This window comes from Pseudomonas baetica (assembly GCF_051216495.1).
GTDB classification, from domain to species: domain Bacteria; phylum Pseudomonadota; class Gammaproteobacteria; order Pseudomonadales; family Pseudomonadaceae; genus Aquipseudomonas; species Aquipseudomonas baetica_B.
Genome location: NZ_JBPKAM010000057.1, coordinates 1 through 40852 on the forward strand (window position 1 = coordinate 1; position 40852 = coordinate 40852).

At 58.6% G+C, this 40852-nt stretch carries 45 protein-coding genes and 1 rRNA gene; 16 read left to right on the forward strand and 30 right to left on the reverse strand.

What is annotated here, in order from left to right; genetic code table 11:
• Positions 1–94: 94 nt before the first annotated feature.
• The 5 genes from ACSFE6_RS19620 to ACSFE6_RS19640 are packed head-to-tail and all read right to left on the reverse strand — an operon-like array spanning position 95 to position 4012.
• Positions 95–730, reverse strand: coding sequence for an SCO family protein (locus ACSFE6_RS19620; protein ID WP_435429134.1), 636 nt, complete (start codon positions 728–730; stop codon positions 95–97).
• Complete coding sequence (gene cyoE / locus ACSFE6_RS19625; RefSeq protein WP_435429135.1) at positions 727–1626, reverse strand: heme o synthase; 900 nt, start codon at positions 1624–1626, stop codon at positions 727–729. The genes ACSFE6_RS19620 and cyoE overlap by 4 nt, the downstream gene beginning before the upstream one ends.
• The gene (locus tag ACSFE6_RS19630) at positions 1614–2687 is read right to left on the reverse strand and encodes a COX15/CtaA family protein (protein WP_435429136.1); all 1074 of its coding nucleotides are present in this window, start codon (positions 2685–2687) and stop codon (positions 1614–1616) included. Before ACSFE6_RS19630 ends, cyoE begins: the two co-directional genes overlap by 13 nt.
• 10 nt (positions 2688–2697) lie before the next feature.
• Positions 2698–3306, reverse strand: a complete 609-nt coding sequence (locus ACSFE6_RS19635) for a hypothetical protein (protein WP_435429137.1) — start codon at positions 3304–3306, stop codon at positions 2698–2700.
• Entirely contained in the window at positions 3272–4012 is a 741-nt protein-coding gene (locus tag ACSFE6_RS19640; protein WP_435429138.1) for an SURF1 family protein, read from the reverse strand. Before ACSFE6_RS19640 ends, ACSFE6_RS19635 begins: the two co-directional genes overlap by 35 nt.
• Before the next feature lie 70 nt (positions 4013–4082).
• Here ACSFE6_RS19640 and ACSFE6_RS19645 point away from each other — a divergent pair, with 70 nt between their 5' ends.
• Entirely contained in the window at positions 4083–4286 is a 204-nt protein-coding gene (locus ACSFE6_RS19645) for a twin transmembrane helix small protein (protein ID WP_008064738.1), read from the forward strand.
• Between the two features lie 96 nt (positions 4287–4382).
• Here the strand turns inward: ACSFE6_RS19645 and ACSFE6_RS19650 are convergent, their stop codons facing one another.
• The 4 genes from ACSFE6_RS19650 to coxB form a co-directional block, all read right to left on the reverse strand.
• A complete protein-coding gene (locus ACSFE6_RS19650) occupies positions 4383–5270 on the reverse strand; it encodes a cytochrome c oxidase subunit 3 (protein ID WP_435429139.1) in 888 nt (295 codons plus the stop codon).
• Positions 5271–5295: 25 nt separating this feature from the next.
• Positions 5296–5847 (reverse strand): cytochrome c oxidase assembly protein, encoded by a 552-nt coding sequence (locus tag ACSFE6_RS19655; RefSeq protein ID WP_435429140.1) that lies wholly within the window; start codon positions 5845–5847, stop codon positions 5296–5298.
• A gap of 135 nt (positions 5848–5982) precedes the next feature.
• A complete protein-coding gene (gene ctaD, locus ACSFE6_RS19660; protein ID WP_435429141.1) occupies positions 5983–7575 on the reverse strand; it encodes a cytochrome c oxidase subunit I in 1593 nt (530 codons plus the stop codon).
• 82 nt (positions 7576–7657) lie between these two features.
• The gene (coxB, locus tag ACSFE6_RS19665) at positions 7658–8785 is read right to left on the reverse strand and encodes a cytochrome c oxidase subunit II (RefSeq protein ID WP_435429142.1); all 1128 of its coding nucleotides are present in this window, start codon (positions 8783–8785) and stop codon (positions 7658–7660) included.
• Between the two features lie 371 nt (positions 8786–9156).
• Between coxB and ACSFE6_RS19670 the strand changes: the two genes are divergently transcribed.
• On the forward strand, positions 9157–9798 hold the full coding sequence (locus tag ACSFE6_RS19670) for a hypothetical protein (protein WP_435429143.1): 642 nt from the start codon (positions 9157–9159) through the stop codon (positions 9796–9798).
• A 116-nt stretch (positions 9799–9914) separates the two neighbouring features.
• On the opposite strand, the gene ACSFE6_RS19675 is transcribed toward ACSFE6_RS19670, so the two are convergent.
• The 3 genes from ACSFE6_RS19675 to ACSFE6_RS19685 form a co-directional block, all read right to left on the reverse strand.
• Positions 9915–11441 (reverse strand): SulP family inorganic anion transporter, encoded by a 1527-nt coding sequence (locus ACSFE6_RS19675; RefSeq protein WP_435429144.1) that lies wholly within the window; start codon positions 11439–11441, stop codon positions 9915–9917.
• Between the two features lie 90 nt (positions 11442–11531).
• Positions 11532–12263 carry a carbonic anhydrase gene (locus tag ACSFE6_RS19680; RefSeq protein WP_435429145.1) on the reverse strand — a complete coding sequence of 244 codons (732 nt, stop codon included), beginning with the start codon at positions 12261–12263 and terminating at the stop codon, positions 11532–11534.
• 243 nt (positions 12264–12506) lie between these two features.
• Entirely contained in the window at positions 12507–13565 is a 1059-nt protein-coding gene (locus ACSFE6_RS19685) for a PA0069 family radical SAM protein (RefSeq protein ID WP_435429146.1), read from the reverse strand.
• A gap of 198 nt (positions 13566–13763) precedes the next feature.
• On the opposite strand from ACSFE6_RS19685, the gene ACSFE6_RS19690 reads away from it, so the two are divergent.
• Positions 13764–14066, forward strand: a complete 303-nt coding sequence (locus ACSFE6_RS19690) for a hypothetical protein (RefSeq protein ID WP_435429147.1) — start codon at positions 13764–13766, stop codon at positions 14064–14066.
• 197 nt (positions 14067–14263) lie between these two features.
• Positions 14264–14905, forward strand: a complete 642-nt coding sequence (locus tag ACSFE6_RS19695; RefSeq protein ID WP_435429148.1) for a phosphatase domain-containing protein — start codon at positions 14264–14266, stop codon at positions 14903–14905.
• A gap of 43 nt (positions 14906–14948) precedes the next feature.
• On the opposite strand, the gene ACSFE6_RS19700 is transcribed toward ACSFE6_RS19695, so the two are convergent.
• Complete coding sequence (locus ACSFE6_RS19700) at positions 14949–15236, reverse strand: YheV family putative zinc ribbon protein (protein ID WP_435429149.1); 288 nt, start codon at positions 15234–15236, stop codon at positions 14949–14951.
• Positions 15233–17284, reverse strand: coding sequence for an oligopeptidase A (gene prlC, locus ACSFE6_RS19705; RefSeq protein ID WP_435429150.1), 2052 nt, complete (start codon positions 17282–17284; stop codon positions 15233–15235). The genes ACSFE6_RS19700 and prlC overlap by 4 nt, the downstream gene beginning before the upstream one ends.
• 89 nt (positions 17285–17373) lie before the next feature.
• Here prlC and ACSFE6_RS19710 point away from each other — a divergent pair, with 89 nt between their 5' ends.
• The gene (locus ACSFE6_RS19710) at positions 17374–17919 is read left to right on the forward strand and encodes a gamma carbonic anhydrase family protein (RefSeq protein WP_435429151.1); all 546 of its coding nucleotides are present in this window, start codon (positions 17374–17376) and stop codon (positions 17917–17919) included.
• A gap of 29 nt (positions 17920–17948) precedes the next feature.
• Positions 17949–18599: an HAD family hydrolase gene (locus ACSFE6_RS19715; protein WP_435429152.1), complete on the forward strand. Its 651-nt coding sequence runs from the start codon at positions 17949–17951 to the stop codon at positions 18597–18599.
• A gap of 108 nt (positions 18600–18707) precedes the next feature.
• Here ACSFE6_RS19715 and ACSFE6_RS19720 read toward each other — a convergent pair whose 3' ends face one another.
• On the reverse strand, positions 18708–19799 hold the full coding sequence (locus ACSFE6_RS19720) for an aminopeptidase (RefSeq protein ID WP_435429153.1): 1092 nt from the start codon (positions 19797–19799) through the stop codon (positions 18708–18710).
• 59 nt (positions 19800–19858) lie between these two features.
• Here ACSFE6_RS19720 and ACSFE6_RS19725 point away from each other — a divergent pair, with 59 nt between their 5' ends.
• A complete protein-coding gene (locus ACSFE6_RS19725) occupies positions 19859–20281 on the forward strand; it encodes a hypothetical protein (RefSeq protein ID WP_435429154.1) in 423 nt (140 codons plus the stop codon).
• 40 nt (positions 20282–20321) lie between these two features.
• On the forward strand, positions 20322–20744 hold the full coding sequence (locus ACSFE6_RS19730; RefSeq protein ID WP_435429155.1) for a hypothetical protein: 423 nt from the start codon (positions 20322–20324) through the stop codon (positions 20742–20744).
• 5 nt (positions 20745–20749) lie between these two features.
• Here the strand turns inward: ACSFE6_RS19730 and ACSFE6_RS19735 are convergent, their stop codons facing one another.
• Together ACSFE6_RS19735 and ACSFE6_RS19740 are read right to left on the reverse strand one after the other, a co-directional pair.
• Entirely contained in the window at positions 20750–20983 is a 234-nt protein-coding gene (locus tag ACSFE6_RS19735) for a DUF1161 domain-containing protein (protein WP_095194445.1), read from the reverse strand.
• Between the two features lie 185 nt (positions 20984–21168).
• Positions 21169–21600, reverse strand: coding sequence for an OsmC family protein (locus ACSFE6_RS19740; protein ID WP_435429156.1), 432 nt, complete (start codon positions 21598–21600; stop codon positions 21169–21171).
• Between the two features lie 241 nt (positions 21601–21841).
• Between ACSFE6_RS19740 and ACSFE6_RS19745 the strand changes: the two genes are divergently transcribed.
• On the forward strand, positions 21842–22843 hold the full coding sequence (locus ACSFE6_RS19745; RefSeq protein WP_435429157.1) for an LLM class flavin-dependent oxidoreductase: 1002 nt from the start codon (positions 21842–21844) through the stop codon (positions 22841–22843).
• A gap of 78 nt (positions 22844–22921) precedes the next feature.
• On the opposite strand, the gene ACSFE6_RS19750 is transcribed toward ACSFE6_RS19745, so the two are convergent.
• Positions 22922–23143, reverse strand: a complete 222-nt coding sequence (locus ACSFE6_RS19750) for a DUF1161 domain-containing protein (RefSeq protein ID WP_435429158.1) — start codon at positions 23141–23143, stop codon at positions 22922–22924.
• Between the two features lie 123 nt (positions 23144–23266).
• Positions 23267–23482, reverse strand: a complete 216-nt coding sequence (locus ACSFE6_RS19755) for a dodecin (protein ID WP_090327193.1) — start codon at positions 23480–23482, stop codon at positions 23267–23269.
• A gap of 156 nt (positions 23483–23638) precedes the next feature.
• Here ACSFE6_RS19755 and ACSFE6_RS19760 point away from each other — a divergent pair, with 156 nt between their 5' ends.
• A complete protein-coding gene (locus ACSFE6_RS19760) occupies positions 23639–23965 on the forward strand; it encodes a DUF883 family protein (protein WP_435429159.1) in 327 nt (108 codons plus the stop codon).
• Here ACSFE6_RS19760 and ACSFE6_RS19765 read toward each other — a convergent pair.
• Entirely contained in the window at positions 23962–24855 is an 894-nt protein-coding gene (locus ACSFE6_RS19765; RefSeq protein ID WP_435429160.1) for a LysR family transcriptional regulator, read from the reverse strand. The two genes, ACSFE6_RS19760 and ACSFE6_RS19765, sit on opposite strands and share 4 nt — an antisense overlap.
• Before the next feature lie 111 nt (positions 24856–24966).
• Here ACSFE6_RS19765 and trpB point away from each other — a divergent pair, with 111 nt between their 5' ends.
• The 3 genes from trpB (at position 24967) to ACSFE6_RS19780 (ending at position 27564) form a co-directional block, all read left to right on the forward strand.
• Positions 24967–26187: a tryptophan synthase subunit beta gene (gene trpB, locus ACSFE6_RS19770; protein ID WP_435429161.1), complete on the forward strand. Its 1221-nt coding sequence runs from the start codon at positions 24967–24969 to the stop codon at positions 26185–26187.
• Positions 26187–26999 carry a tryptophan synthase subunit alpha gene (gene trpA / locus ACSFE6_RS19775; RefSeq protein WP_435429162.1) on the forward strand — a complete coding sequence of 271 codons (813 nt, stop codon included), beginning with the start codon at positions 26187–26189 and terminating at the stop codon, positions 26997–26999. The genes trpB and trpA overlap by 1 nt, the downstream gene beginning before the upstream one ends.
• Before the next feature lie 121 nt (positions 27000–27120).
• Complete coding sequence (locus ACSFE6_RS19780; protein ID WP_435429163.1) at positions 27121–27564, forward strand: anti-virulence regulator CigR family protein; 444 nt, start codon at positions 27121–27123, stop codon at positions 27562–27564.
• 59 nt (positions 27565–27623) lie between these two features.
• Here ACSFE6_RS19780 and ACSFE6_RS19785 read toward each other — a convergent pair whose 3' ends face one another.
• The 10 genes from ACSFE6_RS19785 to ACSFE6_RS19830 all read right to left on the reverse strand — a co-directional run bounded on the left by ACSFE6_RS19785 (position 27624) and on the right by ACSFE6_RS19830 (position 37494).
• On the reverse strand, positions 27624–29582 hold the full coding sequence (locus ACSFE6_RS19785) for a DUF7844 domain-containing protein (RefSeq protein ID WP_435429164.1): 1959 nt from the start codon (positions 29580–29582) through the stop codon (positions 27624–27626).
• Entirely contained in the window at positions 29579–29899 is a 321-nt protein-coding gene (locus ACSFE6_RS19790) for a DUF2388 domain-containing protein (RefSeq protein ID WP_435429165.1), read from the reverse strand. The genes ACSFE6_RS19785 and ACSFE6_RS19790 overlap by 4 nt, the downstream gene beginning before the upstream one ends.
• Positions 29900–29927: 28 nt before the next feature.
• Positions 29928–30245, reverse strand: coding sequence for a DUF2388 domain-containing protein (locus ACSFE6_RS19795; protein ID WP_435429166.1), 318 nt, complete (start codon positions 30243–30245; stop codon positions 29928–29930).
• Positions 30246–30352: 107 nt separating this feature from the next.
• The gene (locus ACSFE6_RS19800) at positions 30353–30670 is read right to left on the reverse strand and encodes a DUF2388 domain-containing protein (protein WP_175387095.1); all 318 of its coding nucleotides are present in this window, start codon (positions 30668–30670) and stop codon (positions 30353–30355) included.
• A 323-nt stretch (positions 30671–30993) separates the two neighbouring features.
• Positions 30994–31209: a DUF1127 domain-containing protein gene (locus tag ACSFE6_RS19805; RefSeq protein ID WP_093228016.1), complete on the reverse strand. Its 216-nt coding sequence runs from the start codon at positions 31207–31209 to the stop codon at positions 30994–30996.
• 319 nt (positions 31210–31528) lie between these two features.
• Entirely contained in the window at positions 31529–33022 is a 1494-nt protein-coding gene (locus tag ACSFE6_RS19810) for an acetyl-CoA hydrolase/transferase family protein (RefSeq protein ID WP_435429167.1), read from the reverse strand.
• Between the two features lie 214 nt (positions 33023–33236).
• The gene (locus ACSFE6_RS19815) at positions 33237–34673 is read right to left on the reverse strand and encodes an NAD(P)(+) transhydrogenase (Re/Si-specific) subunit beta (protein WP_435429168.1); all 1437 of its coding nucleotides are present in this window, start codon (positions 34671–34673) and stop codon (positions 33237–33239) included.
• Complete coding sequence (locus tag ACSFE6_RS19820) at positions 34670–35026, reverse strand: NAD(P) transhydrogenase subunit alpha (protein WP_435429169.1); 357 nt, start codon at positions 35024–35026, stop codon at positions 34670–34672. Before ACSFE6_RS19820 ends, ACSFE6_RS19815 begins: the two co-directional genes overlap by 4 nt.
• Before the next feature lie 11 nt (positions 35027–35037).
• Complete coding sequence (locus ACSFE6_RS19825; protein WP_435429170.1) at positions 35038–36159, reverse strand: Re/Si-specific NAD(P)(+) transhydrogenase subunit alpha; 1122 nt, start codon at positions 36157–36159, stop codon at positions 35038–35040.
• A gap of 435 nt (positions 36160–36594) precedes the next feature.
• On the reverse strand, positions 36595–37494 hold the full coding sequence (locus tag ACSFE6_RS19830; protein WP_435429171.1) for a LysR family transcriptional regulator: 900 nt from the start codon (positions 37492–37494) through the stop codon (positions 36595–36597).
• A gap of 158 nt (positions 37495–37652) precedes the next feature.
• On the opposite strand from ACSFE6_RS19830, the gene ACSFE6_RS19835 reads away from it, so the two are divergent.
• The 3 genes from ACSFE6_RS19835 to ACSFE6_RS19845 all read left to right on the forward strand — a co-directional run.
• Positions 37653–38834 (forward strand): acyl-CoA dehydrogenase, encoded by a 1182-nt coding sequence (locus tag ACSFE6_RS19835; RefSeq protein WP_175375562.1) that lies wholly within the window; start codon positions 37653–37655, stop codon positions 38832–38834.
• A 12-nt stretch (positions 38835–38846) separates the two neighbouring features.
• Positions 38847–40067 carry a CaiB/BaiF CoA transferase family protein gene (locus ACSFE6_RS19840; protein ID WP_435429172.1) on the forward strand — a complete coding sequence of 407 codons (1221 nt, stop codon included), beginning with the start codon at positions 38847–38849 and terminating at the stop codon, positions 40065–40067.
• A gap of 584 nt (positions 40068–40651) precedes the next feature.
• Positions 40652–40852: ribosomal RNA gene (locus ACSFE6_RS19845) — 16S ribosomal RNA — on the forward strand; the annotation flags it as partial.

Sequence of the window (40852 nt, forward strand, 5' to 3'; positions counted from 1 at the left end):
ACTCTTGCCCGAAAATGTTTTCCCCCCCCAGGTTTTGCGTTTAACTTTCCTCCCCCCCCCCCCCCCCTCCCCCCCCCCACAGGGTTTTGCATACTTAGTTACGCTTTAGCATCACCGGCAATTGCGCCACCAGCTTCACATTGTTCAGCGGCGCCCGAATAAACCCGCGCTGCGTGCCGTCCGGGCCGATCACCGCGAGGTTGCCGCTGTGGTCGACGGTGTAGTTCGGTTTGCTGGTGTCTGCGGGAATGAACGGAATGCTCACCGCGTTGGCGACTTTCTGCAGCTCTTCGGTCGAGGTCGGCGTCAGGCCAATGAACTGCGGATCGAAGTAGCCCAGGTATTGCTTGAGTTGCTTGGGCGTATCGCGGTTCGGGTCGACGCTGACCAGCACGATCTGCAATTTATCCACAGCCTCCGGCGGCAGTTCGCTTTTGATCTGGCGCAGTTGGGCAAGGGTGGTCGGGCAGATGTCCGGGCAGAAGGTGTAGCCGAAGAACAGCAGGCTCCATTTGCCTTTGAGTTCGTTGACCGCCACCGGCTTGCCGTCCTGATCGGTCATCTTCACATCCGGCAGATTGCGGCTTTGCGGCAATAGGATGATGCCGGCGTCGATCAGTGCCGTCGGGTCGCCCTGGCCTTTGCCGGAGAGCACTTTGTTGATGGTCAGGCCCAGGACCAGCGCGATCAGGGCGACAAGGATGAAGACGGTTTTCTGGGTTCGAGTCATAGGTTCAACAATAGGTAGTGGTCTACGAGCAGGGCGATGAACAACAGGAACAAGTAATAAATAGAGTACTTGAAGGTGTTGATCGCCGCGTGCGGCCGAGTGCCACGGTACAGCACCACGGCCCATTGCAGAAACCTCGCGCCGAGGCCAATGGCGCAAACCAGATAGAGCAGGCCGCTCATGTGGATCACGTAGGGCATCAGGCTGACGGCCAGCAGCGCGCCGGTATAAAGCAGGATGTGCACCTTGGTGTAATGCTCGCCGTGGGTCACCGGCAGCATCGGGATGTCGGCCTTGGCGTATTCCTCTTTGCGGTGGATGGCCAGCGCCCAGAAGTGGGGCGGGGTCCAGGCGAAGATGATCAGCACCAGCAGCAGCGGTTCTGCGCTGACGTGTCCGGTGGCGGCCGTCCAACCGAGCAGGGGCGGGGCTGCGCCGGCGAGGCCGCCGATGACGATGTTCTGTGGTGTCGCGCGTTTCAGAAAACCGGTGTAGACCACCGCGTAACCCAGCAGCGAAGCCAGGGTCAGCCAAGCGGTCAGTGGATTGGTGAACGCCAGCAGCAACGCCTGCCCAAGCACTGCCAGCACCAGGGCGAATGTCAGTGCTGCCGTCGGTGAGACGCGTCCCTCGGCCAATGGCCGTTTGTGAGTGCGGGCCATTACTGCATCGATGCGCCGATCCACCACATGGTTCACCGCTGCGGCACCGCCTGCGCACAGCGCAATGCCCAGGTTGCCGAAAACCAGCACGGTCCATGGCACGCCGGCGCGGGTCGCGAGGAACATCCCGACCAGTGAGGTGATGAGCATCAGCACCACCACTTTGGGTTTGGTCAGTTCCAGGTAGTCACGCCAGATCCCCGGCCCCGCACGCTCGCCAATCAGAATCGCCATGGCATCTCTCCTTTTATTGTTATGGGCCCGGCTGAATGTTTACGCGGGCTGAAACGCCAGCGAGTTGGCTGCTTGACCCGAACCAGACTGGTTCGCGCGTGATAGTTGACCAGCACCATCGTCAGCAGCAGCGCCGCGCCGCCGGCGTTGTGCGCCACGGCAATCGGCAGCGGCAGATGAAACAGCACGTTGCTGATACCCAGGGTGATTTGCGCAGCGAGGGCGAGTAGTACCAACCCGGCGAGACGCGTCATGCCGACGACTTTCAGTTGCCAGGCGAGGCCGAGCAGCACCAGCGTTACCAGCAGTGCGCCGATGCGGTGAGTCAGGTGAATGGCTGTGCGGGCATCGCTGTCCAATTGCCCGCCCAGGTAGTTCGGGCCGATGTGCTGGGTCAGGTGAAAGCCGTTGGCGAAATCAGTGGCTGGCAGCCATTGGCCGTGGCAAGTCGGGAAGTCGATGCACGCCACGGCGGCATAGTTGGAACTGACCCATCCGCCGAGGGCGATCTGCACGATCACAACCAACAGGCCTGCGGTCGCCCAGCGCTGCAAGCGACGTGGCACTGTCAGTGCCGGTAGCACGCCGGAGAGGCGCAAGGTCAGCAAGAACAACAGGCTCAAGGTGGCGAACCCGCCGAGCAAATGTCCAGTCACCACCTGCGGCCAGAGCTTGAGCGTGACGGTCCACATGCCGAAGGCCGCCTGGGCGAACACCACCGCCAACAGGAACAACGGCAGCTTTACCGGTTGCCCTGGATGCCGGCGATGGACCCAGGCCCGGCCGGCCAGCACCGAAATCAGCAAGCCGAGGGTGCCGGCGAAGTAGCGATGGACCATCTCGTTCCAGCCTTTGTGGGCTTCCACAGGAGCGTCCGGGAAATGCAATTCGGCATGGGCCAGTTGGGCTTCGCTTTTCGGCACGCTGATAAAGCCGTAGCAGCCGGGCCAGTCCGGGCAGCCGAGGCCGGCGTGGGTCAGGCGGGTGTAGGCGCCGAGCAACACCACAATCAGCGCCAGCAAGGTGGCAAACAACGCGAGGCGAAATCCAGGTTTGGCCATGACGATGCCCTTATCCGATATTCGACAGTTTCAGCAGGTGACGCAGGTCGTTGAGCAGGTCCTTGCCTTTGACCGATGGGTCGTAGCGCAGTACCAGATTGCCGTGGGGGTCGATGATCCACAGTTGCGGCACCGCCTTGTCGCCGGTGGCCTTGCTGAAGGAGGCCTTATTGAAAATGCTCAGGTCCAGTGGATAGCGCTGTAATTGAGGATACTCGCGCGCAAGCTTGGCATCGTAATCACTGCTCAGCGGTTGCGCGGCAGCCAGTGCGTGACTGGCACGCCCCGCATCGCGGCCCAGGCCGATTTGAATTTGCCGTGCCAAATACACCAGCTGCTGACAGTCGACCGAGCAATCCTTGGGTGCTGTCACCAGCAGCTGCCAGCGTTCCTCCTGAGCCTGTACGCCAAGGTCGGCACGGGTCTGGCCGTTGCCGATCAGCTCACCGTGATAACTGCGGCCCTCCGGCACCCAGAACTGCAATTTGTACATGCCGGTGGCGAGGATCATCGGACCGACGACCCCGAGTACGATCAACAGCAGTTGCAAGCGTCCTTTGCGTCGGCTCGGCGGCGTTTTTGTCTCAGACATGCTGGGTGGATTCATGGCCGCTCCCATGGTGTTTCTCCTTTGCGTTGTGCCATCCGAGGTAGAGATAAAGGCCGAGCAGGGCGAGCGACAGGGCGAACCACTGCACGGCATAAGCGATGTGTTTTTCCGGGCCCATGGCAACGACTGGCCAATCGGCCTGGTAGGTTGCGGGCCCGGTTTCTGCGCGTAATTCGTAAGCGAAACCTTCGCGGTCCAGGGTTTTCCAAAGGGCTTTCGGGTCAACGGCCGTCAGCAATTTTGGCCAGGTACTGGTGCTCGGGTCGGCGTGGAGCTGGAACGCCGCACCGGGGGAAACGTAGACCCAGGTATCGAGTGTCAAGGTGTCGGTGGGCGTCGTGAATTGCGGCGGTGTACGCCGGTCTGGCCAGGGCAGCCAGCCGCGATTGACCAACAGCCACAGCCCGGTCGCCTGATCCTGAAACGGTTGCAGCAACTCGACCCCGACCTTGCCGCCGCGCTGGCGATTGTCCAGTAACAAACTGTGGGCCGCATCGAACTGGCCGTGCAGGCGCAACCGGCGAAAGGCTGGATCCGTTGTATGTTGCAGCGCGGTACTGGCCATCGGTTCCGCTGCCCGTCGTTCGGCGTAGGTTTGCAGCAGCGCGCTTTTTTCCGCCCCCCGGCTCAATTGCCAGAACCCGAGCGACACCAGCAGCGGCAGAAGAAGCGCTACCACCAGCGTCGGCACAATGCCCGGCCGGAATCGCTTCATGGCGTCGCCAGAAAGTCGGTCAGTGCGATAGCTATACTCAAGTGCATCGCTTGTCCCCCGGAGTTCCACCATGCTCAAAGCAGCTATCGTCCTGATGCTGATTGCCACGGTTGTCAGCCTGTTCAGCGGCCTGTTTTTTCTGGTCAAGGACGACAGCAGCTCGAACCGCCTCGTCATTGCCTTGAGTGTTCGTGTTGCCCTGGCCGCGATCACCGTCGGCTTGATTGCCTGGGGTTTTTTCAGCGGCCAGCTTGTCTCGCACGCGCCTTGGTAACTGTAGGAGCGAGCAAGCTCGCGAAAAACTTCATGACAACGCGTTAATTCAGATAATCCGCGTTATCGTTAACGACCATCGCGAGCATGCTCGCTCCTACAGTACGTAGACGAAAATGAACAATCCGATCCACACCACGTCCACGAAGTGCCAATACCAGCTCGCGGCTTCGAAGCCGAACTGATGCTCGTTGTCGAAGTGCCCACGCAAGATGCGCATCAGCATCACGAACAAAATGATGGTGCCGATGGTCACGTGGGCGCCGTGGAACCCGGTGAGCATGAAGAACGTGGCGCCGTAGATGCCGGAGCCCAGGGTCAGGCCCAGTTCGTGGTAAGCGTGGATATATTCTTCGGCCTGAAAGCCGAGGAACGCGCAGCCCAGCAACACGGTGATCGCCAACCAGAGTTTCAGCGCACCGCGATGGCCCTTTTTCAAGGCGTGGTGGGCGATGGTGATGGTGACGCTGGAGCTCACCAGCAACACGGTATTGAGCAGCGGCAAGCCCCAGGGGCTGATGACCTCCTTCGGCGGTACGAAGAGTTTGGAATCCGGGTTATTCAGCAGCGGCCAGGTCCACTCGAAGCCAGGCCACAACATATGCGCCAGGCCTTTGGTACCTTCACCGCCCAGCGCTGGGCCGGAAATGTGGCGCACATAAAACAGCGCGCCGAAGAAGGCGATGAAGAACATGACTTCCGAGAAAATGAACCAGCTCATGCCCCAGCGGAACGAGCGATCCATCTGTGCGCTGTACAGCCCGCCGCGGCTTTCCTTGATCACCGTGCCGAACCAGCCGAACAGCATGTAGGCCAGCAGCAGGCCGCCAACGAAAAAGATCAGCGGGCCGTGGGACTCCGGCCGGGCGGCCTTCAGATCGTTGAACCAGGTGCCCAGGCCAAACACGGTGACGAACATCCCGACCGTGGCGATGATCGGCCATTTGCTCTGGGCCGGAACGTAATAGTGCTCATGAGTTGCCATTTATTGTTCTCCTTATCGGGCACGCTCAACCGCCAGTGTTTACAGCTACCGGTGGATGTCGGGCGGTGATATCGAACAGCGTGTAGGACAGCGTCAGGTGCTTCACATCCTTGGGCATGTCGCGGTCAACGATGAAACGTACCGGCATTTCTATTCGTTCACCGGGCTGCAGCACTTGCTGGGTAAAGCAGAAGCATTCGGTCTTGTGGAAATACGCCGCCGCGGCGCTTGGCGCGATGCTCGGCACGGCCTGGGCGCTCATCGGCCGATCGGTCGGGTTGTGCGCAATGAAGATCATCTCGTTCACCGCTCCCGGGTTGGCCGTCAGTTCATCGCTCTTGGGGTAGAAGTCCCAGGACATGTCGACGGAATTGGTCGTCAGAAACTGCACGCGGACTTGCCGCGAGGTATCGACCGTTTGCTCGCCCTCATACTGCCCGGCAGTCTTGCCGTTGATGCCGAACGCCTTGCACATCACGTCGTAGATCGGCACCAGGGCAAACCCGAAGACAAACATCGCCACCACCACCAGTAATAGTCGGGTGACCAGTTTCTTCATCGAAATCGAGTCAGCCATGATTCCCGACCTCTTCGCATAACCCTGTAGGAGCGAGCATGCTCGCGATGGTCGTTAACGATGACGCGGGGGGCCTGAAACCCCACGGCGCTCTCGGGTTTTTCGCGAGCATGCTCGCTCCTACAGTGAGGCGTTTCATTTCACTTCCGGCGGCGTGGTGAAGGTGTGGTACGGCGCCGGTGACGGAATGCTCCACTCCAGGCCTTCGGCCCCGTCCCATGGTTTGGCCGGTGCTGGCGGGCCGCCGCGGATGGTCTTGATCACGATGAACAGGAAGAAGAGCTGCGTGGCGCCAAACATGAACGCGCCGATGGACGACACCATGTTGAAGTCGGCGAATTGCAGGTTGTAGTCCGGGATCCGCCGCGGCATGCCTGCCAGCCCCACGAAATGCATGGGGAAGAAGGCCATGTTCATGCCGATGAACGACAGCCAGAAATGCAGCTTGCCGAGGGTTTCGTCGTACATGTGGCCGGTCCATTTCGGCAGCCAGAAATAGGCCGAGGCGAAGATCCCGAAGATCGCCCCCGGTACCAACACGTAGTGGAAGTGCGCAACGACGAAGTACGTGTCCTGGTATTGGAAGTCCGCCGGAGCAATGGCCAGCATCAGCCCGGAGAAACCGCCGATGGAGAACAGGATGACGAACGCCACGGCGAACAGCATCGGTGTTTCGAAGGTCAGCGAACCCTGCCACATGGTGCTGGCCCAGTTGAACACCTTGACCCCGGTGGGCACCGCGATCAGCAACGTGGCGTACATGAAGAACAGCTCGCCCACCAGCGGGATGCCGACCACGAACATGTGGTGCGCCCAGACGATGAAGGACAGGAACGCGATACTCGCCGTGGCGTAGACCATCGACGTGTAGCCGAACAATGGCTTGCGCGAAAAGGCCGGAATGATCGAGCTGACGGCACCGAAGGCCGGCAGGATCATGATGTACACCTCGGGGTGACCGAAAAACCAGAACACATGCTGGAACAACACCGGATCACCGCCACCGGCAGCACTGAAGAAGCTGGTGCCGAAGTGGATGTCCATCAGCATCATCGTCACGCAGCCGGCCAGGACCGGCATCACCGCAATCAGCAGGAATGCGGTGATCAGCCAGGTCCAGACGAACAGCGGCATTTTCATCAGCGTCATGCCGGGAGCGCGCAGGTTGAGGATGGTGGCGATCACGTTGATCGCGCCCATGATCGAGCTGATCCCCATCAAGTGGATGGCGAAGATGAAGAAGGTCACGCTTTCCGGCGCGTAGGTCGTCGACAGCGGCGCATAGAACGTCCAGCCGAAGTTCGGCCCGCCACCGGGGGTGAACAGGGTCGAGACCAACAGCAGGAACGCCGCCGGCAGCAACCAGAAGCTGAAGTTGTTCATCCGCGGCAACGCCATGTCCGGTGCGCCGATCATCAACGGAACCATCCAGTTGGCGAGGCCGACGAAGGCTGGCATCACCGCACCGAAAACCATCACCAGACCGTGCATGGTGGTCATCTGGTTGAAGAATTCCGGCTGGACGATTTGCAGACCCGGCTGAAACAGCTCGGCGCGAATCACCATCGCGAACGTACCGCCGAGCAGGAACATGGAGAACGCAAACCACAGGTACAGCGTGCCGATATCCTTGTGGTTGGTGGTCAGCACCCAGCGCATCAGGCCTTTGGCAGGGCCGTGGGCATGCTCGGTGTGGGTATGAACAGGGTCATCGATGACAACAGTCATTTCATGTCTCCTGCAAACGGATGGGCTGGGCGGGTCGGGGCGCAGTACCCCGACCGGTTCCTGGTGTACGCAATGGACCGGGTCATTTGCTTTCCGCCTGTTTCAGCTCCAGTACTTCTTTAGGCGTGACCATGTCGCCCTTGTTGTTGCCCCAGGCGTTACGTTCGTAGGTCACTACCGCCGCGATATCGACTTCCGAGAGCTGCTTGCCGAACGCCGCCATCGCGGTGCCTGGCTTGCCGTGGAAGACAATGCTCAAGTGAGCGTCTTTCGGTCCGGTGGCGATTTTCGAGCCCTTGAGCGCCGGGAACATCGGCGGCAAGCCCTGGCCCTCGGCCTGGTGGCAGGCCACGCAAGTGGTGTGATAGACCTTGTCGCCGCGCTCCTTGAGTTCGTCGAGGGTCCATTCCTTGCTGGTCAGCTCTTTGAGTTGCGCGACTTCAGCCTTGCGTTCGGCCAGCCATTTTTCGTAGTCGGGTTTGTCCTTGACCTCGACCACGATGGGCATGAAGCCGTGGTCCTTGCCGCACAGTTCGGCGCACTGGCCACGGTAGATGCCGGGCTTGTCGACGCGGGTCCAGGCTTCGTTGACGAATCCCGGGATCGCATCGCGCTTGACCGCGAAGGCGGGCACCCACCAGGAGTGAATCACGTCGGCGGAGGTCACGAGGAAGCGCACCTTGGCGCCGATCGGCAGCACCAACGGCTTGTCGACTTCGAGCAGGTAATGCTCGTTCTTGGCTTCCTTGTTGTGGATCTGATCGGCGGGGGTAGCCAGGTTGCTGAAGAACTCGACGTCCTGGCCCAGGTACTTGTAGTGCCACTTCCACTGGTAGCCGGTGATCTGGATATCGATATCCGGCTCGCTGGCGTCGTACATCTTGATCAGTGTGGCCGTCGCAGGAACCGCCATGGCCACCAGAATGATGAAGGGCACGATGGTCCAGAGGATTTCGACGGTGGTGCTTTCATGAAATTTTGCGGCGACCTGCCCGGTCGAGCGGCGATGCAGGATCATCGACCAGAACATGGCGCCGAAGACGATGATGCCGATCACTACACAGATCCAGAAGATGGTCATGTGCAGGTCAAATACAGCGTGACTGATTTCAGTCGCTCCAGGCGCCATATTCACAGTCCAGGCCGCTTGTGCCTGACTGAAAATCGACCACAACAGGAGGCCCATCCAGACATGTGGATGTCGCATCATTGCGGGTTCCCCTTATCGTTCTTGTTATCCCGCCGGCTTTCACCTGCGGCAAGGGAGCGGCTGCATCAGACTACGAACTTGAATCGCCGGGCCTTGCTGCAGTTGCAGTCGGGCGTCATCAGCTAACTCCATTCATGAGCGAGTATAGACAGCGACTCTCACCTCGCAATGTGAAGGCGTAAATCAACTGAAACAGCATTAACTTGCGTTACAGGTCACGAATGGAGAAGGATGCAGACGAGTGGTGGCAAACCGATATAACGGGGGCGTCTCAAGGATGAAATAATTATGACAAATGCGTCTTAGCATTTTTCGTAAGCCAGCTAAGTTATGTCTTCCCTATTTCATTGCCTTTGTTTCCTGGAGTTTTCATGAACACCGCCGCATTGCGCGAGCAGATCCAAAAAGCCCAACAACACGAAGCCGAGACCCGCCTGCTGACTCGTCAGCTGGAAAGCAAACTGCCTCATCTACACCCGGCGATCCAATTGCCGGAAACGGACGCCAATGGCGTGCTGACGCGTTTTGTCGCCGCCTACATCGACGAAGTTCCTGATCTGCTGGAAGCAGCCAATGAAGTCGCCAGGGAAGCGGGTATCGAGTCACAGATCAAACCGGTGTTGAAAATCGCCGAACAGTACTTCCTTCAGCCGCCGGCAATCATGGCCGGTCACGTCGGGCTCGACAGCCTGCTGGATGAAGCCTACCTGGCGCATCGGTTCGTCGAAGAGGTCAACGACCTGTACATCAAGCATTTCGGCCAGCCACTGATCCCCTTGGACATGACGGTCGCCAATCTGATTGCTCACCAATTGATCGGTGAGGAATTTGCCAACCAACTGGACGAAGTGGTGCATCACGCCGTGGACCAAATGCTCAACGACGACAGCTTTGCGCTGGAGTCGGTCGAAGCCTACCGCGAGAAGCTCAGCAGCCCGGACACCGGTGCGGCGTGGAAGCGCTGGCCGTGCATGTCCCGCCGCCTGGGCGTGGGCCTCGAACTCGAGGCCTGACCGCATCCCTTGTAGGAGCGAGCATGCTCGCGATGGTCGCTAACGATAACGTTGGCTCTCTGACACCCCGCGGGGTTCTGTCATCCATCGCGAGCATGCTCGCTCCTACAGGTTACTTATGCCGCTGAACCAATTCCGATGTTGGTCCGTACACGTCCTTCAAGCCTGCGTTTCAACCCGCGCGATTCGATCAACAGCTTCGAACCCTTGGCCGCATTCGCCCGTCCCCAATCTTCCAACAACTCCAGACAGGAGTGATCGATGTAGCTCAGGTTATTGAGCGGCACGTGCACCGTGGTGCCTGGCGCAATGCTGCTCAGGATCCGGGTCAGAGCCGGTACTTTGAGGAAAGTCGCCGCGCCCACCAGGCGTAACTCCATTTCGCCGTCCCCAGGCAGGTCGATCAGGCTGATCTTCAAGCGTGAAGCCTTCAGCGCCAGTTTCACCAGGGTCAGGCCGAAACCGATCAGCACACCGGTCAGCAAGTCAGTGAAGATGATCGACAGTGCCGTCGCGGCGTAGGTGAACATCGGCATCCGGCCGTAGCGACCCAGACCGCGGAAGGTCTTGAGGTCTACCAGTTTGAAACCGGTGTAAACCAGCACACCGGCCAGGCTCGCCACCGGAATACTCTGCAGCACGCTCGACAGCAACAGCACGAATGCCAGCAGCCATAGGCCGTGGAAAATCGTCGAATAACGGGTGGTGGCGCCGGCCTGGACGTTAGCCGAACTGCGCACGATCACCCCGGTCATCGGCAATGCACCGAGCAATCCGCAGAGCATATTTCCCACGCCTTGCGCTGACAGCTCTCGGTCGAAGTCCGAACGCTGGCCACTGTGCATGCGATCCACCGCAGCAGCGGAGAGCAGGGTTTCGGCGCTGGCAATGAACGCCACGGCGAACGCGGCGATCAGCAGCGTGGGGTCAGCGAGGTTGAGCAGGTCCGCAGGCTTGAGCCAGTCGATGGCTTCGGCCAGGTTGTCTGGGACTTCAACCCGCTTGACGGGTAATGCCAGCACCAGACTGGCGATTGTCGCCAGACCGACCCCGAGCAACGCTCCGGGAATGAATCGTAGCGAATGCGGGCGACATTTTTCCCAGAGCCACATTACTGCAATGGTCGAAAGTCCGAGCAGACCGGCCTGCCAGCCGAACGACGGCAGTGCCTGGGCTATCGCGCCGGGGAACGCCGTGAGGTTATCCAGGCCGGAGGGTTTCGGTGCGGCGTCGAGCATCACGTGCACCTGCGACAGCACGATCAGCACGCCAATCCCGGCGAGCATGCCGTACACCACCGCGGGTGCAGTGACCCGGAACCAGCAACCGAGCTTGAAACGCCCGGCCAGCAATTGCAGAAAACCTGCCAGTAACAGGATGGGTCCGAGCATGGCCATGCCGTGCTGGCGAACCAGTTCGAACACCAACACAGCCAAGCCTGCCGCGGGACCGCTGACTTGCAGGGGAGAACCTGCCAACCAGCCCACGATCAATCCACCGACGATGCCGGTGATCAGGCCTTTGGCAGGGGGCAGTCCCGAAGCGATGGCAATGCCCATGCACAGGGGCAGGGCGACCAGAAACACAACCACCGAAGCCAACAGCTCCCGTGGCAGTACAGCTTTCAATTGAGCAGCACGCATGGTGACTCTCCCGAAGTTTTCTTCAGGCGTGGCGAGGCCGGACCGCTGAAACAGCGGCCGGCGTCAAACCACACAGATTTTTAGGAAGATTTAGAAGCGCGCTTTGGGCGTCGCCACCGGAATCGGTCGGCTGCCATCGAGCGGCAGGAAACAGCCCTGATCCGCGTCGTAAGCTTTGATTTCGCTGGTTTCGATGTCGTAGACCCAGCCATGGATGAACAGATGACCGTTCGCCATGCGCGAGGCTACCGAGGGATGGGTACGCAAGTGTTGCAATTGGGCGATGACATTTTCCTCGGTGAGGATATGCATGCTCTCGTTTTCGTTAGTGCAGTTGCAGTTGTCGTGCACCATGGTTTTCGCGACTTCCGCATGTCGCAGCCAGGCTTTGACCGTGGGCATTTTTTCCAGGCTATCGGGATTGAGTACCGCACGCATCGCGCCGCAATCGGAGTGGCCGCAAATGATGATGTGCTGTACGCCGAGCGCCAGAACGGCATATTCGATGGCGGTGGAAACGCCGCCATTCATTTGACCGTAGGGTGGTACGACGTTGCCGACGTTCCGGGTCACGAACAGATCGCCCGGCGAACTCTGGGTGATCAGCTCGGGGACAATGCGCGAGTCTGCGCAGGTAATGAACATCGCCCGTGGCTGTTGGGCCGTGGCGAGTTTCTTGAAGAGTTCTTCCTGCTGTGGAAAGACCTCATGATGAAAATGCAAAAAGCCGTCAACGATACGCTTCAACGCTGCATCGGCGGTTTCCACCTCGGGTTGGGTAGAAGCCGACGCAGCCAACGGCTGTTTATCCTTGTCACTCATGATTCATCCTCTTTGGCGGGCTCAGGGAGTTGTCCCGTGTTGACCGGTGTGAAGCCAGTGGCTGGTTAAAAAACATCCAGGTCATGAAGCTCGACCCATCAGTCACTCGATGAACAAGGTAGCGGCCGAATCTTAACTCAAACTGAATCAAGGGCTCTAGAACGTGTGTTCCAGGTCACAAAAAACGTGACCAGTCCAAAACATTCACGTACTTCCCAGTAATCAACCTTAGGCCAATTGTCCTTAAATCAGTGACATTTGGCGACCCGGCGGACAAAAGGCTTCGCAGTCCAGATTAAAGCCTTCCCGTCGATTGAGTCCCAGGCGCTTGATGGTTTTGGCAAAACGCTGAGCCAGCAGGTCGGCAAAAGGACCTTCACCGCGCATTCTCGCCCCGAAGCGACTGTCGTACAGCTCACCGCAACGGCTCTGGCGAATCAGGCTCAGCACATGGGCGGCTCGTTGCGGATAATGGGCCGTCAGCCATTCTTCAAACAGCGGTGCCACCTCCAGTGGCAGGCGCAACATCATATAAGCAGCACTTTGCGCCCCGGCCGCATGGGCTTCGGTGAGCAGGTTTTCGAGCTCGCTGTCGTTGATCATCGGAATCATCGGTGAACACAGGACACCCACCGGTATTCCCGCATCGTGCATGACCCGTATCGCTCGCAACCGGGCTTTTGGCGCCGCTGCCCGGGGTTCGAGGATGCGTTTGAGTTCGTCATCCAGGCTGGTCAGGCTGATCATCACGGCTACCAGCCGTTGACGGGCGAGTTCGGTCAGCAGGTCCAGATCGCGAAGAATCAGCGAGCCCTTGGTGACGATGGTCACCGGATGGCGGTAACGCAACAACACTTCGAGGGTTTGCCGGGTGATTTTGTATTCGCGCTCAATCGGTTGATAAGGATCGGTATTGGAGCCGAGATTGATCGGTGCGCATTGATAGCCGCGTTTGGAAAGCTGCGCTTCCAGCACGTCCACGGCGTTGGTCTTGGCGATCAGTTTGGTTTCGAAATCCAGCCCGGGCGACATGTCCCAATAGGCGTGGCTGGGGCGCGCATAACAATAGATGCAGCCGTGTTCGCAACCACGGTAGGGATTGATCGAGCGATCGAAGGGCAGGTCCGGCGAGTTGTTGCGGGTGATGATGGTCTTCGCCGTTTCGATTTGCACCTCGGTGCCCTGGGTCATCGGCACTTCCTGATACCAGCCGTCGTCCTCGGCCACTGAACGGTTCGGTGCAAAGCGGTTGTGTGGGTTGGTCGCGGTGCCGCGTCCCCGAGGAGGCAGTGGAGTAGCCATCAGTGCGGTCCTTTAGCTGTATATGCATACAGTATCCGAGAATCGCCAGGCCGGCCAGTGCCGTTCGGCACTCAGAGCATTTGCGCGAACACTCATGTCATGGCGGGAAACATATGACCCGTAGTGTTCTGTTATTTCATCAGTACCATCTTCAACACACGGATTGGTCGTGTGCTCATTATTAAAAGGATTTAAATAATGTCGAATTACAATCAGCGCGGTGTGTTTCTACAGTTATTACGCCCTACTATTCTGAATCCAAAGGAAGTTCGGGTTTCCATGCAGTTTGCGTTTAAGGAAGAAGGTTACGACCCGGCAATCGGTGGCGTCACTTGTTCCTTGCTCGACTCGACCTTTCGCGAGGCGGTGTCGAATGATGGTGGTGTCACCTTTACGATAAAAACCCCCACTGACGTTGACGGTGATGGTGACATCGATATGCAGGACAAGGTCGTACTGGTGGGGTTGGCGAAAGCTTATTCGAAGATCATCAATCCCTGAGCCGGGAATGCGTCCGGCTCTTCAAACGGGCGAATGTGTGTGATCCGAAGCATGAAGCGGCACTTTAATAGTGTGCCGTTTCTTGTTTTTTGATCTGAAGCCTTCGATTCACAATTCTTTGACAGGGACCTCACGGGTCCTTAACCAGCAGACAACGACACTACGCTCATTCAAACTTTCCGAATGGTCGTCCAGGTATGTCATTACCACGTCTTTCAATTGCGACGTTGCTGTTATCGCTGTCCGCGGTTTTCAATCTCGTCCTTGCTGACGACGCCACCTTGCCTCGCCCGGCGGAATGGGCGCAACCGGTGGAAGTGCAATACAACCTCTTTCAGATGTCACCCACGCTCTACCGCAGCGCGCTGCCGGACAGCGGAGCGGTGCCCTTGCTGGAAAAACTCAAGGTTGCGACGGTGATCACGTTTCTGCCTGAACCGGATTCACGCTGGTTGAGCGCACCGGATATCGCGCAAGTGCAACTGCCCTACCGCACCAACCATGTCGATGACGCCGATGTGCTCAAGGCCCTGCGCGCCATTCAGGAAGCTGAAGCCAAAGGTCCGGTATTGATGCACTGCAAGCACGGCTCTGACCGCACCGGCCTGATGGCGGCCATGTACCGCGTGGTGGTGCAGGGTTGGAGCAAGGAAGATGCGTTAAGAGAAATGACCGAGGGTGGTTTTGGTGACAGCACCCACTTCAAGGACGGCGTTCGCTACATGATGAAGGCGGATGTCGACAAGCTTCGCACAGCGTTGGCCAATGGCGATTGCAGTACGAGCCCGTTCGCGGCGTGCTCGATGAAGAGCTGGTTGCAGTCGGCACATATCCAGTAGCGGCCCTTCCGCTGCATTGCGCAGAGGAAGGGCGTTTTGCGACTCAGTGCTGCTCGTCAGTCTTTTTCTTCAGTTTCGGATTCGGAAAAAACTGCACGGCTTGAACTTTGGTATCCGCGGGTTTCACGACGGGGGTATTGACCCGCGTGCCCAATTCCTTGGGCACGGACAACCCTTGTTCATTCAACGTGTCGGAATAACCGCAGGCCACGCATTCGCGATGTGGCACGCTGTCTTCGTTCCACATCATCAGCTTGTCGGGCTCGCTGCAGGCCGGGCAAACCGCACCGGCGATAAAGCGTCGTTTGGTAATCACGGGACCCTCACTCATGCTGCCGCGTCCTCACTCAGGCCGCTGTGGCGCAACAGTGCGTCAATTGATGGCTCGCGGCCACGGAAATCGACGAACAGCACCATCGGCTCCTGCGAACCGCCGCGCGCCAGGATCGCTTCACGAAATGCGCGACCGGTTTCGGCGTTCAGCACACCTTCCTCTTCGAACTTCGAAAAGGCATCTGCCGACAGTACTTCTGCCCACTTGTAGCTGTAGTAACCCGCGGCATAACCGCCAGCGAAGATATGGGCGAAGCTATTCGGGAAGCGGTTGTAGGCTGGCGGACGCATCACCGAAACCTCGTCGCGCACACCTTCAAGCACTTGCAGCACGCTGCGGCCGTCGCCGTGGGTGGCGTGGAGCTCGAAGTCGAACAGCGAGAATTCCAGCTGGCGCACCATCATCAGGCCAGACTGGAAGTTCTTAGCCGCGAGCATTTTTTCCAGCAGGTCCTGAGGCAGTGGTTCGCCGCTTTCGTAATGACCGGAAATCAATGCCAGGCCTTCCGGTTCCCAGCACCAGTTCTCCATGAACTGGCTTGGCAGCTCGACCGCATCCCAGGCCACGCCGTTGATGCCGGAGACGCCGGCGTGTTCGACGCGGGTCAGCAGGTGGTGCAGGCCATGGCCGAACTCATGGAACAGAGTCGTGACTTCGTCATGAGTCAGCAGTGCAGGTTTGCCGCTGTCGGCTGGGGTGAAGTTGCACACCAGGTTGGCCACCGGGCTTTGCAGCACACCCTCGGCGTTGCGACGACGGTCACGGGCACCGTCCATCCAGGCGCCGCCGCGCTTGTTGGCGCGAGCATACAGGTCGAAGAAGAAGCGGCCGACGTGCTGGCCGTTTTCTTTGATTTCAAACAGGCGAACATCCGGGTGCCAGGTGTCGAAGCCTTTCTGCTCGGTGATCTCGATGCCGTACAGACGTTGCACAATGGCAAACAGACCGCTCAGTACTTTATCGATCGGGAAGTAAGCACGCAGGGCTTCCTGGGCAACGCTGTAACGCTGCTCGCGGAGTTTTTCGCCATAGAAACCGCTGTCCCAGCTCTGCAGGTCCGGGCAACCTTGTTCGGCGGCATAAGCCTTGAGCTGTTGCAGGTCCTGAGCGGCGAAAGGTTTGCTGCGCTTGGCCAGGTCGCGCAGAAAGCTCAGTACCTGGTCGCTGGATTCGGCCATTTTGGTCGCCAGGCTCAACTCCGAAAAACTGGTGAAGCCCAGGAGCTTGGCCAGCTCCTGGCGCAGGTCGAGGATTTCTTCCATGACCGGGCCGTTATCGTTCTGACCGGCATTCGGACCCTGATCCGACGCTCGGGTGCAGTAGGCGGCGTAGACTTCTTCGCGCAGGGTACGATCCTGGGCGTAGGTCATCACCGCGTAGTAGCTCGGGAATTCCAGGGTGATCAGCCAGCCTTCGAGGTCTTTGGCCTGGGCGGCCGCGGCCATTTGCGCTTTGGCCGAATCGGTCAGGCCGGCGAGGGTGGCTTCGTCGGTGATGTGTTTGGTCCAGGCCTGGGTGGCATCGAGCAACTGGTTGGAGAAACGGCTACCCAGCTCGGACAGTTTGCTCTGCACTTCGGCGTAACGCTTCTGATCGGCTTCCGGCAAGTCGATACCCGACAAACGGAAATCACGCAGGGCGTGTTCAAGAATCGTTTTTTGCGCCACGTCGAAGCCGGCGGCTTCCGGGCTGCTGGCCAGGGCTTCATAGGCCTGAAACAGTTCACGATTCTGGCCCAACTCGGTGGAGTAAGCGCTCAAGGCGGGCAGGCAGGACTCGTAGGCTTCACGCAGTTCGGCGCTGTTGCACACGGCATTCAAGTGGCTGACCGGACTCCAGGCGGCGCCCAGGCGATCATTGAGTTCGTCCATCGCCAGCACCAGGCCGGCCCAGGTCGGTTGTTTGCCTTGGGTCTTGAGGATCTCGATAATGGCGGCGCGGTTGTCAGCCAGGATCTGTTCAATGGCCGGTTGCACATGTTCGGCACGGATCGCGGAGAACGGCGGCAGGTCGTAGGACTGCAAAAGAGGGTTGTTCACGCTCACGGTTGACACCTTGGCTGGAAGAAACATGCAGCCATCTTAATTACAATCGACGTTCACCGCAGCTATCAGCGACAGAGAGAAACCCTATCGTGAATCTTCGCAAGTACCAGAACCATACGCCGTCGCTCGGCAAAGGCGCTTTTGTCGACAGCTCGGCGGTGGTGATCGGCGACGTCGAAATCGGCGAAGACAGTTCTGTATGGCCATTGACGGTGATCCGCGGCGACATGCACCGCATCCGCATCGGTGCGCGCACCAGTGTGCAAGACGGCTGCGTGCTGCACATCACCCACGCCGGGCCGTTCAATCCGGACGGCTTCCCGTTGCTGATCGGCGATGATGTGACCATCGCCCACAAGGTCATGCTTCATGGGTGCGCTGTCGGTAGTCGGGTTTTAATCGGCATGGGCAGCATCGTCATGGACGGTGCGGTGGTCGCCGATGATGTGATCATCGGTGCCGGCAGTTTGGTGCCACCGGGCAAGCAGCTGGAAAGCGGGTTCCTGTATGTTGGCAGTCCGGTGAAGCAAGTCCGGCCGCTGAATGACAAGGAGCGCGCCTTTTTCACTTACAGTGCGGCGAACTACGTGAAGCTCAAGGACCTGCACCTGGCCGAAGGTTACGACCAGATCTGAGCCTTCTCTTCAATTGCCCTGGAATCACCATGCATTACCAAACCATTTTGTTCGACCTCGATGGCACCCTGACCGACCCGCGCGAAGGCATCACCCGTTCGATCCAGTTTGCCTTGAGCAAACTGGGCATCGATGAGCCCGACCTGAGCAAACTCGAACATTTCATCGGCCCGCCGTTGTTACAGGCGTTCATGCAGTTCTATGACTTCGACGAGGCCAAGGCCTGGGAGGCCGTGAACTTCTACCGCGAGCGCTTCAAGGTCACCGGGCTGTACGAAAACCGCGTGTTCGACGGCGTCACGCCACTGTTGGAAACCTTGGGCGGGCAAGGGCGCCAGCTGTACATCGCGACTTCCAAACCGTGGGTTTTCGCCCGGGAGATTGCCCGGCATTTCGACTTCGCCAAGCACTTTAAAGTGATCTACGGCAGCGAACTGGACGGCACCCGTACCAACAAAGTCGAGCTGATAGCCCACTTGATTGCCGAAGAGGGCCTGGATCCCGCCGACACCCTGATGATCGGCGATCGCAAGCACGACCTGATCGGTGCACGCTGCAATGGACTGGACGCGGCAGCGGTGGGTTATGGGTTTGGCAGTCGGGAAGAGTTGAGCGCCGAAGCGCCGGCCTACCATTTTGAAACGCTGGATGAGATGCACCAGGCGTTTTTGCGGGGTTAATGAGATCGCCATCGCGGGCAAGCCCGCTCCCACAGGTTTTGCGGCGTATTTGAGCGCTGTGAACGACATCTCATCTGTGGGAGCGGGCTTGCCCGCGAAGAGGCCAGTTCAGACACTGGAGCTTTGGGACTGTGCCAAGGTGTTCAATGCCGCTTTGCGCTGTTCAGCCGGTAATGCACCCAATCTTTCGACTTCCGCATAAAACGCCACCCAATCCCCACCGGTCTGCCTGAACAACGCCGCAAACGCCGGCACCCACTGGTCGTACAAACCAAACGGCAGCAACCGCGCATTGTTCATCGGCGCATTGACCCACGCGTCGTAACGCTTATCTCCTGCCCATTGGCTATCGCGCAACTGTCGATACTTGCCACGAAGGCGCTCGAATTCCGCAGCTTTGCGCTGACGCATTTGTTCGGTTGGCAACGGTTGTGTGTACAGTTGTTCAAGGCGGGAACGCGTATCCAGGACCAGCTGGGTGAACTGATCCCGCCGCTTCGTCTGATCGCCGTTGTCTGGCGGCAAGCTACGGTAGGCACGCCATTGGCGGGTACCTTCCTGCTCGACGAAGGTGGCGAAGGATTCGTTGAACTCAGTGTCGTCCTTCACATAAATGCGCTGATGCGCCAGTTCGTGGAATATCAGCGTGGCCAGGCGCTCGTCGCCCCAGTTCATCATCGAACTCATGATCGGATCGTTGAACCAGCCCAGGGTCGAATAGGCTTCGACGCCACCGATCGTCACATCCATGCCCTGCAGGCGTTGCAGCGCCGCTTCACCACGCGCCGCACTCTGGCTGTAGTAGCCGCGATAGGCCACGCAGCCGGCGATAGGGAAGCAGTGGTTTTGTGGCTTCAGGGAAAATTCCGGCGTGACAAATACGTTCCAGACGACGTAGGGACGGCCAATGTCTGCGTACAACCGGTAACTCTTATTGTCCGGCAGATGCAGTTGTTCGCTGGCGAAGGTCCGGGCCCTCTGGGATTGGGCCAGGTGCATGCGCAGTTTCTGGTCGCGGTGGGGGTCGGCAATCACACTGGAAACGGGTTCCCGTGCACGCAACAACTGCCATTGGCCACTGGCCAGTTGGCTGTAGTAGCTGACGCTGGAACAACCGTTGAGCAACAAAAACAACACACCCGGAAACAAAATGCGCAAAACGCGATCAAGTAACCCAAGGCTTGGACGCGGCCTGATCAAAATAAAAAATCCCTGGAGAGTCTGCTCGCAAGACTATCCCGCTTGACTGGAGCTCGGCTATGCGCAAATTGATGCTGACGGGAAGCCTGCTGATGCTGGCTGGTTGTGCTGGTTTCGGATTACCTCACCATGATCCGACGCAAGCGTGGATCGAACTGGAATCGCATCAGGAAGACACCGCCCTGCAGGCGCTGGAGGTGGATAACCAGGCTGCGACTGATAAGCGCTATTTCCAAGTGCAGCCCGGTAGTCATGAACTGACGGTGCGCTACCAGTTTCCCGTGCAGCCTACCAATATCGGACCCGGCGCCGAGCCGCTGTGGCGTGATTGCCAGATGAATGTGAAATTCAACGGCTTTAACGCTGGGGAGCGTTATGAGTTGCAAGCGGGGAATATCGGGTTTCGGCCGTGGGCCAAGCTTTACGATCAGCAGCGAAAAGTGATTGGACAAGGCACGCCGGCGGGCTGTCAACGGACCTGATCGGCGCTATTCTGAATACCCGGTATTCAGGACATTCATCATGCGCAGATTGATGCTATTGCTCGCTGCAAGCGCCGTTGCCGGTTGTTCCACTCCGATGCCAACGGCCAACCCGCAAATGGCGTGGGTCGACTTCTCTACGCCATTCCCCAACGATAAGTTGCTGATGGCCGAGCGACTGGACAATCAGCGGTTGCGCGATGGGCGCTATTTCGAGGTGACTCCCGGTCGCCACGAACTGACCGTTCGCTTCGATTTTGAAGTGCCCGGCGGCGGAGGCCCGGACATGTTCGGCGGAGGGAAGGAACGGCTGTGTTATCTGATCATCAAGTACGATCACTTCGAGGCCGGTCAGCGATATGTGCTACAAGCCCGCTCAATTGCATTCACCCCCGAAGCCCGCCTGTATAACGCCAAACGTGAAATCGTCGCCGAAGATAGCCAAGCCAACTGTTTGATGTAGGGCTGTCAGCGGTCGTTCTTCTGGTAGATGATTTTTTTAGTGCCGTTTTCACACGAACCCACGACCATATTCTGATCGTGCACTTCGTCATTGGTCACGATCTCCAGGGTGTAGGACGTCACACCGCGAGCCTGGATCTTGGCTTCGATTTCGGCCTTGAGTTCTTCACAGGGTTTAGGCGCCGCCAGGGCCGAAGTGGCCAGTGCGCAGCAGATGACCGTCAAGGCAAAGCGTTTCATGGTTGAGGCTCCTTTGAGGCAGCCCGCAGGATTCTGCGTTTTGACTGCTGTCATTTATTCGACCACAGTTTTATGAGCCTTGTTTTGTTTCAAGGCAAAAAAGATCGCAGCCTCCGGCAGCTCCTACGTTGAATGTCGATCCCGTGTAGGAGCTGCCGAAGGCTGCGATCCTTTCATTTCAACGCTTAACTGACCAAAGTCGCCTCTAGACTGATTTTTGCATTAAGCACCCTGGAGACCGGGCAGCCTTCCTTGGCCTTGTTGCTCAACTCCTCGAATTGCGCTTGGCTGGATCCCGGGATTTTCGCTTTGAGGACCAGTTTCACCGCTGTAATTGAAAATCCGCCATCCACTTGGTCCAGGGTGACTTCCGCAGTTGTATCGATGCTGTCGGCCTTGAGGCCGGCCTCGCCGAGAATCATGGAGAAGGCCATGGAAAAACAGCCCGCATGGGCTGCGCCGATCAGCTCTTCCGGATTGGTGCCTTTGCCGCCTTCGAAACGTGCCTTGAACCCGTAGGGTGCCTCCCGGAGTACGCCGGTTTCCGTGGAAATCGAGCCGATACCGTTTTTCAGATCACCTTCCCAATGGGCCGATGCTTTCTTGGTGATAGCCATACCTGTCTCCTCGGAACCCGGCGCGAAATGTGGCGCCCGTGTGATGGTCAGTTACAAGTTTCTGAGGATAGACCGTGACGCAAAGTTCACTTGATCCGATTGACCTACTTAATTAGTAGGAAATTTTCCCCTGGCTATTGAAACTCGGGTATATGCCCTCATTGCATGAAACACACATTTGGATTCGGCAGGTTTTCGTTCGCAAGAAAAAACCTGCGCCCTCAATTGGAGAAGCAGGTTTATGAAACGACTGTCCGATATCAAGTTCTCGACCCTCGATCTGGTGCCCGTGCGGGAAAACGGCAGCGCGGCCCAGTCACTGCGCAATTCCCTGGACCTGGCGCAGCACGTCGAGAAATTCGGCTACAACCGGTTCTGGGTTGCCGAACACCACAACATGGACGGCATTGCCAGTTCCGCGACCTCGGTGTTGCTGGGTTACCTGGCGGGTGGCACGTCGACCATTCGCGTGGGATCGGGTGGCGTGATGCTGCCCAACCATGCACCACTGGTGATTGCCGAACAGTTCGGCACCCTTGAAAACCTGTATCCGGGACGTATCGATCTGGGGCTCGGTCGTGCGCCCGGTTCCGATCAGATGACTGCCCGTGCCTTGCGCCGCGAACGTTCTGGCAGTGCAGACGATTTCCCGGACGATGTGGCGGAACTGGTGCGTTACCTCGGCCCGCGTACACCTGACCAACGCGTCATCGCGATGCCTGGCACGGGTACGAATGTGCCGATCTGGCTGTTGGGTTCGAGCCTGTTCAGTGCACAACTGGCGGGTGAACGCGGTTTGCCTTACGCCTTCGCCTCACATTTCGCACCGCGCTACATGCACGAGGCGATTCGCGTTTATCGCAATCACTTCAAGCCTTCAGCGGTGTTGGACAAACCCTACGTGATGCTCGGAGTGCCATTGGTGGCTGCCGACACCGATGAGCAGGCCGACTACCTGGCGACCTCGGTGTTCCAGCGCATACTCGCGTTGATGCGCGGTCAGAGCCTGGTACAGCGCCCACCGGTGAAAACCATGGATGGCTTGTGGCTGCCCCACGAGAGAGAGGCGGTGATGGACTTCCTGGGCTTGGCAATGATCGGCAGCCCGCAGAAAATTCGCGCGAAACTGGACGTATTGATCGAACAAACTCAGGCCGATGAACTGATTTTTACCTGCGATCTGTATGAACATGCCGATCGTCTGCACTCCTACGAGCTGCTGGCGCAGGTCATGAAAGGCTGACATTCGTTCTGTACGAAAAAAACCGACGTCATGCGTCGGTTTTTTTTGTTACGCGATGTCCAGTAGGAGCCGGCTCAATTAACGCTTGTAGACGATTTCCTTGGTGCCCATCTCGCAAGTTCCGACGACTTTTCCGCCAGATGCGCCGCCTTTATCGACAATTTCCAGCGAATAACCGGAAACGCCCTTGGCATCGAGCTTTGCTGCGATCTCGGCTTTCAGCTCTTCGCAGGATTTGCCGTCAGCAAAGGCCATATTCGCCAGACTCAACAAACCTACCGCCAAAATAAACTTCTTCATCAGTCGCATTCTCGAGTCGGATCAAAGGGGAGCACCCAGCCATTGGCCGGGTTTATTGCTGTAGCGCCTTGCCATGTCCTATGGCATTCGGCCAGCGCGCATGCATAGAAGGCTAGACCAACGTCAGCTGCTGGCAATCCGGAATCCGACCTTGAGCGTTACCTGAAAGTGTGCAGCCTTGCCATCCTTAATGTGCCCGCGGGTTTCGGTCACTTCAAACCATTCCATGTATTTGAGACTTTTGCTGGCCTCGGCCAGTGCGTTGTTGATCGCGTCTTCAATGCTGCTGGTGGACGAGCCAACCAGTTCGACTTTCTTGTAGGTGTGATGGTCAGACATGGCGTTCTCCTCTGGGTGTGAAATACAGCCTAGCAGTGATTTTCTGTCTTACTTCTGTCGGTCGTTCGCCACGGAAGTTCACATTTACTGCACTTTCTCCAGTCCCTGAAGTCCGAACCAACACACGCCACTCATCAACAATGCAGGAGAGCCACCATGGCCAACAGCGCGTTACGCAAAGCCGCATTGCAAAGCATGGAAGCGGAGATCGAGAGTCTGCTCAAATCCCTGGAGAACCTGAAGGACGACGCCTCGGACGAGTCGCGTAAAACCCTCAAGGTGCTCAAGGGCAACGCCGAGAACGCGCTGAGACATTCGCGCCATCTGCTCGCCGATGCCTATGAGGAGGTCAAGGTGAAAACCAGGGAAACGGGGATCGCCACCCGGGACTACGCTCAGGAGCACCCTTGGACGACAGCCGGTGTTGCCGTCGGTGCATTGGGCCTGTTGGCGGCCTACCTGTTGTTCAAGCGCGGTGACTAATCCGTCTGGATCAGCTCGTTTTTAAGCCATTGCGCCAGTTGCCGGGCGCGCCCGTCGGCGGCGCGCTTTGGCAGCCACAGCGCCAGTTGCGCCGGCGTTTCGCTGAATCCCCACGGCGCTACCAGGCGACCGGCCTTCAAGTCCTCCGCCACCAGCGGCTCGGGGGCAATCGCTACACCCAGCCCGGCCACGGCCGCTTCCAGTAAATAGTACAAATGTTCGAAACCCTGACCGTACTTCAACGCTTTGGCGTCGAGGCCACTTTGTTGCGCCCAACTTGGCCAGGCTTGCGGTCGCGAAGTGGTGTGCAGCACCGGTTCGTTGAGCAGGGCGGTGGCCGGCGCGGTTTTCAATTTGTCGTAGCCGACGAACCGCGGGCTCATCACTGGGCCGATCCGTTCGCTGGCGAGCTCGAACACCTGCATATCCGCCGGCCAGGGAGGCTCGGCAAACACCAGCAAGGCATCCAAGCCCGGGCGGCGGGGGTCGAGATCGCCTTCACCAGCCGACAGATGCAGGCGAAGGTCTGGCAGGTCGGCATTCAGCCGTCCCAAACGCGGGATAAACCAGCGCGCCAGCAGGCTTCCCGAACAACCCAGGACAAAAGGCGCATCGATCGTGCTCTGGGTGAGTTCACCGCATACCGTACGCAGACGCTCGAAAGCTTCGGCGCTGGCATCGCGCAAACGCATGCCGGCATCTGTGAGTTTCAGGCCGCGACCTTCCTTGGTGAACAGGCTCACGCCGAGGTGTTCTTCAAGTACCTTCAGTTGCCGACTGACCGCACCGTGAGTGACGTGCAGCTGCTCGGCAGCTTGACTGACACTGTTCAGGCGGGCCGTGGCTTCGAAGGCGCGCAAGGCGTTCAAGGGGGGCAGGTCGTGGCTCATGGTATCTGTGAGTTTTCCTGACAGGTTGTGGCAATCTTATCGGTTTTCAGAGGCGAGTGTCAGGGGTAGAGTGAAGCCACTCTCTCTTCACGCATTCAACTGGAGCGCCAAATGACCCAGACTAATCTGCGCAACGGCCCTGACGCCAACGGCCTGTTTGGCGCGTTCGGCGGCCGTTACGTCGCTGAAACCCTGATGCCGCTGATCCTCGATCTGGCCCGCGAATACGAAGCGGCCAAGGAAGATCCCGCATTCAAGGAAGAACTGGCTTACTTCCAGCGCGACTACGTCGGTCGCCCGAGCCCACTCTATTTCGCTGAGCGTCTGACCGAGTTCTGCGGCGGCGCGAAGATTTATCTCAAGCGTGAAGAGCTGAACCACACCGGCGCGCACAAGATCAACAACTGCATCGGCCAGATCCTGCTGGCGCGGCGCATGGGCAAGAAACGCATCATCGCCGAGACCGGCGCCGGCATGCACGGTGTGGCGACCGCCACCGTGGCTGCGCGTTTCGGTCTGCAGTGCGTGATCTACATGGGCACCACCGACATCGAGCGCCAGCAGGCCAACGTGTTCCGCATGAAGCTGCTGGGCGCTGAAGTGATCCCGGTGGTCGCCGGCACCGGCACCCTGAAGGATGCGATGAACGAAGCCCTGCGTGACTGGGTGACCAACGTCGACAACACCTTCTACCTGATCGGCACCGTGGCCGGCCCGCATCCGTATCCAGCAATGGTCCGAGACTTCCAGGCCGTCATCGGCAAGGAAACCCGCGACCAGCTGCAAGCCCAGGAAGGTCGTTTGCCGGACAGCCTGGTGGCGTGCATCGGTGGCGGTTCCAACGCCATGGGCCTGTTCCACCCGTTCCTCGACGACAAGAGCGTCGAAATCATCGGCGTTGAGGCAGCCGGCTACGGCATCGAAACCGGCAAGCACGCGGCCAGCCTGAACGGCGGCGTACCGGGTGTGCTGCACGGCAACCGCACCTTCCTGTTGCAGGACGACGATGGCCAGATCATCGACGCCCACTCCATTTCCGCTGGCCTCGATTATCCGGGCATCGGGCCGGAGCACGCCTGGTTGCATGACATCGGTCGCGTTCAGTACACCTCGGTGACTGACGATGAAGCGCTCGCCGCGTTCCACCAATGCTGCCGCCTGGAAGGGATCATTCCTGCACTGGAAAGCGCCCACGCCCTGGCTGAAGTGTTCAAACGCGCACCGAAGCTGCCGAAGGATCACCTGATGGTGGTCAACCTGTCCGGCCGTGGCGACAAAGACATGCAAACCGTGATGCACCACATGGAACAATCTTCGCAGGAGAAACACTGATGAGCCGCCTGCAAACGCGTTTTGCCGAACTCAAGGAACAAAACCGCGCCGCCCTGGTGACCTTTGTGACCGCCGGCGACCCGGGGTACGACACGTCCCTGGCGATTCTCAAGGGGTTGCCTGCAGCGGGCGCCGACGTGATCGAGTTGGGCATGCCCTTTACCGATCCGATGGCCGATGGCCCGGCGATCCAGCTCGCCAACATCCGCGCGCTGGCTGCCAAACAGAACCTGGCGAAAACCCTGGAAATGGTTCGTGAGTTCCGCAAGGACAACAACGAAACGCCGCTGGTACTGATGGGGTACTTCAACCCGATTCACAAATACGGCGTGCCACGCTTTATCGCTGAGGCAAAAGAGTCCGGCGTCGATGGCCTGATCGTGGTCGACATGCCGCCCGAGCATAACGGCGAACTGTGCGATCCGGCCCAGGCTGCCGGTCTGGACTTCATCCGCCTGACCACGCCGACCACCGACGATGTGCGCCTGCCAACGGTGCTCAATGGCAGCTCCGGCTTTGTGTACTACGTGTCCGTTGCCGGTGTGACCGGTGCGGGCGCGGCGACACTGGAGCACGTTGAAGAGGCCGTCGCTCGCCTTCGTCGCCACACCGATCTGCCGATCAGCATCGGTTTCGGCATCCGTACACCAGAGCAAGCGGCGTCTATCGCGCGGCTGGCGGACGGTGTGGTGGTGGGGTCTGCACTGATCGATCACATCGCCGAAGCCTCGACGCCAGAGCAGGCAATCGATGGTGTCCTGAGCCTTTGCTCGGCACTGGCTGACGGCGTGCGTAAAGCCCGCGTCAGCTAAAGGTAAAGTTCCTGATACAGAGGAATTAGCGTCTTCCTGCACAGACTAACCAGCAAGACCGAGGGCTTCAGGACTGCGTTCTGAAGCCCTTTTTGCTGTGTGTGTTGTGAGGAAAGCCCCAATGAAAATGCCGAAACGTCTGATTGCCAGCCTGGGTGTGCTGATGCTTAGTGCGACCCCATTGCTGCACGCCAGCGCCGATCAACGTGACGATCACGACCACGGCGGCCCGCAGGGCCATTACGACAATCACGGCGATGATCATCGTGGCGGGCAGGACAACCGTCGTGGCGGACCTCCGCCAAGGGACTTCGGTCCGGTGCGCCAGACCATTCACGATCATCGCGACTATTTCGTGCGCGGCGCTCCGCCACCGCCGGGTATTCATCTGGTCCGGGGCCGGCCTTTGCCGCATGGTTACTACGGTGAACGACTGGATAACCGCGCATTGGGGCGACTGCCGTACTACCCCGGTTATGAATGGCGTCGGGCGGGCAGCGATGTTGTGCTGATCGCGGTGGGGAGCGGGATTGTATATGAGGTGCTGGAGGGTGTTCTGTACTGAGAGGTGCTACTTGTGAGCTGCAGTGGGAGCGAGCTTGCTCGCTCCCACTGGTTGCAACTTCAAGGCAACTCCAACCCACCCGACGCCTTATGCAGTGTGCGCAGATGCTCACCAATCTGCTTCACATTGGCCTCGTTGGCCGCCATTTCCGCTGCACGTTCCGGTTCGAGCAGCGCTCTGACTTCCTTGTCCAGATCACCGCTCAGTGCTTGCAGTTGTTTCTGGCGCAGACTGCTTTCCGATTCCAGGCGTTGCCATTCATTGGGTTGCGGCAACCCATAGCCGCCGCTGCCGAGCAGTTCCGCCGGGCGGCTGAGGAAGCCGCTGTTGGCCAGAATCTCCTGCAAGGTCTTATTGGCCTTGTCCATGCCGCCGTTTTTCAGTTCCCGGGCACCCAGATAGCGTTGCTTTACTTCATCCTGGGCCAGCAGCAACTGCTGGCGGAAACTGGCCTGCTCCAGCAGAAGCAGTGCCGCGCTGGTGCGCAAGTCTGCCTGTGCAAACCACTGGCGGCGTTGCTCGGCTTTCAATGACAGCCAGTCCTCGACCTTTTCCTGTTTGATCGGCAGGTGTTTTTTCAGCACGTCAAACATGGCTTGATAACGATCGCGGAAGGAGTCGAAGCGATAACCCAGGCGCAGTGCCTCGCGAGGGTCGTCCAGTACGCTGGTGTCCGCCAGACCGCGACCCTTGAGCACTTCGAGCAGCCCGTTGGGCATGATGCTGTCCAGTCCGACCAACTTCGAATTATTGGTGCCGCTGCGCAGCAGTTTCAGGCCTTCTACGGCGCAGTTGTTGGAGAGGAAGAAGTAGTTTCCGTCGTAACTCCAGTGCATCTCGGCGGCATGTTCCACCACCTCTTCAATCTCGCTGCGCGACAGATTCAGCGGCACGGAAGCCAGGCTGCGCAATTCGGTTTTGGTGTACTCATCAATGACCTGGGCCAATGGCAGGACAAACAGGCGTGACGGGTACTTACCCACCAGCCCGTCCCAGCTCGACAGCTGCACATCGCCAACGAAGGCGCGGTAGGACAACACCAGGTGCTGGTCCAGGTCCAGCCGACAATCCGGCCCACGTGGTCGGCCCGGCGCGCAGATCACCAGCCGCAACATGCTGTGGCCCCAACGGCTGACCCAGTTCTGGTTGGCCTCGGCCAGCAGATAGTCGACGGCATACACCCGTTCCGGATCGACCTGGCCCAGGGGTGTTTTGGCAAAGTCATTGCCGGCATTGAGAAACGCGAAGGTTTTGCCGCAAGCTTCTTTGGTGGCGGGGGCCCAGCCGAAGTGCTCCTTGTAATAGCGGTACAGCGCAGGGCGACGGCAGGCGTAACCCGGATCGAGGAGGAAGTACTCCATGTTGACCGCGACGAACTCTTTGGGGCTGCTCGTCTCGTAGATGTCCGGGCTGCGAGCGACCTGGCGGTTGTACTGTTCGCGTTCGCCGCGACGACCCACGTATTGCGGCCAGCCAGCGAGGTCGAGCAAGCGCGGATCATCGCTGAGGGTAAAGCGCCGACCGGACTGACCGCGGCATTGGTCTGGAATACCGACCAGGCCTGAGCTGCTGTCCTGTCGGGTGCAACGTTGGATCAGCGTGCGCTCCGCCTGCGGCCACAGGCGTGAGCGATCATAAATGTGGGTCAGTTCGTGCAGCACCGTAGCGAGCATTTCCCGGCGCACGGTGCCATGGGGGCGGTAGGTTTTCTTGGTTGCAGCGCTGCCGTCCGTGAGACTGGCTAGCAACTTGCGATTCAGATCGAGTTCGGACACCAGCGAAGCCTGGCCATAGGCGTTGCTTGGCATGTCATCGGTCCAGCCAACGTCGATGCGCCGATCCAGTTGCTCGATGAAGCGTGGCGGTAGCGCCTGCATGGCTTCGTCGAGCAGCGCCTGACTCGCCTGCTGTTGTGCGGGGCTCAGGCCATCAGTCTTGAGGTGCAGTTCAAGGCCGGCGTGAGCGCTGCTGCCAAACAGCAGCGCTCCGGCCAGCAACCAGGTTGCGGGAAGTTTCACAGTGCGAGGATGGCTTCGGCGAGGGCTTGATCACTGGCATCGCGGGCTTCAGGTACGCGGGTGCGTAACAGGTCGAAAGCTGCTTCGAGGTGCGCGCCACGAATGTCGCCATTGGTCGCGACGAAACTGGCGGCGTCATCGTGTGCTTCGCGCACGAGTTTCGAATCCCGGATCGACGTGGTGGTGTCAGAAGTGAAATCCAATGTGCGCTGGGTGGCACGAATGAGCATGTTACTGGTGGCTACCAGGGTATGTGCCTGGGCCATATCGGCCAACAACAGCAGGCCAAGGGTGGCGGCAATCAGCGGGCTACGCATGGAACGACTCCGGAGAAACTATGGATAACTATTGGACGAGAATTGCCTGTGCCAGTTCAAGGTCGCTGGCATGAAGTTTTGGCTGGGTCTGGCGCAGATAACGCAGGGCAGACTCCAGCTGGGCGCCTCTCAGTTGGCCGTCACTGGCGATGAACGTCGCGGCGTCATCCCGGGCGGCGAGCAGCAGTTTATGGTCGAAGGGGGCGGAGGTCACCAAGCTTGTGGCATATCCGCTGGCGACGGTGCCTTGGGTCGACAGGTTAAACGCGTCGAAGGCATAGGCCGAACCCGGATGGTTGGCCGCAAGAAAGGCTGAAGTGATGAACAGTCGCGAAAGAAAACGCATGAGACTCGACGGTTGAAGGCGAGTCCCAAGGCTAGCGCAATGCCCGGTCTAGAGCCAGCGCCGATACATTGGGGACACGGTGGGCGTGCCCCGGGTCAGACAATCGCTTAGATCGCCAGAATCGCTTGGGCCAATTGCGCGTCGCTTGCGTTCAGCTGTGGTGCCTGATGACGGATATGGTCGAGTGCACTTTCCAGTTTTACGCCGCGGATGTTGCCTTCGCTGGCGACGAAGCTGGCGGCGTCGTCACGGGCAGCGAGCACGATCTTGTCATCCTTAAAGGATGAAGTGACATCGGAGGTCGCATCGGAGGTGGCTTTGAGTGCACCGACAACGGCATCGGTGGTCACGATGAAGCTAGTGGCGTGGGCATTGGCAGCCACGGCAATCAGGGCTGCAGCGCTGAGCAAACGAAGACGGGACATGGTGTAACTCCTTTGGATCAATCGGATGAAAAGTGACGCAGCATAGGGAGAGTCCAGTGTTAGACACTCCGCGTTCGCCAAGTTCTGAATGGATAGTAGGCCTGTGGGTGACTCCTCGACAATCTGTTCCTGTCAGCACCCAGCCAAGCTTAGTCTATTCGGCAAACTGTATTGGTTGTTTTTACGTATCGTTATAGCTGTACTTGTTATGCCTTTTCCGCACCTGAAACGACAAAGCCCGCCGTGATTTCTCACGGCGGGCTTTGTTTGTTCAATTCGGGTTGCTGGCAGTGGACCTTCAGGTCAGGGCCAGCGACGCTGACTTAGCGCCAGAACGGCTTGCTCAGCTCTTCGAAGCGTTGTGCTTCGCTAATCCCGGCATCAGCCAGCAGACGCGAATCCAGACGAGCCAGTTGATGGCGGCTGGAGATGCGGCGCTGCCACAGCATCAGGTTGGCGATAACGCGCAGAGGCAGGGAAGCCTGGGTTTTTGCAGCAGTGTCTTCGAAGAACAGTTCGGAACTGAGTGTACGTTCCATGGTTTTCATCCTTCCGCTTGTGGCGGGATTAGGTAGTGGTTTAACTGGTGCCCATGATCCTCTTGTTTGCCTAGCCTCTGTAGACACAGTTCATTTGTATTGTGAGAGCTCAGTTAACTGTTTATAGGGGGTGTACTGGTCTAAATTGAGGCAACTGTACCTGTCTGCACTGTGTTGGTGCGTTTTTTGACATTTGTGGTTCGGGGAAGGGGATTTAGGGCGGGAAATGACCAGTACAGCAGTACAGTTTTTTCAGGTTCTGAGTGTAACAACAGCAAGCTGACGAAACTGTGTTTGCGTCAGCTGCTATCTGTGGTCCTTACACGGCGAGCATTTGCCCGGTTTCTTCCAGGTTCATGTGCCAACTCAGGGCATCGCGCAGGATGTGGGGGGTGTGTCCGCCAAGGGCACAAGCGGCCGTGAAGTAATCATTCAGGGCCTGGCGATAGTCCGGGTGCACGCAGTTGTCGATGATGACGCGGGCGCGCTCCCGGGGTGCCAGGCCGCGCAAGTCCGCCAGGCCCACCTCGGTGACAAGAATGTCGACGTCATGCTCGGTGTGGTCAACGTGGCTGACCATTGGCACCACGCTGGAAATCGCTCCACCCTTGGCGATCGACTTGGTCACGAATATCGCCAGATGCGCGTTGCGCGCGAAGTCACCGGAACCGCCAATACCATTCATCATCCGTGTGCCGCAGACGTGGGTGGAGTTGACGTTGCCATAGATGTCGAATTCGAGCGCTGTGTTGATGCCGATGATACCGAGGCGACGCACCACTTCCGGGTGGTTGGAGATCTCCTGCGGACGCAGCACCAGTTTGTCCTTGTATCGCTCCAGGTTGCCGAACACATCGGCGTTGCGACGGCTGGAGAGGGTGATTGAGCTGCCGGAGGCAAAGATCAGCTTGCCGGCGTCGATCAGGTCGAAGGTCGAGTCCTGAAGTACTTCGGAGTACATCGTCAGGTCTTCGAATGGCGAGTCAATCAGGCCGCACATCACTGAGTTGGCGATGGTTCCTATACCGGCCTGCAACGGGCCGAGTTTATTGGTCATGCGCCCTGCGTCGACTTCTTGCTTGAAGAAGCTGATCAGGTGGTCGGCGATGGCCTGGGTCTCTGCGTCTGGCGGCAGAACGGTGGATGGCGAGTCTGGTTGTTGGGTGACCACGATCGCGACGATCTTTTCCGGTGGAATCGGAATGGCGGTGCTGCCGATACGATCATCGACCTTGACCAGTGGAATTGGTGTGCGGGTCGGGCGATAGGTCGGAATATAGATGTCGTGCAGGCCTTCCAGGTTCGGGTTGTGCGCCAGGTTGATCTCGACGATCACGTGTTTGGCAAAAATCGCGAAGCTGGCCGAGTTGCCCACGGAGGTGGTTGGCACGATGTGGCCTTGCTCGGTGATGGCCACGGCTTCGATGACCGCGATGTCCGGCAGCTTCAGTTGCTGGTTACGCAGTTGCTCGACGGTCTCCGAGAGATGCTGGTCGATAAACATTACGTCCCCGGCATTGATCGCCTTGCGCAGGGTGCTGTCGACTTGGAACGGCATGCGTCGTGACAGTGCACCGGCTTCGGTGAGCTGTTTGTCGAGGTCGTTGCCCAGGCTGGCGCCGGTCATCAGGCTGATCTTCAGCGGCGTGACCTTGGCCCGTTCGGCCAGTGCGTGGGGGACGGCCTTGGCTTCGCCGGCACGGGTAAAGCCGCTCATGCCAACGGTCATGCCGTCCTCGATCAGGGCGGCAGCCTCGGCGGCGCTCATCACTTTATCCAACAACGAAGGCAGGCGAATTCGGTCACGGTACATGGATTGTTATCTCGGAAAGCGGGTAGCTGGATGCGCAGTCTATTGAATTTCCCTGGCCCCTGTCCCGCTACCAAGGTCGCAAAAGAGCCGTCTATTCCGGGCTTTTCAAGCAAAACACCGTTACCGGATCCGTAACAAAGCGGTGGTTTTGTCCGACGATTTGCGCAAATAAAAACGCCCCGACAAGTCGGGGCGTTTTCGTTGCAGGCGAGGTTTACTCGACCGCTTTGACCATGTCTTCGATGACCTTCTTCGCGTCACCGAACACCATCATGGTTTTGTCCAGGTAGAACAGTTCGTTGTCCAGACCGGCATAGCCGCTGGCCATCGAGCGTTTGTTGACGATGATGGTCTTGGCCTTGAACGCTTCGAGAATCGGCATGCCAGCAATCGGCGATTTCGGATCGTTCTTGGCGGCCGGGTTGACCACGTCGTTGGCGCCCAACACCAGCACCACGTCGGCCTGGCCGAACTCGGAGTTGATGTCGTCCATCTCGAACACCTGGTCGTAAGGCACTTCGGCCTCGGCCAGCAATACGTTCATGTGGCCCGGCATGCGACCGGCGACCGGGTGGATCGCGTACTTCACGGTCACACCGCGATGGACCAGCTTCTCGGTCAGCTCCTTCAGTGCATGTTGCGCTCGGGCTACCGCCAGGCCGTAGCCCGGAACGATGATCACGGTGTCGGCGTTGGTCAGCAGGAAGGTCGCGTCGTCAGCCGAGCCGGATTTCACCGGACGTGCTTCTTTCGAGCCTGCAGGGCCGCCCGCGTCGGCCGTGTTGCCGAAGCCGCCGAGCAGTACGTTAAAGAAGGAGCGGTTCATCGCCTTGCACATGATGTACGAGAGAATCGCACCGGACGAACCTACCAGCGAGCCGGCGATGATCAGCATCGAGTTGTTCAGCGAGAAGCCGATACCCGCCGCTGCCCAACCGGAGTAGCTGTTGAGCATGGACACGACGACCGGCATGTCGGCGCCGCCAATCGGGATGATGATCAGCACGCCGAGCACGAAGGCCAGTGCCAGCATCACGCCGAAAGCGGTGTAGTCGCCAGTGAGCATGAAGGTCACGCCCAGTGCCAGTGTGGCCAGGCCCAGCAGCAGGTTCAGCTTGTGCTGGCCGGAGAACTGTACCGGTGCACCCTGGAACAGACGGAACTTGTATTTGCCAGCAAGTTTTCCGAAGGCAATGACCGAGCCGGAGAAAGTGATCGCACCGATGGCCGCCCCGAGGAACAGTTCCAGGCGGTTACCGGCCGGGATTGCGTCACCGAGTTGCTGGACGATACCCAGCGATTGCGGCTCGACAACGGCAGCGACGGCGATGAACACCGCTGCCAGGCCGATCATGCTGTGCATGAAGGCGACCAGCTCAGGCATCTTGGTCATTTCAACGCGTTTGGCCATGATCGAACCGGCAGTACCGCCGATCAGCAGGCCGACGATCACATAGGTGATGCCGTCGTGGGCCAGCTCGGCGCCGAGCTTGTAGATCAGGCCTACCGTAGTGAGGATTGCCAGGCCCATGCCGAGCATGCCGAACAGGTTGCCGCGACGCGACGTGGTTGGATGCGAAAGGCCCTTGAGCGCCTGGATGAAGCAGACCGAGGCGATCAAATACAGGGAAGTAACCAGGTTCATGCTCATGCTTGCTGCACCTCAGCCTTGACTGATTCGGCCTTGGCTGCCGGAGCCTTTGCTGGAGCCGCTTTCTTTTTGAACATTTCCAGCATGCGCCGGGTAACCAGGAAACCACCGAACACGTTGACCGCGGCCAGGGCCACGGCGAGGGTGCCCATGGTCTTGCCCAGCGGGGTCACGGTCAGGGCGGCGGCGAGCATGGCGCCGACGATCACGATGGCGGAGATGGCGTTGGTCACGGCCATCAAGGGTGTGTGCAGCGCAGGCGTCACGTTCCAGACCACGTGGTAGCCGACATAGATTGCCAGCACGAAGATGATCAGGTTGTAGATACCGTGAGAGATCAGCATGTCTTCCATTGTTTTTATCCTCAGCCGTTCTTGCGCACGATTTGGCCGTCGCGGCACATCAGGCACGCGGCGACGATATCGTCTTCAAGGTTGATCACCAGTTGTCCTTCTTTATCGAACAACAGCTTCATGAAGTCCAGCAGGTTGCGGGCATACAGTGCGGAGGCATCGGCTGCCACCGCGGCCGCCAGATTGGTCGGGCCGACGATGGTCACACCGTGCTCGACGACCACCTGATCAGCGACGGTCAGCGGGCAGTTGCCGCCTTGGGCTGCCGCCAGATCGATGACTACCGAGCCCGGCTTCATCTGTGCCACGGTTTCCGCGCTCAACAGCGTCGGCGCCTTGCGGCCCGGAATGAGTGCGGTGGTAATGACGATGTCGGCCTGCTTGGCGCGTTCGTGCACGGCCACGGCCTGGCGCTGCATCCAGCTGGCCGGCATTGGGCGTGCGTAACCGCCGACACCGACGGCGCACTCACGCTCTTCATCGGTTTCGTAAGGCACGTCGACGAACTTGGCGCCGAGGGACTCGATCTGCTCTTTAACTGCTGGGCGTACGTCAGACGCTTCGATCACCGCACCCAGGCGTTTCGCCGTGGCGATCGCCTGCAACCCGGCAACGCCGGCGCCGAGAATCAGCACGCGCGCCGCTTTCACGGTGCCCGCAGCGGTCATCAGCATCGGCATGAAGCGCGGATAGTGGTGAGCAGCCAGCAGCACGGCCTTGTAGCCGGCGATGTTGGCTTGCGAAGACAACACATCCAGGCTTTGGGCGCGGGAGGTGCGCGGCGCAGCCTCCAGCGCGAACGCGGTAATCCCGCACTCGGCCAGCTTGGCGATGGTTTCATTGCTGAACGGGTTGAGCATGCCAACGACAACAGTGCCGCGCTTGATCAGCGCCAGCTCGCTGTTGCTGGGTGCGACCACTTTAAGAATCAGCTCGGCGCCGAACGCATCATTGGCGCTGCCAATGGTTGCGCCCGCCGCTTCATAGGCACTGTCTACAACACTGGCATTGATGCCGGCGCCGCTTTGAACAGTGACCTTATGACCCTGGCCGATCAGTTTCTTGATGGTTTCCGGGGTAGCAGCAACCCGTGTTTCACCCGTCTGGGTTTCGAGAGGAACACCAATGTGCACGTCAAATCTCCTGCGTGATCTTATTAAGTAAACCCATGCACTACGGATGGTGCGGCTGGGGCGGCCGATCAGCACGATCCCGCTAAATCAGGGCGGGGCGCGGCATTTTGCAGGCGAACTTTATGCCCTTCAAGGGATTATGACGTGTGACGGAAAATTAACTACAAGTCACCCCGTGACCGAATGTCGCATCAAATCGATCCAACCCCTTATCGTTCGTGCCTTTCAGGGAATTTTGCCGAAATTTAAGAATTTTCACATCGGCCATATGAATGATGCTGTATTGCCTCGAAATGGAGGCGCAAAGCCATATGTTTAGGCGCTTCTGGGACGATTGTACTGCTCGCGGATACAGTCTTCGAATATGCGACAAATAGTTATATCTGTAGGGTTTTTGTTTTTTTGACTACGGGGTCAGCTAACGCCTGTATGCCTTTATCCTTCTAGGCTGTAGCTGTGGGCCTGATTGACCAGCCAATCTCGAAAAGCCCGTAAAGATGCAGATTCGACCTTTCGCTCAGGAATCATCAGGTAATAAGCCTTGATGCTGGAGAGCGCCTGAGGATTGGCGATGACCAAACGTTTTTCGACCAGCTCGCGCTGAATCAGGAACGGTGGAATCAAGGCGATACCCATATCGTGCATGGCTGCCTGGGCCAGCATGGAGAATAGCTCGTAGCGTGGCCCTGTCATGTCGCGCGGGACATTCAGGTGCTGAGAATCGAACCATTGCCGCCAGGCGTAGGGGCGGGTGGTCTGCTGCAGGAGGGGCATCTCGGCGATTTCACCGGCTGTCAGATGAGGCTTTTTCCCCAATAGATTGGGGCTGCACACAGGGAGCGGATGTTCGCCCATCAAGCGATGGGATTCTGTGCCTGACCAGTCCGCATCACCGAAGTAAATCGCGGCATCAAAGTCAGTGTCGGCAAATAGGAACGGGCGCGTCCGGTTTGTCAGGTTAACCGTCACTTCCGGGTGTTTTTGCTGGAAATCCTTGAGGCGAGGCAGCAGCCACTGAGTGCCGAAAGTCGGAACCACTGCCAGTTCGATCACGTTGGCGCCTTGCTGCCCCATCACGGACAGGGTGTCTCGCTCGACCGCGTCAAGTTGGGTCGCAACCCGTCGGCTGTAGGAAAGACCAGCTTCAGTCAGCTTCACGCCTCTGCGCGAGCGCCTGAACAGTTCAACGCTGAGGAACTCCTCAAGGCTGGCAATCTGTCGGCAAATCGCGCCCTGGGTCAGCGAAAGCTCCTGTGCTGCCTTGGTAAAGCTCTCATGGCGTGCTGCCGCCTCAAAGCTGATCAGGGCGGCTGTGCTGGGTATTTTCCTGCGCATGTACGTCTACCTCACTAATTCGTCGCATAAATTGCGTTTGGCGACGTTTCGGAGTGAGAAATTAGCACAACAGTATGCGAAATCCTCGTTTGCCGAGCGGCCGATCCCGGCCTAGGATCAGTCCCACGTAATTTGACCCGTTTCGAGAGGACACACTCATGGCCGGTAAAGCTAGCTTCAACTGGATCGATCCCCTGCTGCTGGATCAACAGCTCACCGAAGAAGAGCGCATGATCCGCGACACCGCCGCGCAGTTCGCCCAGCAAAGCCTTGCGCCGCGTATTCTCGAAGCGTTCCGTCATGAAAAGACTGACCCGGCGATCTTTCGCGAAATGGGCGAAGTGGGTCTGCTGGGTGCAACCATTCCGGAGCAATACGGCGGTAGCGGCCTTAACTATGTCAGCTACGGTCTGATCGCCCGTGAGGTCGAGCGCATCGACTCCGGCTACCGCTCGATGATGAGCGTGCAGTCCTCGTTGGTAATGGTGCCTATCAATGAATTCGGTACTGAAGCTCAGAAACAGAAATACCTGCCGAAGCTGGCCTCGGGCGAGTGGATTGGCTGCTTCGGTCTGACCGAGCCTAACCACGGTTCCGACCCGGGCGCGATGATTACTCGTGCGCGCAAAGTGGAAGGCGGCTACAGCCTGACCGGCAGCAAGATGTGGATCACCAACAGCCCGATCGCCGATGTGTTCGTGGTCTGGGGCAAGGACGATGCGGGCGATATTCGTGGCTTCGTTCTGGAGAAGGGCTGGAAAGGCCTGAGTGCTCCGGCGATTCACGGCAAGGTCGGCCTGCGTGCATCGATCACCGGTGAGATCGTCATGGATAACGTATTCGTGCCAGAAGAGAACATCTTCCCGGATGTCCGCGGCTTGAAAGGTCCTTTCACCTGTCTCAACTCCGCGCGTTATGGCATTTCCTGGGGCGCGCTGGGTGCTGCCGAGTTCTGCTGGCACACCGCTCGCCAATACACTCTGGATCGTCAGCAATTCGGTCGCCCATTGGCTGCCACTCAGCTGATTCAGAAGAAGCTGGCGGACATGCAGACCGAAATCACCATGGCACTGCAAGGCTGCCTGCGTCTGGGTCGCATGAAGGACGAAGGAACTGCAGCAGTTGAAATCACTTCGATGATGAAGCGTAACTCGTGCGGCAAGTCCCTGGACATCGCGCGCATGGCTCGCGATATGTTGGGCGGTAATGGCATCTCCGACGAGTTCGGTGTCGCTCGCCACCTGGTCAACCTGGAAGTGGTGAATACCTATGAAGGTACGCATGACGTCCACGCGCTGATCCTCGGTCGTGCGCAGACCGGCCTTCAAGCGTTCTATTAATAGGAGAACGCCATGGGCGCGCTTTCGCATCTGCGGGTACTGGATTTATCGCGGGTATTGGCCGGGCCGTGGGCCGGGCAGATTCTTGCGGACCTTGGCGCTGAAGTGATCAAGGTCGAGCGTCCGGGCAATGGTGATGACACGCGCGCCTGGGGCCCGCCTTTCCTTAAAGACGCCTATGGCGAAAACACCAGTGAGGCCGCCTATTACTTGTCGGCCAATCGCAATAAGCAATCGGTGACCATCGACTTCACGCGCCCAGAGGGGCAGAAGCTGGTGCGCGACCTGGCGGCGAAGTCGGACATCTTGATCGAAAACTTCAAGGTTGGCGGTCTGGCGGCGTATGGGCTGGACTACGAATCGTTGAAGGCGATCAATCCGAACCTGATTTATTGCTCTATCACCGGGTTTGGTCAAACCGGTCCTTATGCCAAGCGCGCGGGTTATGACTTCATGATCCAGGGGTTGGGTGGTCTCATGAGCCTGACGGGGCGGCCTGAAGGTGATGAGGGGGCGGGGCCGGTGAAGGTTGGGGTTGCGCTGACCGACATTCTGACTGGTCTCTACTCGACTGTGGCGATCCTGGCGGCGCTTGCGCATCGGGATCAAGACGGTGGCGGCCAGCATATTGATATGGCATTGCTGGATGTTCAGGTAGCGTGCCTGGCTAACCAGGCGATGAACTATCTGACGACAGGCAATGCACCCAAGCGTTTGGGGAATGCACATCCGAACATCGTGCCGTATCAGGATTTTCCTACGGCAGATGGCGACTTCATTCTTACCGTGGGCAACGACGGGCAGTTCCGCAAGTTCGCAGAAGTCGCCGGGCAGCCTCAGTGGGCAGATGATCCACGCTTCGCAACCAACAAGCTGCGCGTGGCGAATCGGGCTGTGCTCATTCCGTTGATCCGCCAGGCTACGGTGTTCAAAACGACCGCTGAATGGGTGGCGCAGCTGGAGCAGGCAGGTGTCCCGTGTGGGCCTATTAATGATCTTGCGCAGATGTTCGCAGATCCCCAGGTCAAGGCACGTGGGCTGTCAATTGAATTGCCCCATGCGTTGGCCGGGATGGTGCCGCAGGTTGCCAGTCCTATTCGGCTGTCGGAGACGCCGGTGGAATACCGTCGTGCGCCTCCTATGTTGGGCGAGCATACGCTGGAGGTTTTGCAGCGAGTGCTGGGGCTGGAGGCTGGTGCGGTAGCGGCTTTTAAAGAGTCCGGCGTTCTCTGATATTCCCCTCTATATAGAAAGGTTGGCTTTGCTCTCTCGAATTGCGGGGGAGTGAGCCGCTTTACTACCGTCCGTAACTTATTGAAAGAAAACTGAAATTAAGAGTTGACGGCGAGTTTTAGTTCTCTATAATTCGCCCCACTTCCGGCGCAGTCGAAACGGAAAACTCCTTGGTAAACAACGAGTTACGCAGTTTTCGGCAGTAGGTTGCTTCAGGTCATCGAAGCTGAAAGGAAGTTGAAAAAGAGGTGTTGACAGCAGCGAGTAACGCTGTAGAATTCGCCTCCCGCTGACGAGAGATCGAAAGCGCAAGTGGTTGAAGTTGCAAAGGATTCTTTGAAGACTTCTGAAAATAACCGCTTGACAGCAAATGAGGCTGCTGTAGAATGCGCGCCTCGGTTGAGATGAAAGATCTTAACCAACCGCTCTTTAACAACTGAATCAAGCAATTCGTGTGGGTGCTTGTGGTGTCAGACTGGTAGTCAACAGATTATCAGCATCGCAAGTTACTCCGCGAGAAATCAAAGATGTAACCAAAGATTGCTGAGCCAAGTTTAGGGTTTTCTCAAAACCCAAAGATGTTTGAACTGAAGAGTTTGATCATGGCTCAGATTGAACGCTGGCGGCAGGCCTAACACATGCAAGTCGAGCGGATGAGAGGAGCTTGCTCCTGGATTCAGCGGCGGACGGGTGAGTAATGCCTAGGAATCTGCCTGGTAGTGGGGGACAACGTCTCGAAAGGGACGCTAATACCGCATACGTCCTACGGGAGAAAGCAGGGGACC

Excerpts from the sequence above, each read along its gene's own strand:
- ACSFE6_RS19620 (WP_435429134.1), bottom strand. The coding sequence starts at position 730 with ATGACTCGAACCCAGAAAACCGTCTTCATCCTTGTCGCCCTGATCGCG.
- cyoE (WP_435429135.1), bottom strand. The coding sequence starts at position 1,626 with ATGGCGATTCTGATTGGCGAGCGTGCGGGGCCGGGGATCTGGCGTGAC.
- ACSFE6_RS19630 (WP_435429136.1), bottom strand. The coding sequence starts at position 2,687 with ATGGCCAAACCTGGATTTCGCCTCGCGTTGTTTGCCACCTTGCTGGCG.
- ACSFE6_RS19635 (WP_435429137.1), bottom strand. The coding sequence starts at position 3,306 with ATGGGAGCGGCCATGAATCCACCCAGCATGTCTGAGACAAAAACGCCG.
- ACSFE6_RS19640 (WP_435429138.1), bottom strand. The coding sequence starts at position 4,012 with ATGAAGCGATTCCGGCCGGGCATTGTGCCGACGCTGGTGGTAGCGCTT.
- ACSFE6_RS19645 (WP_008064738.1), top strand. The coding sequence starts at position 4,083 with ATGCTCAAAGCAGCTATCGTCCTGATGCTGATTGCCACGGTTGTCAGC.
- ACSFE6_RS19650 (WP_435429139.1), bottom strand. The coding sequence starts at position 5,270 with ATGGCAACTCATGAGCACTATTACGTTCCGGCCCAGAGCAAATGGCCG.
- ACSFE6_RS19655 (WP_435429140.1), bottom strand. The coding sequence starts at position 5,847 with ATGGCTGACTCGATTTCGATGAAGAAACTGGTCACCCGACTATTACTG.
- ctaD (WP_435429141.1), bottom strand. The coding sequence starts at position 7,575 with ATGACTGTTGTCATCGATGACCCTGTTCATACCCACACCGAGCATGCC.
- coxB (WP_435429142.1), bottom strand. The coding sequence starts at position 8,785 with ATGATGCGACATCCACATGTCTGGATGGGCCTCCTGTTGTGGTCGATT.
- ACSFE6_RS19670 (WP_435429143.1), top strand. The coding sequence starts at position 9,157 with ATGAACACCGCCGCATTGCGCGAGCAGATCCAAAAAGCCCAACAACAC.
- ACSFE6_RS19675 (WP_435429144.1), bottom strand. The coding sequence starts at position 11,441 with ATGCGTGCTGCTCAATTGAAAGCTGTACTGCCACGGGAGCTGTTGGCT.
- ACSFE6_RS19680 (WP_435429145.1), bottom strand. The coding sequence starts at position 12,263 with ATGAGTGACAAGGATAAACAGCCGTTGGCTGCGTCGGCTTCTACCCAA.
- ACSFE6_RS19685 (WP_435429146.1), bottom strand. The coding sequence starts at position 13,565 with ATGGCTACTCCACTGCCTCCTCGGGGACGCGGCACCGCGACCAACCCA.
- ACSFE6_RS19690 (WP_435429147.1), top strand. The coding sequence starts at position 13,764 with ATGTCGAATTACAATCAGCGCGGTGTGTTTCTACAGTTATTACGCCCT.
- ACSFE6_RS19695 (WP_435429148.1), top strand. The coding sequence starts at position 14,264 with ATGTCATTACCACGTCTTTCAATTGCGACGTTGCTGTTATCGCTGTCC.
- ACSFE6_RS19700 (WP_435429149.1), bottom strand. The coding sequence starts at position 15,236 with ATGAGTGAGGGTCCCGTGATTACCAAACGACGCTTTATCGCCGGTGCG.
- ACSFE6_RS19715 (WP_435429152.1), top strand. The coding sequence starts at position 17,949 with ATGCATTACCAAACCATTTTGTTCGACCTCGATGGCACCCTGACCGAC.
- ACSFE6_RS19725 (WP_435429154.1), top strand. The coding sequence starts at position 19,859 with ATGCGCAAATTGATGCTGACGGGAAGCCTGCTGATGCTGGCTGGTTGT.
- ACSFE6_RS19730 (WP_435429155.1), top strand. The coding sequence starts at position 20,322 with ATGCGCAGATTGATGCTATTGCTCGCTGCAAGCGCCGTTGCCGGTTGT.
- ACSFE6_RS19735 (WP_095194445.1), bottom strand. The coding sequence starts at position 20,983 with ATGAAACGCTTTGCCTTGACGGTCATCTGCTGCGCACTGGCCACTTCG.
- ACSFE6_RS19740 (WP_435429156.1), bottom strand. The coding sequence starts at position 21,600 with ATGGCTATCACCAAGAAAGCATCGGCCCATTGGGAAGGTGATCTGAAA.
- ACSFE6_RS19745 (WP_435429157.1), top strand. The coding sequence starts at position 21,842 with ATGAAACGACTGTCCGATATCAAGTTCTCGACCCTCGATCTGGTGCCC.
- ACSFE6_RS19750 (WP_435429158.1), bottom strand. The coding sequence starts at position 23,143 with ATGAAGAAGTTTATTTTGGCGGTAGGTTTGTTGAGTCTGGCGAATATG.
- ACSFE6_RS19755 (WP_090327193.1), bottom strand. The coding sequence starts at position 23,482 with ATGTCTGACCATCACACCTACAAGAAAGTCGAACTGGTTGGCTCGTCC.
- ACSFE6_RS19760 (WP_435429159.1), top strand. The coding sequence starts at position 23,639 with ATGGCCAACAGCGCGTTACGCAAAGCCGCATTGCAAAGCATGGAAGCG.
- ACSFE6_RS19765 (WP_435429160.1), bottom strand. The coding sequence starts at position 24,855 with ATGAGCCACGACCTGCCCCCCTTGAACGCCTTGCGCGCCTTCGAAGCC.
- trpB (WP_435429161.1), top strand. The coding sequence starts at position 24,967 with ATGACCCAGACTAATCTGCGCAACGGCCCTGACGCCAACGGCCTGTTT.
- trpA (WP_435429162.1), top strand. The coding sequence starts at position 26,187 with ATGAGCCGCCTGCAAACGCGTTTTGCCGAACTCAAGGAACAAAACCGC.
- ACSFE6_RS19780 (WP_435429163.1), top strand. The coding sequence starts at position 27,121 with ATGAAAATGCCGAAACGTCTGATTGCCAGCCTGGGTGTGCTGATGCTT.
- ACSFE6_RS19790 (WP_435429165.1), bottom strand. The coding sequence starts at position 29,899 with ATGCGTAGCCCGCTGATTGCCGCCACCCTTGGCCTGCTGTTGTTGGCC.
- ACSFE6_RS19795 (WP_435429166.1), bottom strand. The coding sequence starts at position 30,245 with ATGCGTTTTCTTTCGCGACTGTTCATCACTTCAGCCTTTCTTGCGGCC.
- ACSFE6_RS19800 (WP_175387095.1), bottom strand. The coding sequence starts at position 30,670 with ATGTCCCGTCTTCGTTTGCTCAGCGCTGCAGCCCTGATTGCCGTGGCT.
- ACSFE6_RS19805 (WP_093228016.1), bottom strand. The coding sequence starts at position 31,209 with ATGGAACGTACACTCAGTTCCGAACTGTTCTTCGAAGACACTGCTGCA.
- ACSFE6_RS19810 (WP_435429167.1), bottom strand. The coding sequence starts at position 33,022 with ATGTACCGTGACCGAATTCGCCTGCCTTCGTTGTTGGATAAAGTGATG.
- ACSFE6_RS19815 (WP_435429168.1), bottom strand. The coding sequence starts at position 34,673 with ATGAGCATGAACCTGGTTACTTCCCTGTATTTGATCGCCTCGGTCTGC.
- ACSFE6_RS19820 (WP_435429169.1), bottom strand. The coding sequence starts at position 35,026 with ATGGAAGACATGCTGATCTCTCACGGTATCTACAACCTGATCATCTTC.
- ACSFE6_RS19830 (WP_435429171.1), bottom strand. The coding sequence starts at position 37,494 with ATGCGCAGGAAAATACCCAGCACAGCCGCCCTGATCAGCTTTGAGGCG.
- ACSFE6_RS19835 (WP_175375562.1), top strand. The coding sequence starts at position 37,653 with ATGGCCGGTAAAGCTAGCTTCAACTGGATCGATCCCCTGCTGCTGGAT.
- ACSFE6_RS19840 (WP_435429172.1), top strand. The coding sequence starts at position 38,847 with ATGGGCGCGCTTTCGCATCTGCGGGTACTGGATTTATCGCGGGTATTG.